Here is a 57,671-nt window from a genome sequence, read left to right as displayed (position 1 = left end):
CTGTTGGTTTCATGAACAACATTTTTATTCATATCGACCGAGATGGCGCAGCCAACCTCGCCAGCACCTATAATGTTTGGTTTATAGACAGAATTCTCGCCCATGCAGACACCCTCCTGAAATAGAAGTAATCTCCTATGATATATTCTCGATATATTACGACTTACATATGGGAATGACTGACGATGCTAACGTTCCTTGTAGTGGTGTATTTTACCGTCTTAATTATTCTATTGTATCGCATTGTAAAGACTTTTCCTTATCCTAGTAAGGTTAAGGAAAACGTAGTTATTATTATTTCAACTGCCCCCTTAGCGTATTTAATAGGTATAGTCAGCAGGCCCTGGAAAGTGCCCTTGATTCTAATAAGCGCATCTATATTTTTCTTATATCTCGTTTATATAGGACAAAGAAGAAAAACTGACTAACCGACTATTAATGAGCTTGTCGGAGGCCCAACCGAATGGTTGTCGTCAAAAGCTAAGGCAGCATAACTGTTTCATGCTTGTTTTTGTAATCGCTGTACCGCCACGACCATTCGCCGTCTTGGCCCAGTGAGGCATAGTATTCGAAGTTTGCTTCGCCGTCATCGTCTGTATCCATGGGCAGGGCGATGTCCGGAGGAATGCGATCCTCTTTGCTAAATTCATCGTAATAAGAAGCCAGCACTTCGGAGTCAAAAGGTGGAGTTCGCATATACTCGTCCGTCAGTTTGACAATGTTTAGTTGTAAACTAGCATCATGCACCTTATCAAACCGATATCGAAACACCACTCGTGTCGGTTTGGCTTCGACTGCCAAGACTTTGATGCTTGGGACAGCTTCCATAATCTCTTCCCGGAACGTTGTAAGCGAAGGGCTGCTCAGTTCTTTATTAGACGAACAACCGCTCATTAGCGCAGCGGCTATCAGCACGACCCCGAATCTCGTTATGTAAGCAAATTTCGTCACGTTAAAATCGCGCCAGGCGACTTTTAATTTCACGCCTTCCGTGTTCTTGGTTTTCACTTAACACCTCCCGTATCAAGGGCTAATATAACTATACATCGTATCCATATGTCTGAGGAAGTCGGTGTAGTTTAGTGTTCATTTGGTAAACAGCTTGCTTCGATATCATGACTGTAGCGGGGGAGAGTGGAACGGGTGCAAGAAAAGGGACCCAATCCACATCGGACGGGTCCCAGTTTCTTTACTGCTTCTCATTTCCCTGAATCTTCTCGAAATAAGGGGCCAGCTTGGAGCCAAGTTCCCTCCACTGTCGCTGTTCTTCTTCGGTCAGCTTCTCCTCATGTTTGATTCCATTCTCGTCCGTGATCTTCAGCTTCAGCTGCATCAGCTGCTTAAACGACTCCTTAAACTCCTTGAATTCAACTTCCGTGAGCTTGGCTTTTGCAGTTTGAAGCATTCCCTCAATCTCTTGATAAGCTTCCTGGGAACCGCCGCGCTGCTCAATGGCTTCAGAGGAACCGAAGATATCATCGGCTAAGTAGGAAGAAGCAAATACGGCAGAGGGAATCAGAATTGCCACTGCAATTACACCTGCGATCAAGCGTTTTTTCATGGGGGATTTACCTCTCTTTTCGTTTAGATAGTGTTGATAAGACTGACGGACACGTTCATCTAGATGGGGTGGACAGTGCATCGACTCCGCCGCCTGGCGCAGCTCATAACGTAGTTCCTCGTCAATTGACATACGCGTCTCCTCCCGTCATTCCGAATTGTTTCCGGAGTTCCTTCAATGCCAGATGATGCCTGGATTTCACTGTGCCAACGGGGATCTGCAGAATGTCTGCGATTTCTTCCAGAGCATAATCGTGAAAATATCGCAAGATGACGACCACACGCAGTTTGTACGACAATTGGCGGACAAGGCCGAACAGATCATGCTGCATTTCGGACTGCAGGACAGCTTTATCCGTCCAGTCGCAATGTTCGCTGGTCAGCTGGCGATTTCGTTCAAAGAGGCGAATTCGCCGCCAGGCCTTTCTTTTCCAATCCTGTACAAGACGGACCGTGATCCCGTGCAGCCAGAACCGGAACGGACGATTCGGGTCGTAAGTGTGAAACGAACGCCACATGCGCATGTAAACCTCATTCACGATATCCTCAATGTCTTGTTTGTTGTAGATGAGAAAAGCAACCGTCCGATAGACGTCCTGGTGAGTCGCCTGATAGACAAGCTGAAAGGCCGACTCGTCGCCAATCGCTGCTTTTTCCAGCCACATATGTAACTCGTTATCATTCATAGGGGCCCCTCCTGAACAGGTTACAACCCTTAATTCGCTCCGATAGCGAGAAAGGTTCAGTAAGAGATAAAATAAAACAGGAAGGAGCAGCTCCGGCTGGCAGCTGCTTCTTGCATTCATTCGTTATGAAGAGGAATCGTCATTTCCAATTCGTTGATGTAATCTATATGAACACTTCCGTTTGTTACAAAATGAATGGACTGCTCTTGGCTTAATACAGGGAACTCCACAACAAATTCATAGTTCTCCTGATTAACTACCTGTAGTCCCCTGTGTGTAATGGTTGTCCCTGAATCGTCGTTTATCCAGAATACCATTCCATACGGATCGTTACCGTCAGCACGATAATGAACAATAGTTTTATCTGGGAGCCTCTCAATCTGCGTGATCTCAAAACGCCCCAGTTCACCTTGCTGGAGAATAATCGGTTCCTTAACAGATGGCATACGGTCAACACGGACGCTATTATCCACTGTTTTTTCGATAGTCTTATAATAAGCTTTTACAGTTACAGATTTAGGCGTGGATTCTAATGGGGTAAATTTGAGCTCCGAAGTCATGTTCATCATATTATTTAATTTCTCGCCATAACCGTGTTCATGTATGGTTTGCAACCTGATTCCCCGTTCATCAAATAACGCGTACTGCGGCACAGTTTTGCCTTCAGGCAGTTTGGTGTTCATGACCAGACCTATTGTTACCGGTGAGATCTGTATTTCTTGAACGGTTGCCGTCAAATCTTGGTGCGTTTTAGTCACCATTGGGGTAACAATACGACTTTCGGTTTTATTAACTTTGAAATCAAACTCAAACCTTTTATCCTCCATGCCTTTGAGGAACACAAGCAGCTTTAGATCAAATGAATCAGGAAGTGCATACTCTGGCATGTACTGAATAACAGTGGTATCTGTTATATTGTCGTTTGAAGGTGCCATATCAGAGCCGCTTCCCGGAAAGTGCGTGCTTTTACCATTAATGACCGGCTCTACTTCTAATATCTCTTTAATACCGTCTGGCGAATGCTGAACAATTCCGACGGACAGACGCGACCCATCGTAGAAGACTTCTGTAATCGTGATGGTTACCCCGTCGATTGTAGCGCTTTGTTGGATGGGAGTGGTCAAGCTTTTATCCTCTGCAGTTTGCAGACCCAGATCACCTGCGAGTTTAAATACGGACTCGATGAACGGAATTTGTTTTAGCGTATTAGCCATGGCTGGAGAGATGAATCCCGATCCTATGATACAAAAAGCAAAGATTACAGCAGCAGTCGATACGTAAGCGATAGTTCTAGTAAGACGCTGTTTACGTTTTGATGTTAACGGGGGTAGAGAAGCCAATGTATGATCGATACGGTTTTTAATCATGTCAGGAAGTTCGTGTGGAGAATCTTCAATGAATGGTTTAATTTCTTCATCAATATTAACACGGTTCATAGCCAACCTTCCCTTCCTGAGTGTACTTGAGCCAACCAGCAAGTATTTTTCGTGCCCGGTGGAGTCTGGCTTTAATTGCTCCTTCTGAGATTTCAAGGGTTTCGGCAATTTGCTTAAGGGAAATGTCTTCATAATAATATAGAACAACGACGATTCGCAGTTTTTCATCTAATCGATCAACGGCTTCTCTCAGATCGACTTTTTCATAATCGGAAAAGCAGGTAGGATTGAGCAGGTGTTCATTAACTTTCGTAACAGTCTTCCGCTTCTGGAGAATTTTATTGCATTCATTAATGAGAATCCGTATGATCCAGGTTTTAAAGAAAGCGGGTTCCTTTAAAGCATGTATCCCCGAATACGCCTTGAGGATCGTCTCCTGTATAGCGTCTGCGCTATCCTCATCCCGTCTGACGATGGATCTGGCTACCCGATATAGACTTAGCTCGACATTTTTTATAAGACGGACAAATGCCTCCCGATCCCCTCTTTGGGCAGTTATTACATCTTGTTCCATTTGCACATCGAATGTCCTCCTTCACAACTTTTCAAGTTCTAGTAATTAGATCGGGGGATAGGGCATTTGGTTACATAAAATTAGACAAAAATATACCATTCTTGTATTCATCCAGCGAACGGGGACCGTTATCCAGAATCCATTGCATACTTTCACTAAACACTCCTAGTAAATATATGTATAATAAGAAAATAGTTTCTATACAGCTAGAGAGAGGACGTCTTACAGTTGAAGATAAAAAGATGGATTGCTGTCATTGGCTCGCTGGTCATCATCATAGGTGCAGCTTGGATCATATACGTTAAGCTCGCTCTTAATTTTAGTGTAGATACAGAGCTGGCAGGCGTAAAGTATCAGCTGGAAGTAGCAGGGGAGGAGTCTGAGCCCGCAGCTGTGGTCATTCAGGGCAAGCTGCTTACGAGCTTGATAGGCGAACGAGTATTTAAAGGGATCGTGCAGGTGGCTGGTGAACAGATTCCAGTGCCGGAGGATCAGCGCAGGATAGAAATTCATTTTACCAAGGATGGCTGGGGCGCCATCATGTACCCTTATTTTATCTATGATGAACATACGGGGGCTGTTAAAGATGCAAAGGTGTACCAGTCACATTCAATATTCGCAAGCAAAGATTTCAGTCAAGTGACGCTGCTCCTCAGCTCGCCTGTTCAGCAGGCTGATTATGAAGTGGGAACATCTCAATCCGTATGGAACGCTGAGAATGGAATGATGTTATCTGCTCCGGCATCGACGCGTCAAGAAGCCTTGGCAATATCCAATAAGCTAATGCAGGATTTCCTGAGAGGGAAGACATTACGATAACCAACGGAGGGGGATAGAACGTGCCTGGAAGGTTCAATGAGACAGCCGCTGGGTGGATTTTTTTTGTTTCGTACCTCGCCGGCGTACTATTAACGGCATTCATGACCGCAAGCGGGAGCCCGCATCATGATAGTCTGGTAATCTTCCTGCTCTATGTCGTTATTGGCCAAATCGCCTTCAATGTGCTGCCGGCTGTTGTCTGGTTCAGATATAAGGGGATTTCGATGAAGAACACCTTTCTTCTGAATAAGGTGTCCCCCCGCACACTCATTCTGTCGCTGCTGATCTATGCAATCAGTCAGATTGTGCTGCTGTTCTTTCACCAGCTGACTGAGCTGGTGTCGATCGCGCTTGGTGCGCCTTATGCGACATCCCATTACCCGGTGGCTGATTCAATTGGCGCGCTGCTTATCCTCATCGTGAGTATCGGGATCATCCCGCCGATCTGCGAAGAGCTGCTGTTCAGAGGGGCGCTGCTGACAGGTTACGCAAGAAGAGGGGTCTGGTTCAGCGCAGGGATGACGGCTGCTCTGTTCGCCTTGTTCCACGACAATCCGTACCGGATTGCCGAATTATTCGCCTCAGCCTGGCTAGCGGCTGTTATCGTGCTGCGTGCCCGGTCTATCTACCCAGGCATGCTTGTTCATCTGTTAACGAACACCACGTACGTATGCGTTTCTTACTTTCAAGGCGGGGATATGCTGGAGGGATTAACGGCGCCGCAGGGCCCGGAGCTGCAGACTGTCGTGCTGACAGGGATCGCCTCGGCTGCCGCCTTCTTCATCTGCCGGTGGCTGTGGCTGAGAATCGAGCCCGCCGGCCAACCGCTGGCTGGGGGAGGTCATGGACCCCATACCTGTGCCAACCCCGTTTGGCTTATACCGGTCATACTGTCGGTGGTCGTATTCCTCGTGAAGTATGTGAGCTTGAACTTGGGTGCACACCTGCCCGGTTGAATCTAGCTGTGAGCTACACCAAAAGCCGCTTTCCTTACATAAAGGAAAGCGGCTTTTTTGACCAATTTATTAAATGGTATTGACTATTCAGTTGAACTGAATTATCTTGTTATTAAGTTCAACTATATAGCCGAACTGAATAAAGAGGGGTGAGATTATGAAGCATAAGTTATTACCGTTGTCTGAAACCATGCACTATATATTATTAGCTCTGCGAGAGCCTCTTCATGGCTATGCCGCTATGCAGCAAATAGAAAGGCTAAGTAACGGTACTGTTATTTTAGCAGCTGGAACATTATACGGTGCCATTGATAACTTGGATAAGCATGGTTGGATTGAACCTGTCGGAGAGTCGGGTCGGAGAAAAATTTATATGATTACTCCCGAAGGAAGGGCCATTTTGAAAATGGAACAGAACAGGCTGCTGCATATATTATCCCTGTACGAAGGAAGTGACTCGAGTGAAGAAATTTAAGATATTCTTTGATATTGAAAAAGAAGAGCAATGGCTGAACGAGCAATTACAAAAAGGCTATCGCTGCACCAATATTAGCCGATTAGGAACTTACACCTTCGAACAAATCGACAAGAGATATGTAGTGCGGCTGGATTATCAGGATTATCTACCAAAGGAGAAGTTCGAAGAATACCAAGGCATCTATGAAGACTTCGGCTGGAAGTATATTAATGGTTCCCGGCTTGGTGGGATTCAGTATTGGCAAAAAGAAGATGCTGGCCAAAATGACATCTTCTCGGATCGCCAATCCAAGCGGAATTACTATAAGAGAGTGATGGGGTATACATCCGGTTTAGGTGTCCTGTTATTGTCTATTTGTTTCATGCTCTACAAGGATTCAGGTTTATATTTAACGGAAGGTCTTTGGAGTATGGAAGGTGCATTATTCTGGAAAGCATTATTGTTCGAAACTCCATTTGCCTTGTTGAGATTGCTTCCGGCTCTAATGGTTGGCTTCTTTGCTAGCAGTTTCTATAAAGCTTATCGAAAGCAATCCCGTTTGAAAGAGAATTAATGCTGCGATCATCGGAATGGCTCGCCAAAGAATTTTCTGCATACATGCAAAATTCCCTCGGCATACGGATAAGGGGCAACGTTGTGATGGCATGACTTTGCCTCTGCCGTTGCGTTCTGGAGCAGATATCCGTGGGAAACTGTCCGAAGCATCTCGATGTCATTGCCACTGTCACCGAAGGCCATGGTGTTCGACTGAGGGACCTGATTATAATCCACCAGGAATTGCACAGCCGCTTTCTTGCCAGATCCAGCGGGGATAAAATCAACATCATAGGCGTTCTCCGGATCACCCGCCTTGGGATTGCACATATTGATGTTGATTCCGATCCCGTGATTTGCAGCCAGGTGCCTGATGATACTTAGATCATATGGGATCCTGGCTGCTGATGCCGGATAATAATAGTAATTCATTTTATACCCGGATTGACCAAATTGGGTCTGTTCGTGAAGAACAATGTTGAATGTAAGTTTTAACTCGCTGATTAAATCTTCCACATCTCTTCGGGAGAAACCGGATGCCTTTATAATCTTGGCCCACGCAGGAACAGTGACCAGCTGTCCGTCAGGCCCCGCTTCCCACATCTCTGTGCCGAGATTACTCGCTATAAAATGGGGGAGCTGCGTCATGCCGGCTAGTTTCATCTTGGCTTGTATTTGCTGAACGCTGCTTCCGGTGACCCAAGCGGTCTTAACATGATAATCTCTGGCAAGCTGCTGGAGGTAAAGCTCCAGTTCGTACACCTTGTTGAGCTGTTCAGGCAGACATTCATGCGGGTAATATGTTTCGTCAAAATCAAAAAATATCAGATATTCGGTTACAGCAGGATTATAGATGACATTCATGTGTGTGACCCTCCTACAGATTGATAATGTTATCTTAGCTGCAGGGAACGTTCCCAGGTCAATACGTTAGATGAGGTGTTTTTTTTGTGCCGACCATAATAGATATTTCACGCGTAAGCGGTCTCTCCAAGTCGACGGTATCCCGTGTGTTAAACGATCATCCCCATGTATCGATGGAAAGCAGACAAAAAGTACAGGAAGCCATTAAGGAGCTGGGATACGTCCGCAATACGCATGGGGTTCAGCTGCGCCTGCAGGCAAGCCATCATATTGGCGTGCTTGTCCCGGATGTGGAGCATCCCTATTTCAGTCAGCTTGTTCGTGCATTAAGTCGAGCTTTAAGCTGCGTTGGGTATCAGCTTGTCATCTATCAGACTGAATTATCACGTGAGTTTGAACGTGAGGTGTATGCCCGATTGTTACGTAGAGAGATGGATGCGGTGATTATTGCTCATTCCCATTTCTCGGAGAGAGAGATTAGAGAATACATAGGTTCTCACGTTGGGATCATATGCAACGAAGCGATGGACGGAGAGTTTCTCGATGTCTTTCGTCTGGATGAAGAAGACGCGATCTTTCAGGCGACAGCATTTTTGCTGTCCAAAGGACGCCGTAATCTGGTGTTCTGTATGGATCAACTGACACCATTGCAAGAGAAGAGATGGAACGGGTTTCAATTGGCTCACAAGCAAGCCGGTCTTTCGTGTACCCAATCACAATGTTATACGGGCCTGGTGACGATGGAGGATGGTTATGCATTGGGAGAACAATTATCAGCTACCGGTCAATTACCGGATGGAATAATTACGGGCAGTGACTTTGTAGCGACTGGGTTATTGAAAGCAGCCAGGCAAAGGGGAATATCCGTGCCCCAAGAAATGTCCGTCATCGGGTTTGATAACCTTCCAGTGGGATTGATGACGACACCGGAATTAACCACATTAACTAATTGTATTCCCGAAATGGTGAGGGATGTTACAGAATGCCTTATCCGGCGCTTGAAGGGGATGCAATCTGCTCCAATAGCGGAAACCTACAAGAGTTCACTGATTATACGTAGTTCTACTTGAGAAGAGAATTCGTCATCAGCGGCGATCCTAACCTTACTGCGTAAGATAAACACAGACAAGCAGGTGACCATCGTGATCGTCACGCATGACCCGATCGTTGCATCAGCAACCAACCGTGTAATCCGTTTGAAAAACTTGATCCCGTTTCCGACATTCGTAACTATGTTACAGACGAACCGCGTCCGATCATGCCCAAGTGGTAATCGTATCTACTGGTAATCGGTAGGATGGATAGCCTTCTTTGCTCGCTTTGCCAATCGAAATTAGCATGACCGGCTGGAATCGCTCCTTGTCCAAGCCAAAGACCTCCGCGATTCGTTCCTTGTCATAACCCGCCATTGGGTTGGTGTCATAGCCGTGGGAGCGAGCTACAAGCATCAGCTGCATCGAAACAAGACCCGTGTCCAGCATGTTTATATCGCGTAAGGCCGATGGAGTCAGGCTTGCATAATACGGCCTAGCCTGCTGCAATTGCATATCCTTGATGTCCAGAGGCATGTAGCCAAGTTCTACTGATTTATTATAAATTTCGTCCATATATTCACTATTGTTAGCATCGTAGAATACCGCAATAATAGCGGATGATGTCATCACTTGTGTCTGGTTGAAGGAGGCCAACGGCGCTAGTTTTTCTTTGCCTTCGGCGCTGTCGATTACAAGGAAACGCCAGGGCTGCATGTTAATCGCAGATGGGGCCCGGGAAGCTTTTGCTAACATTTCGGTCATTTCCTCTCGACTGATTTTCACTTCTGGATCGTAGACTTTAACGGAACGGCGTTCTAATGCAATTTTATTGAAGTCGTTTGTTTTCTGATAGTTGCCTGTAAGGTTGGTCATGCAGGTTTCGCTCCTTTTTTGGTTGAGTTGTGAAATGATACTGCTTATCATTACTTTTAAGATGGTAAACTATAAAGTGTACTTCATAGCAAGCGCTAAAAAGGGGAGATGGTCATGAAGATAAGTGAAGTAGCAAAAGCTAGTGAGCTCCCGATTTCAACGATTCGTTATTATGAGCAGATTGGCATTATCACGGATGAATATGTATTAAGAGATCAGAATAATTATCGGATTTATGCGCCAGGCATCATTCGTCATCTGAATGTTGTTAAACATTGTTTGGCAGTTGGCTTTTCTATTCAGGAAATCAAATCAATGATCTCGAAAAACGGAATGTCGAAGGATGAGCATGTAAGCCTGATACAAAATAAAATTAGAGAAATTGAGGCCGCTCAAAAAAAATTAGAGGAATCCAAGCAAAACCTGTATGATATTCTCACGTTGAATTGCGAAAAAGGGTTTGGGAAATATTAACGAGCCCAGGATAGCCTGATTCTTGGATTACTATGTAATCTACATATATGAAAATGTACGAGTACCTCTTGTTTATCAAGGGGTTCTTTGGCTTGTTGTGCCCGGAGCGGACGGCCTTTGCCTTCAGCGGCTGGCGGTACGGCACCTATTCAGATGGAGGAGCGGGTTTCTTCCCGTTATTCGTCAGCACCTTGCGCGCACTTTTGCTTACACAGGAAGATGCAGCTCAGAATTAATATAGATGGTAACTCTTGTTATCAAGCTCGGAACAATAGTAAAATGAAATGAGAACGTGCGTTTGTGTACTCAGGCGAGTACGGAGAGGCGTGTTTGTAATCAAATATTTCGGTGAGGAGTCGATACATGCATGATTCAATTGACAACCCGACAGGCACGGCAATTTCTGTTATTAAAGCACGGTTTGCTGGGTGAATACAAATTTTCAGGGAAGCTGGGCGTAATGGAGTTTGTGCGGCAGGTCGGCTGTATACAATATGATCCGATCGATGTTTGCGGAAAAAACGCCGAACTAGTGCTGCAATCGCGAATCCAAGGATTCACCAAAAAGATGCTCGATGAAATACTGTATCAAGATAGACTCCTGATCGATTACCCTGACAAGAACCTGGCTATTATTCCTGTCGAGGATTGGCCGTATTTTGAGCGTTACAGGGAAGCGGCCCGGCAGCATGCCAAGCGCTATCCCGAAATGGAGGCTTTGACAGAACAAGCACGGACTCACATTCATAATCAAGGTGCGTTAAGTTCGGATGAACTACAAATGGATGGCGGTTTCTCTTGGCAATCAGCAATCCATTGGAGCAGCGGTAACAATGCATCGCGGTCAGTGCTGGAGCAGATGTACTCGACAGGCGAGCTCATTATCCATCACAAAAAAGGAACGCGGAAGTATTATGATTTTTCCGAGAAGTACATACCGCCAAACCTGCTTCATGCGCCGGAGCCGTTTGAGGATGAGCTTGAGCATCACAAGTGGCGGGTGCTGCGTCGAATCGGTGCTGTTGGACTCTTATGGAATCGCGCATCCGATGCCTGGCTTAACATATGGGGATTGAAAGCAGGGCAGCGAAACGAGGTATTCCGGCAGTTGTTAAATGAAGATCGCATTATTGCTGTTACCGTAGAACAAATGAAGGACAAGCTGTACTGCCGCAAGGAGGATTTGCCGCTTATCGAAGTTGTCCTGCAAAATCCGGCGCCGAAAATGCGCTGTGAGCTGATTGCACCGCTGGATAATTTATTATGGGACAGAAAGCTGATCAATAAATTGTTTGGCTTCGATTATACTTGGGAGATTTACACGCCTGCAATCAAACGAAAATTCGGCTATTATGTGCTCCCAATATTGTATGGAGAGAGCTTCATCGGACGAGCCGAAATAATGGCTGAGCGAAAAGCTGGGAGACTCGTTGTCAAAAACATTTGGTACGAGGATGGCATTGAGCCAACTGAGCAGATCCGAACAGCTTTGAACAAGTGCGTTCAATATTTTGCAATATTCAATGGCTGCGAGACGATTTCTCAATAAAATACATACATAAAGCCTGCCGGTCGTTATCAGAACAAGGACGAGACAATTAAACTATTGCAAAAATCTACCTCAGTCTTATCGGCAGTACTGTAACTCAACCGTCTCGGGACAGTTCAGTGGCTGCCTGATTCCCGCTGAATTTGAAGATGGAGGAAGTTTTGTTAAGCTAATTTGTGAGGTCGGATATCCTGGCAGGTCTGGATGAAGAACGCCGCATGATGGGCATGCAGCCTGCCAGTGGTGACTTAGTCGTAGAGCGTACCGAGTGGTATCACTTCATATCGCTTTACAATAGAAGCCGTTTCAGGAGTGGCAAGTTATGCTATTAGGCAGGTAAGAATAAATGGAAGTTATGCTGGAGCGGCGAGAACCTGCGATCGTGCAGGTATGTTTCCTCTTCATTAAGCGGACGGGCAGGATATTGAGGAAATAAGTGGAATTTTGAATGATAGTTATAGATCTTGGGCCGGTGTCGCGGCAAGATGCCGAGGCGCTGTGAATATGGTGAATGAAAGAAGGTATAGATAATGATACGGGAGATTAAAGAGCAATTCACCGAAGAAATCCTTACAGAAGCAATAAAGCGATATGACATTAATAATGACTCGATTCGTTCATTGGGCGGTTATGAAAGCTTTGTTTATGAATACCAGAAAAACAACGTATTTTACATACTAAAAATCTCGCATACGATCAGAAGATCAATAAATAATATACGGGGAGAAATTGAATTTTTGAATTTTTTGTCGAATAAAGGGCTGGCCGTTTCAAATGCTGTTCCATCGACTAGGGGTAATATGGTTGAAGAAATTGCTGCAGACAATGGTTCGTTCCTAGCCATATCATACGAAATGGCTCTTGGAAATGAAGTGTCTGGTGATGATTGGAATGAATCACTTTACGAAAAATGGGGCGAATTCCTTGGGAAAATCCATCATGCCACAAAGGGTTACGAAGGGAGTAATCCGGCGTTAAAACGACAAGCCTGGGACCAAGAAGTTCAATTAAAGGCGGAGAAATACCTGCGACCTGATGATGCAATGATTCCAATTCTAAAAGAAAGACTAGCAAAGCTTACTTCTCTGCCCAAGTCCAAAGATACATATGGTTTGACTCATACTGATTTTCATCAAAGTAATTTTTATCTGCATAACGGACACATTTATTTATTCGATTTTGATGATTGCAGTTATACGTATTTCATACACGACATCGGGATTACATTGTGTTATGCACTTTTTTGTCCGTTTAAGGAATTTGAAAACAAAGCGGAATATTATAAACTATTTTTCCGCCATTTTATGAAAGGATATCTAAAGGAAAATACAATCCAAGAAGAAGAAATAGAATATTTGCACGATTCTATTAAACTTCGTTATGCATTGATGTATGTTTATTTTCATCAAGCAAACGATGTGTCACAATTGGATGAAGCATCAATGAACTGGTTACAAGAGCTTCAACGAGTAGCCGCTTCTGGCGACCCTATGCTGCCGATTGATTTTGTTCAAGAATTTAAAAGTATTTATACCAGTATTCATTAGAGCCAGTGAGCTGCTTATTTAGCGGCTTTTTTGTTGTATCGGTACAAGTTCGTGTCTTAAAGCCTCATTATGTAGCATTATGCAGGAAGGTTTATTACTGGTTATGTTGGGCCCAGTGGAATATATATCATCATCTAGTTGGTGGAGGAATCCAAAGTGTCTGTGCTAAGATGAAGGGAAATTCTGATTCGTTGCGAAACAAGGCTAGGAAGGGGTGCACATTGAAGAAGATACTTGTCATTGACGATGAAGTCGCAATCAGAGATTTAATTGAGCTCGTACTGAGAAGAGAAAACTACGTCGTTCAAACGGCTGACAACGGTAAATTAGCCTTGGAGCTGCTGGATACTTTTCATCCGGACCTGGTGGTGCTTGACTTGATGCTGCCTGACTGCTCGGGATTTGACCTGTGCAAAGAAATCACCGGGAAACGTGCTGTTCCTGTGATCATGCTCTCTGCCAAAAATGAGGTAATCGACAAGGTGTTGGGACTAGAGCTAGGGGCGGAAGATTACATGACCAAACCCTTTGACAATCGTGAATTGCTCGCTAGGGTCAAGGTCATTCTGAGAAGAAACGAGAGCAAGGAGGAATCAATAGAAGATACAGAAGTGAAATCTACATGCATCATTCATGAAGAGCTGACTTTTGATCTGGACAACCGAAGGGTTCTGAAAAACGGTGTATCCCTGTCTTTAACGGCCAAAGAGTTTAAAATTCTGGAAACGTTACTCAAAAGACCAGACAAAATCTTTACCCGGGATGAGCTGCTGCAGATCGCATGGGGATATGACTTTATGGGAGACAGTCGCAGTGTAGATATGACCATCATGCGATTGCGGAAGAAGCTGGAGGATAACGCGGACGAGCCGAGGTATGTCAGGACGATCTATGGATTTGGCTATCAACTTGGAGGTGGCGAGGCCTGAAGTATGCAACCCGGTTACTGCTGAATTATTTATTTTTCTCCGTGCTGTCCTTTGGCATCATCATTTTTATGGTGAATAAAGCCATCGATTACTACAGCTTCATTACCATTGAAAAACAGATGATGGAGAAGGCGGATCTATCCGAGTTGTCCTTTCGTGAGGTGTTGGCACAGCATAGATCATCGACAGGAGAGCCGCAGACACAAGAAATCGTCAGACTTGCTCTGGAGAAGCTGAAAGCTTCAGGCAAGGAAGTACGTATCTATGATAGCTCCAAGCAGTTGCTGGGCTTGGCTGTGGATGGCATCATCATTATGGATGGCAAACCTCATATTTTTGAGCAGAATATTGAGAAAGCCCTGGGCGGTAATTATGTCTACACCGTAACGGAAGATCATCTGCTTTATTTTTCCACTCCTATTCAGGATCAATACTACCAAAACGCTTATGTGTATGAGTTCGTGGAGGACATTTCCTACTTTTATGCGATTATGGACCAAATTCGTTATATCCTGTTTGCAGGTGCAGGCGGTTTTATTGTACTGATTACGTTATCCAGTCTGTGGATTGCCCGCAGCACAACCAAGCCGATTAAGATGTTGCTTGGCGCTGCGCAAAGTTTCTCTAGACAGGAGTTTCGCAGAGTTCATCTCAATCGGAAGGATGAGCTGGGCATGCTGGCAGATGGGCTGGATTCCATGGGGCGGCAGCTTCATGATTACATCCAATATCAGAAACAATTTGTCTCTAACGTATCTCACGAGTTAAAAACACCATTGGCAGCAATTCGTGGTTTCTCTCAATACTTGTACGAAGGGGAGACCGAGAACAAGGAGCTGCAAAAAATCTATGCTCATCTGCTGCAGGAATCGGACCGGCTGACGCGCTTGATTAATGAACTGTTGTTGCTATCCCGATTCGACAAGGAAGGTTCTAACGAACTGGAAGCCCGGAAGACGGAAATGAACAAACTGGTTCAGCAAGTCGCAACGAGTCTGGGTGCCAAGGCCAAAGATAAAGGAATCGAGATTTTGTTCAAGGAGGCGGAAGCGGAACCGGGGGATAAGCTTCTGACGAGCGTCCACGCCAACGTGAATCCAATGCTGATGTCCCATGCGATCGCCAACCTTGTGGACAATGCCATCAAATATTCAGGCAGTTCATCGCTAATCGAATTGAAGTTGGAACATACGCCAAGCGAGGTCGTTATCCAAATACGTGATCAAGGTATCGGTATCGCGGGCGATGAGCTGGAGAAGGTGCAGGAACGCTTTTACCGGGCGAAAAATGCAAACACAGCGAACGGTTCAGGTCTTGGTCTTTCTATTTGCAAAGAGATTGTAGAGCGATTTAATGGATATATCGACCTGGAAAGTCAAATCGGGAAAGGAACGACCGTTACGATTGTGTTACCCCGTGCGTAAAGACACGCGTAAATTGTTGCGTTACAAGATTGATACATTTCTGTTATGAGACTAACAAATGCTTTTTTTATAATCACTTCATAAGAAGAATAACAAATTATGGAGGGATCATGATGAAATCGATAAACAAAGCTACAGCTGTTTTACTGCTCAGTATCTTACTAACGATGGCGCTGACGGGCTGTCAATCCAATGGTGCCAAGTCGCCAGAAGCGGCGCAGAACTCGGCTGAAAAGAACACCTTGAACGAACAGCCCAAAGGCGATGGAGTATCAAATTCTACTGCGCCTGCTCCAGGAAATTCGGAAGGACAGAGTGGTGAAGCTATTAAGGAAGGTTCGATGGAGAAGGAAGGCAATGTGGTGCTGAAGGAGCTTGCTTTTGTCTATAATGAGAACACCATTGCGATTATGGATACAGCGAATGAAGATCAGATGGAACAGATGCTCGGCAAACCGGATAACCTGAATTCTCATACCTACAGTGCTGACGATGGAAAAAACATGGATACGTTAATCGGTTTTACAGAAAAGGTTTATACGTATCCTGGTCTGGAAATTAAAACAATCAGTATACCGGAGGGGATACAAGACTCCATTTTTCATATCGAAATTACAGATCCTAAGTACGCGACAGTTCGAAACATTAAAGTAGGAGATAGCCTAGATACACTAAAGAATGCCTACCCTGAGGGGAAACTGCTTGGTGAAGGAGCCCCTGATGAGGAGGATCACTTCCGTTACGAGCCATCTAATTATGTGGATGTGATGTCGTTTCGTATCATGAATGCCAAGGTGGAGAGCATTCAGATCTACAGCCTTCTGGACTAGTATTTAGTTCTGTGGCTGTCTTGGCATGAGTTTGTTTAAGCTCCTTCATCCAAGTTGCAAGCTTCGTCAGCCCGCTCACATCATTGTGGAACGTACAGTCTTTTCCGAGTTCGATACCTCGGAGATCTACTGCTCGAGCAGCGTTGAATCGGTAATTTGTGTGATGCGTAGAATCTGTTTCTGCTTAAGTTTATACTTCATATTAAGTGCCTCTTTCGTATATGGGATTTGTTCTTGGTCGGAACCTTTCCCAGTATACAAGAGGTGCTTTTTTCTTTCAGAGCTCACGTTTGGTCTATCATCGGCGCGCTCGTGGTGGACATATGATGCAAACGGGAAGAGAGGTATGGATCTTCATCCTTCGGACATAGGGCACCTCCAAGGTTGATAGATCAATTGTATCATTGGATCATTCGCCCGGACATAACCCGTTTGGGATAATTATAAGAGCTCGCGCAACAGGAGACCTCCGAATTAGTAATGTCATTACATACATTCTAGAAGAGGATACGCCGCACCTACTTTTCGGCAAGATGTCTATGCTGAATTGCGAGAAGCATTCTGCCCATGTAGGATCTTCGCCTTGCCGAGGTGGAACGGTTTGGAGATTTCCAAGCGAAAGAACACAGTAATTGAAAAGACACGATTTAGGGAGATGGATTAAATCAAACTATGTACTATAATAATGGGAATTAAACGAGGGATGGTGTTTCTCAATTGAAAACTTTTTATTGTGATCTGGAAATCACCTTAGATGTTATTGGCGGCAAGTGGAGACCTCTTATTCTGTATTACTTAATAAAAGGTCCTAAACGGACCGGTGAATTGAAAAGACTTATACCATCAATTTCTCAGAAAATGTTAGTCCAGTCGTTACGGGAGTTGGAGAGTAATCATCTGATTATAAGAAAAATGTACAATCAGGTACCACCAAAAGTGGAATATTCAATCTCAGAAGTGGGTAAATCACTTGAACCTACTTTGCGAGCTCTTTGTGATTGGGGTCTAAGTTATGCAGAGAAGACAATGAGCAAGGATGAATATCGGAGATTAAATATAGAATAGTGTTATTTCAAAAATCAATTATTCCTTACTTTATCACAATTATTACTTTTTGGTTACTATATAACCTAAAAGTACGTACTATTTCTATAGTGATACATGGTACATAATGAGATGGTGAGCAGGAAGGAAATCAAAGAATAATTAAGGAGTGTATTATGATGTCAACAAACACCAATCAAGTAATTCTCAATATCCGTTTCAAAATTAAGCCTGGTAAGAAAGAAATTTTCCGTGACAGTCTGTTTGCGATGATTAGCAACTTCAAAAGTGAACCTGCCTTTGTAAATGCGATCGTCTCCGATGATCTTGATCATTCTGATGATCTTGTCATCTATGAGATTTGGCAGGGAACAAGAGAAAGTTGGCTTCAGCACGAACTTACTAAACCTTATCGTGCTGAGTATGAAAGTGCGCTTACCAACCTTATTGATGATAGGATCGTAAGCTGGCTTGAACCAGTCGGTGAATGGGGAAGTACACTGACGAATGTGAGACGATAAAGCCGCCGCGCATTAATCGCGGCTTTTTTGTTCAGGATAAAAGGCTAGAACAACAAATATATACATATGTACAAAATACGGATTTTGTGCAAAAGTAGTAGCGGTTTAAATAAGAAAACCGGGCTTTCCCGGTTTTCTTCGTTTTTTCCAACCATGCGCTTTAGTTCGCTTAAATTACTGTTTCTTCTTTCTGTTCCAGCTGATCATTACTCAAACTTTTCCGGATACATATGTTTCGCTAACGTCTCAACGGTTTCGGGACCTCGGATTCCTTCGGCGCAGGCAGACAGCGGCAGAACAATGAAGCGCTGTTCCTTAATAGCTGTTACATCTTGTAAAGCAGCATAATTCTGTAAAAACTCTTTTTTCTGCTCCACGGTGGTATCACCATAATCTACGATCACAATAATCTCAGGATTACGGTTTACAACTTCCTCCCAAGTAACAGTCGCCCAGCCCTTATTAATCTCGTTAAATATATTGGAGCCGCCTGCCAACGTGATCATTTCATTCATAAAATTCTGAGCCGCCGTGAATGGCTCTTTCTCACCGCTGTCATATACAAATACGCGCGCAGGCGTTTCAATATCAGCAACCTTGGCATGGACGGCTTCAATTTTGGCTTCCATATCCGCAACCAGCTTCTCTGCCCGCTCTTCTACTCTAAAGATTGAACCAATATTCTTAATATCCCGAAACACATCCTCCATTGTCGGGCCGTTCATATTGGAGGATTCCTGGATATAGGATTTGATTCCCATCGACTCAAGATGTTCGGTTGACCCCAGCGCTTTGTCGGAAAACGCGCTCTTCCAGCCCGCATAAGCAAAATCAGGCTCAGCTCCAAGGAACACCTCTTGACTGGGATATTGATCGGATAACACAGGCACTTTGTCGTAAGCAGCTTGATACTTAGGGTGAATCTGATCATCCAGGTAGGCTGTCCCGATCATAGAATCCTCCAAACCTAGAGCCAGCATGATTTCGGTAGCGTGCTGATTCAGACTGACTGCTCTCTTAGGCGCTTCTTCAAAGGTTATGGTACGGCCTGAGTTCTCAATGATGACGGATTCGCTGCCCCCGGCATTGCCCGATTGGTTAGCAGCTGTACCCACTGTCAAGGAAGCAGGCACTTCCTGCTGCCCGCATGCTGCAGCCATACCAGCCAACATAATAATTAATGCCATTAACATCACTCTTCTATATTCTTTCATCTTTTAAAGCCCCCATAATCATAATAGTTTCTAGCTCGGCGAGAGATAAGTGATCGTCAAGTTCTGCGTTATAGGATGTATGCGGATATCCGTCTCTACTCTGAAAATTTCTCTTAGCAGCGCTGTCGTCAACAGCTCCACCGGTTGGCCCGACCGCACAATTCTGCCTTCGTCGATGACATAGATGCGGTCACAGTAAGCTGCTGCAATATTCAAATCATGCAGAGCGGCAATGATAGTCAACCCTAACCGTTTGACCAGATCCATGATCTGCAGCTGGTGATGGATATCCAGATGATTCGTGGGCTCGTCCAGAACGAGAACGCTGGCATTCTGGGCAAGCGCTCTTGCAATCATTACCCTCTGCTTCTCGCCACCGGATAACGAAGCGTAATTCGCTTGACGATAGGCCTGCATTTGAACCTGTTCTAGACTCTGCAGCACGATTGCGTGATCCGCTTTCGTATCAGCTTCCAGCAGCCTCTTGTGCGGGGATCTTCCCATGGCTACGATTTCCTCTACGGTAAAATCAAATAACAGCGGCGACTCCTGGCTAACGACCGCCAAGCTTTGCGCCACCTGGCGTGACGGAAGGGCAAATATATCCTGATTACTCAAATAAACAGTCCCGGTGTCCGGTTTGAGGAGCCGGTAAATATGCTTTAACAGCGTGGATTTCCCGCTCCCGTTCGGACCAATCAAGCCGATAAATTCGCCTTGCCGGGCTGTTAGCTGGATGTCCTTCAAAATCTCCCGCCCGTCTATGACCGAGCTCAGGTTCTCTACTGAAACAGTCACGCTATCTGCCTCCTCCAAAGGAATAACTGCTTCTTCTGAGCAGCCAGAGAAAGAAAGGCCCTCCGCAAAGCGCCGTAACGATTCCAATTGGCATCTCCTCAGGCGAAATAATTTCTCTGGCACATATATCCGCCCATATCATAATAATAGCCCCTGTTAATGCACTAACCGGCAGCACTCGTTTGTGATCGGAGCCCATAAGCAGACGCACGATATGAGGCACCATTAACCCGATAAATCCGATCGCTCCGCAAAACGATACTAATACGCCTGTTATTAGAGCCGTTACAAGAATAAGGAATTTGCGGTATGCCTCGATCGGAATTCCCATTGTAACCGCAGCTTCTTCGCCCATGAGCAGAATGTTCAAGGCGCGATATTGAGACCATAATAACAGCAGACCAACCATAACCGCAGCAGCTGGAATCGGCAGGTACTCCCACCGGGTGCCGGATAGACTTCCCATCATCCAGAACAATGCATTCCGAACACCTTCCTCCTGTGGAGAAGAAATCACAATGAAGCTGGTGATCGCTGACAGGATCATGGATACAGCAATTCCGGCCAGCAGCAGTCGAATGGTAGAGATTTTCCCGGAAACCTGCGAGAGGAAGAACACCAAGATTATCGAAAGGATAGAACCGGTAAATGCCGAGATCATGATTGCGTAATGTCCCAAGAAGCTGAAGACCCCAAACACAATAACCAATGTAGCGCCAACCGAAGCGCCGGAGGAAACACCCAGTATGTAGGGATCGGCCAATGAATTGCGCACCAGGGCTTGTATAGCCGTTCCGGTTATCGCCAAACCGGCACCGACGATCGTTCCCATAATGACTCTGGGCAATCGCAGGTTCCAGACAATATTCCCTTCAGCGGAAGACCAGTCGACCTGCATATTGCTGCCGAATGTATGATAGAATACGATTTTCCACACAGCAGCAGGATGAATAGATACCGGACCAGTCATTACGGCGAAAGTCATTGAGGCGCCAAGCAGCAGAATGAGGGCCACTATGATAGGCAGCATAGGAATATTCTTAACTGCCGCTTTCATATGGCTGGCTTGCTTTATTTCAATAAGAATCATCTCCCTCGAATACGTGCCAAACGAACGAAAAAAGAGCATTTAAACTCCGGCAGAAGTCTAAATGCTCACAAAAATAGTACTGTTAATATACTGCGATCAACAGCTCTTTCGTAAACACCCCCTATATCCCGTAGGTTCAAACGTGCGCATTAAACAGGCAGGTCTCCTGACTCGTCTTCATTGCCGCGCTGCGCCTTCCCATTACTCCAAGAGTAACAGTGACATCCTGCAGGCTGCTCTGACTTACAGTGGCGGGAACCGTGCCGGAATTACACCAGCTTCCCTTTTAAGCTAATTCATGATAATTAGCACCTGTTAAATATCCGATATGCAATTTTTAGTTGGACGATCATAGAATGTAGACTACTACAAAATCCATACTTTGTCTATCTGCCAGTAGCAGTCTTATCGTGCTGTGCTTTTAGCGTTCATTGCCGCGGTCACCTGGCGTCTGGCTGCTTCTCTTCAATTGGGCCAGTTCCACCCGTATTGCCTCTAGCTCCAGCTTTTTCTGCAATAGATCCTGATCATACTGTTCAATCTGCTCTTCAAGCTTGGCTGCAATTTGTTGTTTATGCGTAATCGATGCCTGCAGCAGTTCGAGCTTGTATTTTGCTTTAACAGCGGCATTTTCCGCTTTATTCACCTGCTGCTCATATTCCAACTGCCTGCGGATAGGGAATACAATGCATTCGTAGCGCATCCCCCCATTTATCTCATGGCGAGCAGCATTTAACAGTACGGGCAGGTTCTCACCGGTGGTCGTCTGCAAGGTTAAGAACATTTCGTCCACCCTGTTATTCAGTGTCGCCAGCGGAGTGAAATAGATATTGAAGAATATACGGCTGGGACCCGACAATATTAGATTAATCGGCTGTCCCTTCAACTTGGTCTGTTCACTGTAGCCTAATAAGATCAGTAAGGTTGTATTCACTTCAGCTATCTTCAGTTCTTCCGTCAAGGATACAAAGCCACAAGGAACAGTATTCAACCTTTCATCCATAAAACATCCACCTGTCATTCTGTCGAATCAATCGTTGGTATGGAGTCTAAATAACTCTGGATTATGCTTATCGTTTCCTCTGGATGGCTGAGGTGCGGACAGTGTCCGGTGGCTTGCATAAGCTGATAAATGCTGCCCGGAAGCTGGTCATGTACATATTCCCCCACTTCCACAGGCGCTATTATGTCTCCCTGACACTGCATAATGAGTGCTGGTACTCTCACCTTCTGCAGCTCCTGCCGGGTATCCGCAAAAAAAGTCGCCACAGCAAACCGGCGGGCAATCTCCGGGTCAATGGAACAAAAGCTTTCCTCCAGCTCTCTACTAAGTGAAGGACGATCCGGATTCTGCATAACCGCCCCTGACAAGTAGTTAGCCCAGCCGGCAAAATTCTTATCCAAAAGCTCAATAAGACCCTCAAGATCTTCCTTCGTAAAACCACCGTAGTAATCCGGCGGATCATTCACATAACAAGGTGACGGTCCAATCATAATCAAATGAGCAAAACGCTGCGGATCCCGGTTTGCCGCGAGCATCGCAATCGTAGCGCCTACAGAATGTCCCACCAGTATAGCGTCCCTTGCGTCTATCGCTTCGCAGATTTGGAGCAAGTCCTCAGCATAGCCCAGCAAATCCCCATAACGTATAGGATCATACGCCTGGTGATCAGAAAGACCAGTTCCAACATAATCGAACAGCACGACCTTATATTGATCTTCAAATGCTGGCGCGATCAGCCGCCACATATTCTGATTGCAGCCGAACCCGGGTGCGAATATGATCGGTCTTTCCCCATGCCCAGATACATTCACATGGTTTCGTTTATATACATCAACCATATCCATCATAGACTAATCTCCTTAAGAATAAGCTGCTTTCATCTCTGTCATTCACTTGATAAGTAACTTGAAGCCAGTATAACACAACTTGCCATCAACCCATGAACCTCCCTGAAGATATACCCTTTAACAGCTGGTTCATAACTCATAATTCTGCGATAATAGAAATAAGAAAAATCAGATTATTGTTTACATAATCATTATTATGTATTCTTTTTCTTCGACTATCAAGCTCATCCATAAAGAGGTGCTCCAATATGAATGTCATCAAAATGAAAGACCGTCAGGAACTTGATAAGCGAGTCCCCCATATGCCTTGGTATGTAGAAAAGTTTATCGACTATAAGCTGCCTGACTTATCGCCTTCCTCCTTGCTTGAATATGTCCGTGATTATGAAACCTTCTTCAACTGGCTGATGGCTGAGGGCTTAACCGACGCCGCCAGGATGAAGGAAATACCGATCACCATCCTTGAAACCCTGCATATGGACAGTGTGGACCAATACAAGATGTTCTTATCTACCTATAAGGAGAAATCCAACAGCCGGACTACCATATCCCGCAAGCTGTCATCACTCAGGTCACTGTTCCATTATTTAAGCCAGATTGCAGAAGATGAGAACTTCTACCCCCTTCTCAAAAGGAATGTCATGGCCAAAGTGGCAATCAAGCGTACTCATAAGCCGAAGGATACGGCGGCCAAGCTGGAGGGCAAGCTGCTGCAGGAGGAAGAAATCACAGAATTTCTTCACTATATAGCAGATATTTATCCCGCAGACGTCTCGGGCAACAAGCAGGCTCTATACGCCTATGAAAAAAACAAAATCAGGGATTTATGCATCGTTTCACTAATTCTGCATTCAGGGCTTCGGGTTTCCGAGGTTGTCAATATGAATGTGGACGATGTGGATATGAAGAAAAAGCTGCTGTATGTCTTCCGTAAGGGCAAGAACGACGACACCTTCAAAACGCCCGTCTATTTTCGCAAGGATGCTTCCGAGGATTTAGCCGCATACCTAGCGCAGCGTGAGACGATGTACAAGCCGCCCAAGAGGGAAAAAGCCTTATTCCTTGCTATGGCGAACGGGAGGTCCGAAGGCTCACGAATGACGAAACGGGCCATTCAAGAGATGGTGATCAAATACGCCAAGCGCTTCGGCAAGCCATATCTGTCTGTCCATAAGCTGCGGCATTCATTTGCCACGGATTATTATGTCCGGAATGACATCTATAAGACACAGGAACAGCTCGGGCATGCCTCCCCTGAGACGACGCAGATCTACGCTCATCTCACGGACCGCACGATGGCAGAAGCAATCGATAAAGAATAGTGTTCTTCCGAAACAAAAGACAAAAGCGGCTGATTCAGCCGCTTTTGCCCTGTCTCATTCATGAAGGCATGATCAAATTATCAGGTCGTTTCACGGTCACGATTGCGTCCGCGAAGACCGGACAGACCTAGCAGGCCTAGCAGACCAAGCCAGCCCCAGTCCATACCGTCATTAGCAGCATTCGCTCTCAGACGTTGACCAGTCATCGTATTGTTGCCATTACCTGCGCTGTTGACACCATACCTGCGGAAGCCGTTGTTGTTGTTGGTATCCGTGGTATAGTTGTTCATGCCCCGGTTGTTGCCATTGGCTGCTGTATAAGCGTTAGTGCCTGCCGTAGTACCAGCCATACCGCGTGTGCCATACTCATCCGTGCCATTCGTAACTGTTGTGGCTCCCATACCACCGCGGTTTGTCATGGAAGAACCAGCGGCACTGGCTCCGCTCTCCGCGAACGCCGGTACAGACAATACTACCATTAGAGACGATGCAGCCAATGCTGTTTTGATTGCTCGCTTCATGCTTTTGCTGCCACCCTTCCGCACTGTAGTTTGAGCTAAGAATACTGCTTAACCCAAACTTGTTTTTCCCCTTATGACTGGCGGTCATTCAATTCAGGGGTGGCAGTTGCTGGCATGAGAGCCTGAAGCCTACATCTGCGAGTTCATTCCGTAGCTTTCCGCAGTCATCGGTTTGCCCGCAAGCCAATCCTGCATCAAGCCTTCGAGGGTTGATGCGATAATCGGATACTGATCTGCGAGCAGTTTGTTACGGTCAAACTCATCCTGCAGGTAATCATTGTCCGCAATCATAACATGGTTGTCATTTTCTTCCAGATGCATATAGCCATAACCATTCTCGTCCCATTTGAACAGCGGCATATAGAACTGCAGTATGCCATCCTGATCCGTCTCTCGGTCAGCCTCGACAATGGAGGTAACTGACTCACCCTCTTCCTCTATCGGCAGCAGCGGCAGAAATCCAAGTCCCGGGCCGAATCCTCCGTTGCCAACATTCATATATAATTGACGCATCAGCTTGGGCAGCGGATATCCCAGCCTCTCCTCCGCTTCCTTTACTTCTGCTTCTGTCAGAGCAGGAGGCAGATCAGGCGAGCTTGCCTGCTCATTTATGTACCTTCTCGTCACTTCAACCCAATCCACATCCAGATGCTTGTCATTCAAGTTTGTGTATCTGTTCATACCCATCATCTCCTCACCAGCTGTTTGTTACTCATTAACCGAACTTTCTTTCCCATAATCTTACCATCCGCAGAATGTATCTTTTATTTAATAACATTAATATTTTGTAACATTAAATGAGCGTGCGTAAAAAAAAGCCCCTTACCCTAGTATAGGGATAAGGAGCTGAATTCATTTATACAGCAGGCTCTTGATTCAGGATCGTCTGAATTATAACCGTTAGCTTATGAGGCTCATAAGGCTTTATCAGGAAATGCCTGATGCCCATCTTGGCCGCACGGTCCTGTTCTTCAAATGCGCTCGAAATGACAATCGGGATCTGGTTTAGCTTGTCCTCACTGCGCATCTGTTCAATGACTGCCCATCCGTCAAACTCTGTCTCCAGCATGAGGTCTACCACAACTACCTTAGGACTGATGGATTTCATTGCATGGACTGCTGTACTGCCTTCCGTAAACAGATGCACCCGGTAGCCATTGCCTTCCAACTCCTCCCGGAGCATAACGGCGAGGTTCCGGTCGTTCTCGATCAGCATGATATCGGCTGCACCCGTATCTGATGGAGAAGGGTAGCTTTGTTCTTCACCGCCTTGTTCCTGCGGCTCAAATAAAGGCAGACTTATTGTAAAGGCGCTGCCTTCTCCCAATACTGAGTGGACAGAGATATCTCCTTTGTGACGGTTGATGATCTCCTTGACAATCGCAAGGCCAAGTCCTGTCCCCCCGATCTCCCTGCGGTCACTGTTGTCTACCCGGTAGAACTTATTGAACAGATTTGGCAGGGCGTCTGCCGGAATACCAAGCCCTTCATCCTGGGTTGTAACCAGAAGTCTCCCCTTCTCGGTACGGAGATGGATCGTAATCTTACCGCCATGCGGGGAATATTTAATGGCGTTATTGATCAGATTCGTGAATACCTGCAGCATCTTGTCCCTGTCTGCAAATACAATCGCTTCCCGTGCTTCATCTTTCCAGATCAGATTATGGCTGCTGACATTAACCTTCTGCAGTTCCATGGCTTCCTGCACCAGCTCACCCAGCTTAGCAGGCTTCATATCGTAGCTTTGTCTGCCGGACTCCATCCGCTGCAGATCCAGAAAATCATTAATTAATGTCGTTAACCTTCTGGCTTCCTGATGGATGGTACTAATATACTTCCTCTGTCTATCCGGCTTAAGCTCCCGGTGCAGCAGCAGTTCCGCAAAACCTAATACACTTGCCAGCGGTGTACGAAGCTCATGACTGACGGTGCTGACAAATTCGGATTTCATACGGTCTACTTCATATTCCTTCGTTATGTCCCTGTGTACGAGCAGTACACCAAATAATTCTGATCCGCGGTATAGCGGTTCATAATAAATTTGAACATAACGCTTCACAGGCTCGTGGAGCTCATAATTCATACTAGTAACGCCCGCCACTTCACCCTTTACAACCTGTTTAATAAATTGAATAAGAGCCTGTGGTTCTGCAACCTTCTTCTGCAGCAGCTCATTGAAGTCTGCTAACTCCATCCTGCCACCATACTCAACACATGTCTTCAAATCGAACATTTCATACCACATCCGATTCACATGCAGAGTCAAACCATTGGTATCCACTAGCTGAACGGCTTCTTGGATCGTGTTGAGCATATCATGGTTGATTTGGCGCTGGTATTCCGATTCCTCATAGATGCCAAGCTTGGCCAGTGCAAGTGAGATCTGGGTAGCAAGACCGCTGATTTCCTCTTGTTCCTGGTCACTTAGCTCTCTGCCAATCTTGGTCAGCAGCAGACATGCAATGATCTCATCATTGTCACCGAGCACGGGTACATAAGTATCCGTAACTTTTATCCCATCTAAATGATAAGCTCTCTCCGCATCGGTTGCCTCCCGCTCATGGATATAGAGGTTTCTCTTCTGAATCGCCCGTGCCATCAGGCTCTCACCATAATGATTGGCAAAATGCTCCGCCGCTTTATCGCTCAAGCCATATGCGGAATAATCGCCACCATTGCCAGTCAGAATGATCATACCTTTATCGGAACCCGTAAGCTTAACCAGATTTGTTATGATACTGTCGAGCAGCTCCTGTTTATTCAGCGTATTGGCAAGCGACTGTACAAGAAGATTCCGCTTCTGCAGAAACCGCTCATTCTCGGACATTTTGCCAAGCGCATGTTCAAGCTCTTCCTGCTGCATCTGCAGTTCATCCTGCTGGGCAAGCAGCTCCTCATTTTGCGCCACAAGCTCTTCTTCTTTAGAATGCAGCGTAATCATCATCGTCTCCAGCGAACGGGCCAACCTTCCAATCTCATCCTCACGTTCCTGGTAGTCAAAGTGGGCATGGTCGCCCCGGGCAAATCTGCTTGCTGCTAATGACAGATTGCTCAGAGGGCCGCCAAGATCTACGGACATACGGCGTACAATGAACAAACTAATAACGAGAATCAGTCCGACATAAAGGATAAACAAGATGCCCTGTCTTGCAAAATCACGGACAAGCTGAGTATTCTTCTCCTGCTCGGCTTTTCTCAGATAGGCTTCAAAGTCATTTGCATAGCTGATTAGTTCATTGACAGGGTTAGACGCATCGGCCGATATCAAACTGCGCAAAGCTTCATAGTTACCCGATTTAGCATACTCGACAGCAACAGGCAGCGTACTAGAGAAGTAAGTATCGAAGAACGCTTCTATAGCCTGGATGATCTCCAGCTCTGAGGTGGTAAGACCCAGCTGTTTGAATTCTGCGATCGACTTCTCCAAGGCTTCCTTCTGCTCGAAGATCTGCTCGTATTCAAAGTCAGTCAAGTACACATAATACCCGCGTGCCCTTAGAATAATGTCGTTCGTATGAAGTGCGATATCAGATACAAGCTCTTGTTTGGTCTTCATCTCCCGGGTGGATGCCTCATAATCACTGAGAAGTCTGGAAGAACCCCAAACCATTAGTATCGATCCCAGCAGGATGAGCATGATCGTGAAGATCAGCATGGACATGAACCGGCGTGTTATGCTGACCCGGTAAAACCGTCTCCATTTAGCCATCCAGCATATCTCCCACCTTAGCAATGAGATCCAAAGGGCTAAATGGCTTAGACATGAAATCGTCAGCTCCGGCTTGCAGCACCTTATCCTGCTCAGTCTGTTGACTCTTGGCTGAAAGCATTAAAATCTTCGTATGCTTCCTGTTTTCCAGTTCACGCGTTCGTTCAATAACCTCAATACCCGTCATCTTGGGCATCATGTAATCGAGAATGATAAGATCAAACTCACGTTCCTGTATTCGTTCGAACGCTTCTTCCCCGTCACATGCTACCTCAATCTCATAGCCTTCATCCTCGAGAGAATCCATAACGAGCATGCGCAGAACAGGTTCATCTTCAGCTAGCAGTATCGCAGCCATGCTTCTCCTCCTATTACAATCGTTCTTGATGATAATTCCAGTATATATCTCATTCCTATACCAACTTCTTAGCCAAGCGGCGGATTCTTGCCTCCAGCTCCCGAAGGCTGAACGGCTTCATCATATAATCATCGGCACCAAGCTCCAGCGCCTTAACCCTGTCCGCTTCATTGTTGTCCCGCGTAAGCATGAGAATTGTGAATTGATCCTTATTATCCAACCGCTGCAGAAGCTTGAGAACCTGCAGTCCATCGAGCCCAGACGTATTGCGGTCAAGGACAATCATGTACGGGTCGCTGCTCTTCAGCCATTCATCATCAAGCAGCTCTTCGCCCGAACGATAACTTCGGATTTGTCCATCCACATAATCAGGGAAGGCCGACTTCGCATATTCATACAGCAGGGAACGGATCATCGAGTCAGCGTCCAGAATGGCTACCCGGATGATACGGCGAAGTTTTTCCTCATTTTGATGGACAAAATAAACCGGAAGTCTGCTCTGCTTGGCTTTCCCTATGGCGGCCTGTGCGCGTGCCACGCATGTCTCGCCACCAGGAGATGTGCGTCCTACCCGGACAGCACCAACCGTCATACTGACGCGGATAACTCCCTGGTCAGTTGGGAAGCCCACTTGAGCAAAGCGTTCTGCAGCCAGCCTCATTCTGTCTTCGGCTCCCTCCTCACTCTTAATTAGAACGAGGAATTTAGCACCGGAATACCGAATAAGCCCATCTTCATCTGACATCACACCGCGCAAAGCTTCCGCGGCAGCGTGCATCACCTGGTCTCCAATATGCGGGCCGCTGTTTTCATTAATAACCCGGAGACCGTTCACATCTGTGAGTGCGAGTACAAAATGCTCTTCATCTTTCAAACGGTGAACATACAGCTCAAACTCTTGGCGCCATGACTCCTGCTTGAGCGCTCCTGTTGTCTCGTCATACTGCTGGATCCGGTCAAACAGCTTCTTGCGATCCAGCTGGCGTTCAAGCCTGGCAATGAATTCTCCCATATCAAAGGGCTTAGCTACAAAATCATCTGCCCCCAGCCTATAGGCCTGGATTCGAGTTGCGCGATCGTCGACTTCGCATACAATCGTAGTGGGAATGAATTGATACTTCATCTTCTCGCGGAGCGACAATATGAGATCAAAGCCGTTCACTTGCTTCATGTTTAGGTCAAGCACAAGGCAATCCGGTCGATAATCATGCAAATACTTCAGCGTCTCATGAGGGTCAGTAGCTGCGAGCACCATATACCCGCGTTTTTCCAGCTCTTCTTTCATGTAAATCAGGAATGTGGCGTCCTCATCAGCAAGTAATACAATGGGCTGTTCCTTGCGTCCTGATACGGACATGGTAAACAGCGCCTCCGGAAGCATGCCGTTCTGATCATCCGGGCCATAACACTCTGCAAGAAGCGGCAGCAGAAAGGAGCGTGCCTCTTCTATAGGAATCGGCTGCCTTGGAAGTTCACCAAGCTCATTCATAAGCTGCCTGGCCTTGTCCGATAATTCTGCCATGCCGATCGTGCCGGACGTTCCGCTAACGGAATGCAAAAACCGGTACAGCTCTTCATGAGCTAGAAAGCTGCGTTCCTGCTCAAACCACTGTTCCATCTGCTTCTGTATAGAGCTAATCAATGCTTCTTGATATTTCCTCATGTTGTCACCCGCAATCGTTAGTGGCTACGTCTTCCTTAAACGTTCATCTATTCTCCGGCTCATCGTCAACAAAACGAGATTAAAGTCTCAAATACTACAAAGTTCGACATAAGTTTAGAGATTCCTGCATCTAACGAAAATCTAACATAAAAACTCATAACCAATAGTTGACATGGTTAACCCCAGCTTGGGAGAAGATCACTGAACATAAGCTCATATTAGCTTTAAAAAGAAAAAAACCACCCGGAGGGTGGATAACTGATTGCAGCTTATTTGTTCTTCCCGAGTCGGTCAGCTGTACCCTCAAGAGGCGTTTCACCTCCGTAACGTACACGCTCGTACCAATCGAATAGTTCTCTGTCATTCATGTCCGCATTCGGCTGCTGGCTGATCTGCTGCATATTTTCCTTCGGTGTCTTCGATAACTGATACCGGTAGCCGGACCTCCTGGCCTCATCGGCAAACCGCTTACGGAACAGGTAGCGGATTCTCCGTTCCTCCGTCCACTGTGACCAGCCCTCGCCGAACAAACGTGCTGCAGTCAAACGTTCGCGTACAGTTTCCCGCCAGTTCTTCTTTGGCTGAAGCGTCTCGATATCATCGATATACCCTGTATACGCTGCCTCCCCGTTCCTAATGGAAAAGCGCATCAGCCAGCGGCTGACCAAACGGTATAATCCAGGCGCAGCCCGAAACAGCTTGTATAGAACCCATCCGGCTGCAAGCACAAGCAGAATCTGTACGGCATACATAAGTATAACTTCAAGCCACTTCCAGAACATAGATGGCTCGCCTTCAGGTGGCGGGAGCATCTCTTCAGGCGGAGGGGTACTCGCAGGCGGTGTTTCAGGCGGAGGGGCGCTTTCGCCGGATGACAGCAGGGCAAGCAAGGCTTGCAGCTGGCGTCTTAGCCACTCCAGCCCCCGCTGGATTTGGCCGGCTGCAGCTAACAGAACGGATGCTGCAAGGAAGCACAGAATGAGCCCGCGGTTACGGTTTAATACCATAGCTGGCAGTGATCTGTCTGATTGTTCGTTGAAATTGGCACTCAGCAGCATGATCCTGTTTAAGCGAAATGCGATTATCAGGAGCGCGGCTAAGCCTGCAAACAGCCAAACCAGGCTGTATGCGGATAATCGATCGACGCTTCCGGAGGCTGCAGAACCGGCAAAATACAACAGGACCGAAGGAGCCAATACTTGACTGATTTGTGCCCGGTCTCCCGGGTCCAGCGGCTCGGCACCACGGTAACCGAAGAAGGCACCTGCGAGTGCAGCCGGAACCGTATACCAGCTGAAGCCTGACAAGAGGGTGGCTGGAAGGGCGCCAAACAGCATGGCGATAAGCAGGCGATAGGCCAATACAATCCTGTTACGTGTTAGCAGCTTATTCAGGGAACCAGCCAGATAGATCAGCGGCATAGTCAGTATCCACAGCCATCCTAGCGGCCCTGCAAACCAATATTCAGCAGCCACAATAAGTGGCGGCAGAAACATCAACGTCTCAATAGCTCCACGCCACAGCACAGTACCCAGGAACCGGCTCATGCATTCACCTCCTCCCCGCCCGACGCGCCAGGAACTAATACCCAGTTTACAGAGTGGCCGAGCATACTTAGACGCTCAGCCGCTTCATTCATCTTGTCGCTCCGGTAAGCAGTAATCAGCAGGATATCGGTTCGCTCCTCCAGCTGTTCAGCCATACTATCTATCAGTTCGTGAAAGGAAAGCACCCTGTAAGGAATCAGCTTGGCCAGCGCTTCATACAGTAAGCTCAAATTCTGTATGCCGCTACCGCTAGGCAGCCATATCATTTCCCGTTCTGCTTCTGCTTGTCCGCCATTGGAGGCGAGACCGGCTTCAAGCCCGTATTTCGCGGCATATTCCGCATAACCCGCTGCCATACGGATGGCCTGCTCGATTGTCTCTACATCTGTCGCTTCCTTCCACATGCCTTCGCGATCCTCCACATTGAGCGCAATCATCAGGCGAATGTCCGAGGTGTATTCCCGCTTGTGCACCTGCAGCTTCCCGGATCGGGCGGTTGCAGACCAGTTAATGCTCTTTGGCGAGTCGCCGGCTCTATATTCTCTTGTCCCTGCTACAGCGAACGGGTCATCGACCACCCATCGCTTAACAGCGATATCACCCTGCCAGCTTGAGCTGCTAACCGGCAGTTCGTCCAGCGGCATCGGATCAGGGTAGACGATCAGCCGGATGTCAAAGGCTCGCTGCTCTGTGACCGGATAGAGGCCAAACAGGTCACCAGCCGATATCGAAACGGACTCAAGGCGGTAAAGTCCCCGCTTCAGGCAGGTGACTGAATGCCGCCTGGTAATCCGCATATTGGGCGATAAGCTGAATAAGCTCTTATGGTTCTGATAAATGTCACCCCTGCTGACATCGAGATTTGCAAGGGAACGAAAGTGAAGACCGCTCTTGAATTGTGACTCCACACGCAGCCAGGGAACCGGCAGCCACTTCTCATTGGAGAGCCGCTCGATCAGCTCAATCTCATCTCCGACAAAGCAGGCTGAAGCTGACAAGCTTCGTTCATACTGGATGGCCCGCAGGCTAAACCGGCGAAATATCAGGGACTGAAGCAGGAACAAGGCTGCCGCAGCCAGCAGCAAATAGTGAAAGCCCATACCTGCGCTCCCTATCTGACCGGCATGTCCGCTTCTGCGGGAACCGGTATTTGCATCAGCAGCCTCTCCACCAGCAGCTCTGCGGACTGCGGCTTCAAGCGGCTGCCGCCTCGCAGCAGCATGCGATGTGCCAGCGCAGGGATAGCCAATGCTTTAATATCATCTGGTGTTACATAGTCTCTCCCCTGCAGAGCCGCATAGGCTTGAGATGCCTTGAGCAGCGCCTGGGTTCCCCTGGGGCTAATCCCTGTATGTATGTCCTCATGCGAACGGCTGGCCTCGGCTAATGCAACAATATAGCCAAGCAAATCGGGATGTGCCTTCACCCCGGAACATACCTCCTGAGCCGCTGCAAGTTCCTCCCTTGTAACAACAGGCTTTACTTCATCCATCGGGCTGGCTTCCATAAAGCGTTTAAGAATCGCTACGCCTTCTTCGGCAGAAGGGTAACCCATGCGCAGCTTGAACAGAAACCGGTCAAGCTGTGCCTCAGGAAGCGGGAAGGTGCCCTGATTTTCAACCGGATTCTGAGTCGCAATCACGAGGAATGGACGCTCGAGCACCTCTGTCCGGCCGTCGATGCTGACCTGCCGCTCTTCCATGCACTCAAGCAGGCTGGACTGCGTCCGCGGAGTTGCCCGGTTGATTTCGTCTGCCAGCAGAACGTTCGTAAACAGCGGTCCCGGCCGGAATTCGAACTGCCCGCTCTGCTGGTTGTAATAATGAATGCCCGTCAGATCGGATGGCAGCAGGTCCGGCGTAAACTGTATGCGCTTAAATTTACAGTCAAGCGAGTATGCCAGCACCTTGGCCAGCATCGTTTTACCGGTGCCGGGCACATCCTCCAGCAGAACATGCCCGCTTGTCAGCATCGCGATCAGCAGCTTATCGATTATCGCTTCCTTGCCTACAATAACATGACCGACACTGGTTCTAACTTTGTCTGCAACTAGCTGTACGGCTTCTGCTTTCATCTCATTCATCCCTTCGATGCTCTCTATAGATTACTGTAGCTCGAAAGTAGTGATGAAGCAAATGGATTACATAATATATATTATGTTAACTAGTTGGCTGAAGCCGGCTCCCTGTCGCGAACAAATTTCCATGTTAAACCCTCTCGCCCCCTTCATATAATCTTAAAATAACTCCGGACATTGTTTCGATATAATGAACTCATCTTTGACACAGGCACGGAGGTAAGCGTCATGAAGTTCCCGATCCCCAAACGATTCAATACTATATTTTTCCGGTTGCTCTTCTCCTATGCGGTACTAATTGCCCTGACCACCTTATTTATGGGTACGGCCTCCTATATGTATTTCACCGATAATTTCAACCGTGAGGTTGAACGCGTACATAACCGTATGCTAAGCAATGTTCAGCATACGGTAGAGCAGCAGGTGTTTCACAAGGTGCAAAGCGCCTATATCGAGCTGTCATCGAATTATCGTAACAAGAATGATGTGCTCTTATTCTTTCAGCAGCCGGTAGCAGATAACAATGCCAAGATCTCCGAAGCCTATCAGCATCTTAAGTACATCGTTAATTCCAGCGGCGGGCTGCTGGATTCTGTAGCCGTTTATTACCGTAAGAACCGGATGATGATCTCTTCACTGGAGGGCTACAAGTCCTATTCCAGCTCCGAGGATTGGAAGCAGCTGCAGTGGCTCGACCGCCAACCCTTCGGCGGCAGCAACTTTCTATGGTCGGACCATGTGCCTGCCGGTATAGCCGGACCGACTTCCAGCACAGTATTCACTTTTGCAGCCGCCTATCCCTACGTACATGATGACAGCAATTCGGGCTACATTCTCTTTAACGTAAACAAGAATGCGGTTGCACGGGTGCTGCAGTCCCCGGACCGGAGAGTTGATGAAGGCCAGCTCGCCATTATAGGTCCCGGCGGCCTGCTGATCTCCAACGACCCTGCTCAGGAGAGATTGCTTGCCCAAGCTGTACAACCTGAGGTTATGTCAAGAGCCGGCACAGGCAGTGATATGATAACAATAGGCGAAGATGCACATATGCTGTCCTACCGGCATCTTCCCTCAGCGAATGGCTGGACAGTAGCGAGCTTAACGCCCGTAGAGCAATTCTATGCCCAGTCAAGAACCATTCAGCAGGTAATCTTGGTGATTGGCCTCGTCGCTATCTTGCTGGGCGCGGTTGTCTCCAATATCTTTACCAGCCGAATCTACCACCCGCTTCGCACACTGATGGAACGCACCAGGCATCTATTCCAGGACTCCCCCGCTGTCCGTAAGGATGCAGATGAATATGTGCAGATCAATAGCCTGATCGACAATTTGTCCGTTAAGGTTACCCAGCTGGAGAAGACACTTGATGCCAACATGCCGCTTGTTAAACACAGCCTGGTAACAGGGCTCCTTCAGAATACCCTGAAGAACCGGGAAGAGCTCGATGACCGGCTGCAGATGCTGGGGCTTTCCTCACTAGCTCACACGGCCTGCTTCAAAATCAGGCTCGATAACCAAACGATGGCGTCCATGACGATAGAAAATGCCCAGTTTATTATGTACCATCTGATCGATATGCTGGAGAGCGGCAATGAGAAAAAGCTGTTTGTGCTGGCTGTGGAGACCTTTGGCCAGACGATCAGCGGCATTGCCTGCGGAAGTCTTGCGGACGACGATTCGATAACCAAGCGGTTCCTGCAGCTGCAGTCCTATGCCTACGCTAACTTCCGGTTAAGGCTGACCGGGGCGCTGGGAGATTGGCAGGAAAATCCCCTCGGCGCTCAGCAATCCTACAAGCAGGCAGAGGCTTATATGCAGTATCGTTTCCTCATGCCGGACGAAGATTGGTTTCATGGCAGCCGATGGAAGCTGCGGGAAACCAATGAATCGCTCCTAGAAGGCAAATGGAGCTCTGCCTGGCTAAGAGCATTAAAAGCCGGCGATGAAGCAGATGCAGCTGCTATCCTCCTTACGATTGTGGACAAGCTGGTCAACGGTCCATACTCTGCCAGCTATGCTTGCCAGTCAGCCGCGGATTTACAGCATACGTTCCGTCAGTGCCTGCTGGACTTGAATATCGCCCCGTCGGATCTGTCGGTGCAGGATATTGTCAGCATAGAGGATTTTGCATCCATCCGTGAGTATGCAGACTGGCAGCAGGCGGCCCTGTCCTCCCTGTCAGCCATCCGCAAGGAGCGTTCCGGAAGCAGAAGCCAGGACATTGTCGACCGTATCAAACGCTATGTCAGTGACAACCTCGATGGCGACCTATCGCTTAACGCCGTCGCTGATCATGTTTCGCTCAGCCCAGCCTATGTCAGCAAAATATTCAAATCCGCAACCGGCGACAACTTTGTGGAATACGTCACGCAGGAGCGGCTGCTACACGCAAAAAATCTTATCCAGACAACGGAGTCAACCATCGAGCAAATTGCTAATCGTGTCGGGTATTACAATCCTGCTTATTTCACCAAGAAATTCAAACAGGCATTCGGAATGACTCCGAGTGACTTCCGGCTAACCCTGCATGCCAGAGAGATGGCCTGATTGCCAATAAGCCTGTTAAAGCAAGGGGCTGTTCCTGCGAGGTAGTCTTCAGCTGCCTCAGGAGCAGCCCCTGCTCAGCTTGCCGGATAAAGCGTTTCCCCTTTCGTTCTCTCCCATACAGCGGCTTGCCAAGTCAACGGCTTCGGAATCGGGTATTAATACAGATGAGAAGGCACTCGGGCAGAAGCCCTTACTGGGATTTTTTCTGAGGGAGAAAATATGGCATAATCTAGAGTAGCCCTTTACGCAGCACCGGAAGGAAGTGATAGTTTGCAGGACCAACAAACGAACGAGTCCTTTATTGTTCAATATAAAAATCATTTAAAAGCAGGGGATCTAACAGGCTGTCTTGCCGTTCTACAGGAGCTTCAGCCCTTTGATATCGCCGTGCTGTTCGTCTCACTTGAACCTAAGCAGCAGCCTCAGCTGCTCCGCATGCTGGATACCCGGCTGCTTGCCGATATGATGCAGGAACTTACTCCAACTGCCCAGTATGATGCTTTCCGTCTCCTTGGCCGGAACCGGACGACAGAGGTCATGGACAGAATGGACAACGACGATCTCGCTCTGTTCCTGGATTCTCTGACTGAAGAAGACCGGAACCGGTTCCTCGCCGATATGGATGCGGAGGAATCCGAGAACGTGCAGCGGCTGATGAATTATCCGCCGGAGACCGCCGGCCGCATTATGACGAACCGTTATGTATGGATTCCTCTCTATTACTCGGTTAAAGAAGCCGTCGGGAAAATACGGGAATTCGCTGAAATTTCTGAAACGCTCAGTTACCTGTATGTGATTGATGAGGCGAAGAAGCTTATCGGGGTCGTCTCTTACCGCGACCTGATTCTGGCCGATGCCACCGACCAGATAGCGGACATTATGTACACAAGGGTTATTTCCGTTACTGTGGATACGGATCAGGAGGAAGTCGCGACTATTATGAGAAGATATGACTTCCTGGCGCTCCCTGTTGTAGATGAATCACAGGTATTATCGGGCATTGTAACGGTTGATGACATCATGGATGTTATCGTTCATGAAGCCAACGAAGACATTCATAAGCTATCGGGCGGCGCCAAAGGCATTGACTTCGACACCAAACCCGGAACAGCAGCCATCCGTCGTTTGCCCTGGCTTGTTCTGCTGCTCTTCATCGGACTAGTCTCCGGCACAATTATCAGCCGCTTCGAAGACACGCTGAACCAGATCGTAGCACTGGCATTCTTCATGCCTATGATCGCCGGAATGACGGGCAATACAGGGACGCAATCACTCGCTGTTGTTGTGAGAGGCCTGATCAGCCGGGAGATGGACAGGCAGGAAATATTCAGGCTTGTCAAACGCGAATTTACAGTCGGGCTGCTGATCGGGCTCACCTGCGGTGTCCTCGTTACGATTATCGCTTATGTCTGGCAGGGCAGCCTGACCCTCGGGCTAGTCGTCGGCGTTTCCCTGCTGCTGACCCTGATTCTGGGGACACTGGCCGGCACGGTCATCCCGCTCTTGCTGAATAAGCTGAAGATTGACCCGGCTATTGCATCCGGACCGCTCATCACCACGCTGAACGATGTGCTGTCCCTCCTTATCTATTTTGGCATTGCAACCGCCTTTCTCTCCTACCTGCTTTAACGCTCCGTATAAATATAGCAGCAGCCCGGAAAGGACAATCTTTCCGGGCTGCTGCTCGTTTTATATAAACACAAAGTCCGCTAAATTTATAATCATAGTGCAAGCATCTCAATTGAACAGCTGCATAAGGGCCCAGAAGGAAGCGGCGCCAGCAAGTCCCGTAAACCCGCACAGCAGATTGACAGACAAGCCGCGGCTTACCCCAAAACTCACACATTTCTCCGAGAAAGTACCCTCCTTGCTCTCAGCAATTAACGCCAGTACCCCGGATACCATGAACAGCGCACAGGCCAGCAATATCATCAGGTCTTGATCACTCATCTGTGTAGACTCCTTATCGCTTGATGCTATCAGTCTATCACAATCTCTTCCAGGCGGAATCCACCAAATATGAGATTGAAACGAAAATGAGAAAATTCTCACGTTAATCTCATAAACAGATGAAACCATTGGAAGAACGGGAAAAATCACCTCATCTACGAATTTATCAAAAATTTAGGTATGGTATAGTGTAAACAGTCATCAACGACAATCATCCAGATGGAGGGACTACATAACAGATGCTTAGGAAATCATTCATGAAACGCCTTGCCGCTGTGAGTCTGAGCGCCACCATCGGGTTTTCGGCTTTAGCCTTAGGCTCGTCTTCTCAAGTGCACGCAGCGACTCCCCAAAGTGAGGAAATGATCGCAACCGCCAAGGAATACTTAGGCGTACCTTACCGGTTCGGAGCACCTAGCGGCGTTAACTATGCTTTCGATTGTTCATCCTTTACCCAATACATTTACAAGCAAGCCGAAGTTAAACTCCCCCGCACCTCACAAGGGCAAGCAAAGGTTGGCGAAGAGGTTTCCAAGGACAACCTAAGCCAAGGTGATCTCGTATTCTTTAACACGAGCGGTAAGGGAATTAGCCATGTCGGCATCTATGCGGGCAGCAATAAATTCATCCACACTTCCAGCAGTAAGGGTGTTGTGGAATCCAGCATCTCTTCCGGATACTGGAGCAAGAACTATGTAACAGCACGCCGCGTTTTATAATAACCATATGACCAAGAGCCGCACACGGGATTAATCCTGATGTGCGGCGTTTTATTTTTACGGGTATATTGGTTAGGATAACAGCAACAGCCTGGGGGTGAAATGTCCATGAACTGGACTCTGACTGGACAGTGGAATGAGGAACGCTGGGCACAAGCCCGGGAACTGTATCTGCAGGCCTTCCCCAGCGGCGCTAAGCCTGAGCATGTAATCAGACGAATGTTTCAGAGAGAGATGTGTGAGCTGCATGTTGGAACGGATGATTCCGGCCCTGCAGCTATGGCATTAACCGGGTTGTCACACGACAGGCAGGCCCTGCTGATTGATTACCTGGCCATTCGTGAAGATCTGCGGGGACAAGGATGGGGCGTGCATTTGGTCAACCGGATCAAGGAGCGGGCAGCAGATGTGCAGCAGGCCAAGGGCGTGATCGTCGAGATTGAGGCAGAGGATAATGAAACGAACGCCAGGCGGCTGTCGTTCTGGTGCCGATGCGGCTTTATGGCAACTGACTATGTCCATCAGTATATATGGGTGCCAGAACCATATCGGGCCCTGGTTTGCTCATTCGACCCAGATCACCCGCTCCCGGCCAGTGGCCGGAAGCTGTTCGGCTATATTAACGACTTTCACCGCAAGGCTTTCAGCAGCCGGTAGCTGCATGCAGGGTTAGACCTCACCGCTAACATCTTCTCTTAGCTCTCGTCACCCTCTGCATCAATTCCCGCGAACAGACGCTTAACATGTTCCCTCTCCCGCTTGTTAATCATCAAGTAGACCGTATCCCCCTGTTTAAGCCGGGTGTTGCCGTTAGGGGTCACCACCCGGTCACCACGTATAACGGCCGTAACGAGACATTCATTCGGGAAGGGAATGCTCTTGACGGACTTGCCAGCCGCAGGAGAATGCTCCTCCACATAAGTTTCTAGTATTTCGCTGCTCGTCTTCCCTATGGATACAAGCTCAAGTGAATGAGGTACGACCGGCTTGCTTCCGCCTGCAAGCCCAAGCTTCTCGGCCAGCGGCGAGATGGTCGCACCTTGAATGAGCGCGGATGTGAGAACCACGAAGAATACAGCATCAAAGAACATCTGCCCGATATCCAGACCAGCCAGCAGCGGATAGGTTGCAAGCACGATTGGTACTGCTCCGCGAAGGCCAGCCCAAGAGATCACGACCTTCTCCCTTGTACTGAATCCCATGCCCATCGTAGAGAGGAAGACTCCGATTGGTCTGGCCGCGAACATCAAGATGAGAGAAAGCAGAATCCCCTGCCATATAACCTGGAGCAAATTTTCGGGGAAAACAAGAAGCCCCAGCAGAATGAACATCAGAATCTGCATCATCCAGGCAAAGCCTTCATGAAACCGGATAATGGAATGCTTATACGTAAGATCCGAATTGCCCACGATCAGAGCCATAATATAGACGGCTAGCAGCCCGCTGCCCCCGATCATCGCGGTTGCACTGTAGGTGAATATTGCGAAAGCGATCGCGAATACCGGGTAAAGGCCTGATGAATCCAGATTAATGCGGTTAACTGATTTGACGGCCAGCCTTCCCATAATTAAACCTGCCGTAAGGCCGAGACCCATCTGCAGGATGAATTGAAGCAGCAGTATGCCGTATTTCGCTTCCGGGTTCTGAAGCAGTTCAATTAATGCAACGGTCAAGAATACGGCCATTGGATCATTCGTGCCCGATTCAGCCTCCAGGGTAGAGGAGAGCCGTTGCTTAATATTTTTGCTGCCTAACACCGCGAATACCGCTGCAGCATCCGTTGATCCAACTATCGCGCCAAACAGCATGCCTTCCAGCCAGGTAACCTGGAGTATGAAGGTGGCGGCCGCCCCAACCACAGCTGTAGTGAGCAGTACACCAAGCGTTGCCAGTGATACCGATGGTGCGATTACCCGTTTGACACGGCTCCACTTGGTCTGCATACCCCCCTCGAACAATATAACGATGAGCGCGAATATCCCGAATAACTGCGTAAGGGCCGCATTGTCGTAATAGATAAACCTGCTCAACACCATTCCTACACCAATATAGAATACTAGTGAGGGCAGTCCTAATCGCGATGAGAATTTAGTGGTTAATACGCCGAGTATCAGCAGAATAGAAAACAGAAATACGGTGTTGTCTGTCGTAAATTGCACTGCCCTTCACCCCTATCTCTGCTAGTCTTCAAGCAAGCTCTTCTATTAATTTTATCACATTTGAATTTTCTAATCTAATTCGCCGATAATTTATACAAAACAGGTTTCAATTGGAAGTGATCGGGTGAATATTATAAAGAGCATTTTTCCGCTCTCATGTTTCCTGTCCGCAGCCTGCAAAAAAGAACCCGATATTCTCACACTTACTTAATAGTTTCTTAGTAATTGTGGGATATACTGACTCTGTCCTCAAAAAACATGAAGAAAGTCAGGGTGATTAACCATGAGTCTCGCAGACAAAATTGTCGTGCTTAAAGATGAGCTTCTCCAAGTGGCAGAAAAGAACTACTATAACCTGCTTCACCCTGAAGTGATTACGATGAGCCAAAAACTAGACACGCTAATCGTGCAGTCGATGAAAAACCGCCGTTAAGCTATACATAGTACTACCCGATCAGATCAATTACTCCGCACATGTTAAACAGCCATACGGCAACCGGCCGTATGGCTGTTATTTTGAGCTTAGCAGCTCCTTAAAGGGATCTGGCGCCTTCAGGCTCTTCCGCCCGCAAGCATCTGAAAGGTAAATTTGACCGGCTCTTCAATCTCCACCTTGATACTCACATGATCAGCATGTAAGGGGGTGAAGCGGCTTTGCCACATATTCTTCTCACGCATGCCTGGATCCAGCCATTCTTCCAGCTCATCCTCGCTAATAATAACGGGAAGCCCCTTCCAATGGTGTTCAACTCCAAGGCCGGGAGCAGTCGTCACGATGGTACAGGTACGATGCACCTGTCCGCGCGGATCCACTCGTTCCTCGTACAGACCAGCCATGCCAAATAGCCTTGAGCCCTTATATGTTAAGGAGACAGACTGCTTCTGTTTGCCGTCATCCTCAACCTTGCAGACAGATGTACAAGGAATTATACAGCGCTGTTTCTTGATAATTCGGTCGAAGATTTCCTTGGTAAGCACACCGTCAAGATCAGCATTAATGGAATCCTTGGCCCAGAACGGGAACAGGCCCCAGCGGGATTCTATCAATCTTCTCTCCTGCTGCTTGCCGACAATGATCGGAACATTATCTGTTGGCTCAATCTGCTTGCGCGGCGATATCTCCATCATGACCTTGTTGACACGGAATTGATCCCGTATTTCCTCTGCTCCCGCTTCCAAAGCAAACAATTGGCACATTCCTGCATCCGCTCCTTTAGGTACAGTATCTGCCTAAATAAACGGATTATTCATACTCCATTATAATTGATGGACGACCTATCTGATCTTAGTTGTCAATGATTTCGTCCAATTCGGTTTCTGTGCGGTGAGCCGCCTTATCTACACGCTTGTCCACTTCATTCGTGCCTTGTATAGCTGCTGCGGTTTGATGCTGATTCTTGATCTGCTGCTCCGCTTGACCGATTCCATGCGCACCCTGATGATTACGGCTTGTTGGCATAATTCGTGCTACCTCCTTCAAGATCCATTTGTTGTACTGCCCTCTCATTATTTCCTTCCTCTGCCTGTTCTATCAGGACAAAAAAAGCCTTACCGGCAGACATTCGTCCGCAAACGGTAAGGCTTTGCCAGTAAGCTATGCCCTTATTTCAGCTGGTTAAGCACGATTTCCAGCCGGTCAGATGGTTCCTGAAGCTGCTTTAAATCAAGGCTGCGAATATAAGCGAGCATCCCTTTGATCACCATTTTGTTCGGCGTTTCACTTCCAAACTCGGCTTCCAGGATCTGAATGGAGGAGGCCAGCTCCTCACGCTGTTCTTCATTGATTTTGATCTTATCCAATTGAACCTTGAAATCCGCGATCGGCCCAGCCCACCCGCTCTTCTCCCCTTCAAAGTAACGCACGATCTCATCATGCGAGGAGCCAATGCTGCTGTAGTCAATCAACGGCTTGCCGCCTCGTGCTGTCATACCGAGGACAATATCATCAAGCCGGTCCATAATGTAGGCGACCAGATGATCCGCTTCACTGAAGTTATTGTTGAAGAGCAGGTAAAAGGTGTATTCATTACACATCGCCTGAAGAATGCTGGCCGCGTCAATGGCGTATGTTCTGCTGTCCTCTCCATAGATCCCGATAATTAAATCACTGAAGATATGGAGGCTGTTCATCCGCATCTGGACGAAAAAGGCTGCCAGCTCGTCATTCACATGGATCGCTTGTTCCCGCATTAATATCTTGATCAGATCACTGTGCTCGGCACTGTTCGTAAACATGTAGCTCAGCATGCCGGACAATCGCTCCCTTGGGGAAAGATCGTCCGTATCCAGCTGCCGCTTCACCTCAACTGTTATCCGTTCAAAGTGATATTTCAGACAAGAGTGGAGCAGGTCTTCCTTCGACTTAAAGTAAAAGTAGACCAGCCCTTTTGCAATCCCGGCTTCTTCGGCAATTTCCTGGATGGAGGATGCATGATACCCTTTCCGTATAAAGCAGCTTAACGCGCTGTCGAGTATCAGCTTTTTCTTCGGGTTCATTCCTTCTCCTCCCCTGCCGCTTGTTATTCGGCTGTCTTGCGCTTCGGTCTCAGCTTCATCAAGATCTCATAAACAATTGGCACAATCAGCAGGGTCAGCAGCGTGGAGCTTGTCAGACCGCCGATAACTGTCACGCCAAGACCTTTGGAGATAATGCCCGCACTTTCAAATCCGAAGGCCAGCGGCAGAAGTGCGCCGATTGTAGCAAGCGCCGTCATCAGAATCGGACGGAGACGGGTACCAGCCGCTTCGATAAGAGCCTCACGGGTCGACAGACCGCTCTCTTCCTTCTTGATTACCCGGTCGATAAGCACAATTGCGTTGGTCACCACGATCCCGATCAGCATAAGCGCGCCCATCATCGCTGATACGCTGATCGTCTCTCCTGCAATCCACAGGCCGACCAATGCACCGATTACGGTAAATGGCAGGGAGAACAGGATCGCGAATGGAGCGAGACCGCCGCCAAACGTTATGACCAGCACCAGATAAACAATAGCGATAGCTGCCAGCATCGCGAGACCTAACTGGGTAAACGTCTCGTTCAGCTGCTCAGTTACGCCGCCGAATTCTACGCTTACACCTTCAGGAAGCTCAAGTTCATCCACCTTCTGCTGAAGCTGGCTCGACGCCTTGCCGACATCTGCTGATGTAATAGCTGCCTGGATCGAAGCATACATGCGGCCATCCAGCCGTGTAATCGTATTCGGAGATTCGCCTTCTTTGACCTCGACGACATCCTTGATCTGAACCGGCAGGCCAAGAGGCGACATAATGACTTCATTCTCAATATCGGCTATCGATTTATAGGTTTTCGGATCGGTATAGATCTTAACCTCATACTCCTTGCCCTCAACCTTAACCGAAGTGAGTACAGGCTGCTCCCTCTCAGGGCTTAGTGCCATAGCAATTTGGCCGGTTGTCAGACCAAGGCTGCTCAGCTTCTCCTGATTGGCAATGAGCGTATACTGCTCATAAGATTCCGTTACGCTGGACTCCACATCCTCCAGGTTGCCGTCTTCCTTCATAATTGGCTCGATTTGACCGATGGCTGTATGAATCTCTTCATAGCTCGGACCATACACATTCAGTGTCAGGTTGCTGCCGCCCATACCACCGGACATATCCATCTCTTTCCATTGTCCTTCGCCGCCGGTGGTGTCCTGAAGCTGCGTAATCAGCTCCTTCTTCCGCTCGGCGAAGTTCGCTGTGTCATCTTCAAACATCACGTAAAACAGTGCTGATTTGGTTGCAGCAGGATTCAGCGGATTGCTGCCGCCTACGGAATACTGCACATCAGTTACATCCTCGGTCTGAAGGACCAGTTCTTCCGCTTTCAGTGATACATCCTTGACCTGCTCCAGCAGTTCGCCAGGTGCCGGCGAGTACGTTACCATTGCATACTTCTGTTCCTCTTCAGGCAGGAAGCTGGTGCCGACTACCCGGGCCAGGAACAAGCTGCCGACCAGTATGATGACGGCTGCCAGCAGTGTGACGATCTTGTGATTAAGCGTCCACTGCAGAAGTCTTCTATATCCGTTACCCAAACGGCCGACATCTTCCTCATCATGCAGCTGTTTACCCTTCAGGCCGTTGCGGAACATTGTATGCCCGAGCATAGGAACAATCGTAATGGCCACGAGCAGTGATGCAAGCAGAGCAAACACCATCGTAAGCGCAAACGGGATGAACAGCTCGCCGACCATGCCGCCTACCGCTGCAAGCGGTACGAATACGGCAATCGTTACGATTGTCGAAGAGGCAATCGGGATGAACATCTCACGCGTCGCATCCAGAATCAATGCCTTGCCCTTCAGCGGTTCATTCTTGAGCGCACTGCGTCTGTAGATATTCTCAATGACAACAATCGAGTCGTCGACAACCCGTCCGATGGCTACCGTCATCGCGCCGAGCGTCATCATGTTCAGCGTGATATCCATCTGCTTGAGCAGCAGGATGCCGATCAGCAGCGACAACGGGATGGAGATTACCGAAATCAGAGTCATCCGGATGTTCCGCAGGAAGACCATGATGACGAGAATGGCAAAGAGTGCGCCGAACAGCGCTTTGTTCAGCATCGTATGGACGGATTGCTCGATTGGCTCCGCCTGGTCAAACATCGTTACGAACTCAAGAGATGCATTATCTTCCTTGAATTCCTCCACCTTGTCCTTGACCAGATTGGCAACCTGAACCGTATTGGCATCCGCGCCCTTAACGATCTGAATTCCGATCGACTCCTGGCCGTTCGTGCGGGATATCGATTGGGATAAGGCAACCAGCTCGATATCCGCGATCTCATTCAGCTGTACCGTTGGAATGCCCGGAGCTGCTGCTCCCTGCTGAGGAGCCTGCGGCGATTCCGGCTGTTCCTGCGGCTGAGGTGATCCCTGCGCCCCCTGCGGCATACCTGCAGCCGGCCCGCTGTTCGGTGCATCAGGTGCCTGCGCTCCGCCTGCTCCAGCAGGAATAACCGGAATCGCGATGGCCTTCAATTCTTCAAGCGAGACGATATTGCCGTCTACCACGACAGTCTTAGCCGTATCACCCATTTCGAACAAGCCCAGCGGCACCTTCAGCACGGAAGCCTGAACGATGCCTTTAACCGTCTCTTCACTCAAACCAAGCTCGGCCATCTTCTCCTCATGGAAGCGAAGCTGAACCTCCTTGATTTGCTGGCCGGCAACCGCCACACTGGCTACACCGTTCAGGCCTTCCAGGGCAGGCTTATATTGATCCTCAACCAGCTTCGTCAGATCTTCCAGCGATCCGTCCTTGCTTGATACGCTTAGAGACAGGATCGGAAAGGCATTGATGCTGAGACGAGAGATGCTTGGACTATCCACACCGCCCGGAAGCGCAATATCCTTGATCTCATTCGAGATATTCTGCTCTGCCTTATCCATATTGGTTCCATAATCGAACTGTACGGTAATAGCAGACACGTTCTCCATCGATTGCGAGGTTACGCTCTCCACACCGCTAATGTTCAGGATACGCTGCTCAAGCGGCTGTGTAAGCTTGTCTACAACTTCTTCAGGTGCTGCGCCCGGATAAATCGTCGTGACCTGCACGATCGGCAGCTCAAGATCCGGAAGCGTCTCCTGCTTCATCGTCAGTCCCGCATACAAGCCGGATACGGTAATGATGATGGTCATAATCCAGACCGCAAACTTGTTGTTCAGCGAGAAGTTAATGATTCCTTTCATTCTTCCACTCCTTGTGTAAGTTGACCAGTCGTTCAACTTTTTATATTTATGAGACCAATGGCTTAATATTAGCGGATATTATCGGCAAAAGCAAATTATAGTTGAACAGATATTCAACTTTGACCGCTTATTCAAAATCATCTGAGCACAAACAGCAAAAAAACCACTGAAGCCAGTGGTTATTCTGATGCTACGGGGAATTCTTCCCGGCAATCGGGTAAGTGACACGCTGTCTGCCGCTGTAGTAACACAATTCCGTGTAACCCGCCTTCTTAGCGAGTTCCGTTGCCTCCTCCAGCAGCATGCCGGTATCGTCGGGATAATGGGCATCAGATGAGGTGGCAAGCGGCACACCGTACCGGCTCAAGATTCTCAGCAAAGCAGGACTGGGGCTGCTCTCTGCGACCGGATACCGATAGGCCAGCCCGGTATTGATTTCGGTGCCAACCCCCGCTTCCTTCATAACTTTGGCCGTCTCCTCATAGAGCGGCATCAGCTGCCCCTCATCCGGACGGAAGCCGAACAGCTTCAAGTTGTCCGGGTGTCCGATAAATTCGAACAGCCCGCAGCGGGCTGCTTCTTGAACAGTGGAGTAATAGTCAGTGTACAGCTGCAGCAAGTCAATCGGTTCAAATCTGGCTTGGGTGTCCGGATTATCGAAGCCCCAGCCGTGAAGGAAATGAACCGATCCGATCACATAGTCCACCTGATATGGAGCCAGCAGACGGCGCAGTTCATCCTCTGCACCTGGAAAATAATCCGCCTCCAGGCCGACACTGATTCCGCCGAGCCGGTCCGCCGCTTCCTGAACGGGTCCCAGAAAGTCATGGATCGAGCCGATGCATACGTGATCCAGCCACCTGTGCTGCATCCGCCCCAGCTCGCTGTCATCAAGCGTCATATGCTTGGCGTAATAGGACTGGAACTCTTCGAACCGGTACAGGTGATCCACAATCCCTAAGCGCTCAATGCCTCTGGCTCTGGCCCAGGCCAAATAACGATCCAGCCATTCCATAGAGAAGCAGCCTTTATCCAGACGTTCATGCAGCCTGCCCGCTTCGGATTTCATCCACGCCAGAGAGTGTCTCTCTAATGGGGGGTCGCCGCCTTCGTTCGTAATCTCGGCGTTAACTCGAAACTCTTCAGCCCCCGGTAATGATGCTTGTAACGCCTGCATGGTTCTTGTCAGCCAATGCAGCGTGTAGGGTCCTTCCTCCAGGTGAACATGCATGTCCGCCTTCACAGCTGCAATCCCTCCCAATCAGCAGGCATCGTCATGGCTGAAGACAGCGGTATGCCGAGTATGCGGCAGCAGAGCGGAGCCAGCCACAGCTGGGAAAGCTCCTGGCTGTATTCGCCGGGTACGAATACGGGACTGATGCAGTACAGCGGCACTTCCCTTTCCTCGCAGCCAGTCCCTCCATGCTGGCCGTCCTTATTCATGCCATGGTCGGATGTGATGAGCACGTGATACCCTTCTTTCATCCACCCCGGCACCAAAGCGGCGAGCAAGCTGTCCACTTCAATGGCTTTGCCGCGATACTGCTTCGAATCGGCTCCGTATTTATGTCCGGCATCATCAATGCCCATAGGATGTATGTAGAGGAAGTGCGGGTCCCACTGTCTGCGAAGAACTTCACCGTCCAGCAGCAGATGAGAGTCCGGATAGCTGTCATCAAAGTAAAATTTGCTATGCTGGATCGGGAGGGCTTCATTATGCTGTTCCCGGTCCTCAGCATAATGGAACGGCGCCCGCTGCACCAGCTCGCTAACCCAGTAGTAAGCGGCTGCCGCCGTCCTTCGGCCCTGCTGCCGCGCCAGATGAAACAGGCTGGTCTGGCTGGAGAGCCGGGCCATGTGATTGGCCGTTATCCCGTTCAGCCAGGCAGGCGTACCCGTGAGCAGCACCTCGTACAGGGGACGTGACAAGCTCGGCAGCTCCGAGACCACCTTGTATACTGCTGCCTGCCTATGCTCAACGAGATGATTCAAATATCCCATGGACTGCCTGGCTGTGTCGTAACGAAGACCATCAAGAACCACCATAATGAGCTTATTCATTGCACTCCTCCTCTTCGCAAGGTTACCTTCATTCCGCAGTGACCCAGCTGATTTTATAGCCTTTCATTGCAGACATCCACTCCTTGGGACATGGACTGTCGCTAATAATTTCATTCACCTGCTCGAGGCCAATGACCCGGACGAAGGTGCGCTGTCCAAGCTTGGTATGGTCAGCCAGCACGGTCACTTTGGCTGCACTGCGGGCAAACATCTGGGAGCAGGCCGCCTCATTCACATCGTAATCCGTTACGCCTTGCTCAGCCGAGATTCCTCCACAGGACAGAAAAGCCTGATCGACCTGGAGCTCCGCAATCATCTGCTCGCAGAACGGGCCGGACAACGACTGCTGCTCCGGATTCAGCATACCGCCAAGCAGCATTACGCTGCCGCTGAATTTATTCTTCTGCAGAGACTCACAGAGCACGGTCGCTACCGGCAGTGAGTTCGTCAGGATCGTCACCTGCCTGCAGCCGCTGATAGCCCGGGCGAGTTCAAGCGTTGTCGTTCCTACATCAATCAGGATTGTGCTGCCATCCTTGATACTGGCGGCTGCGCTTCGCCCGATGCTTCGTTTGGACTCACGGTTATGCGTTTGCCTCTGCAGATACGACGGCTCATCACTCGTCATCCCCGCCTTCACGGCTCCCCCGTAAACCCGCCGCAGCTTCCCCTGCTCCTCCAGTGCAGCAAGGTCTCTTCGAATCGTCTCTGTCGATACAGAGAGTATGCGGGCCAGCTCCGGAGCGCTTACCTTGCGGTGGCTCTCGAGCCGCTCAAGGATATGAACCTTTCGTTCTTCTGATAGGATGGACAATGTCCGATCGCACCTCCATGGTCAAGATTTCTGCAGTTCTGCGGATCTACAGCAAGCACAACCTCGCTCCCCTGCCGGATTGGGAAGCAGCTGCCGTCATTCAGCATATCGGCATTGATCTCGGTTCCGCCAGCGTTTACCGCACAGCGGATCAGGCTGCCAAGCACCGTTATCTCCGTAACCTTGCCTTGGGCAATTAGCGCAGTACTTTTACCGAGGCTGTCGCGGTAAGCCTCTGCCGGATGGGGTGCCGCTTCGTCTGCAGGCGTAAGCTTCACAGACTCTGGACGAATGGCATATGTGCTTCCGGCCAGCTCCCTCACGCCGAACACGGCTTCCATCTCCTGCCGGTCCAGCACATTGTAATGGCCAATGAACCGGGCAACAAAGGAGGAATTCGGCTCGGCATAGATGTCCTCCGGCCTGCCGGTCTGAATGATCCGTCCCTCGTGCATGATACACACACGGTCAGAAATCATTAATGCCTCTTCCTGGTCATGCGTGACGAAGATCATCGTCATTCCCAGCCGCTGCTGGATACGGCGAAGCTCCATACGCAGATTCCGGCGGATCTTCGCATCCAGCGCGCTTAATGGCTCATCCAGCAGCATCAGCTTCGGTTCAACCGCAAGCGACCGGGCCAGCGCAACCCGCTGCTGCTGTCCGCCTGACAAGCGGTGCGGATAATCCTTCCTCTTGTCCGAGAGATCAACCAGCTCCAGCATCTCTTCCACCCTGCCCTTGATCTGCTCCCGGCGGTCTCCCCTCATCTTTAATCCGAAGGCGATATTGTCATACACCGTCATATTGGGGAAGAGCGCATACGATTGGAACACCATGCCTACATCGCGTTTCTTGGCAGGCAGACTCGTCAGCTCTACCCCATCCAGCTCAATCGAGCCTTGATCCATTTCAGCCAGTCCGGCGATGCATCTGAGAAGCGTGCTCTTGCCGCAGCCGCTTGGGCCGAGCAGCGTAAGCAGCTCTCCTCGTTCCGCCTGAATGCTTAAATCATTGATAACTTGCACGCCATTGAAGGATTTAGTAATCGCGCTAAGCGATAAATAGGAACCCATCACAATCTTCCTCCCCCTACCTGATATCCGGTGTCCGGAACACCCACTTGCCCAGCCTGAGCAGCAGACCGGAGAGAATGAGCACAAAGCCAAAATAAGCAATCGCCACAGCGCTTGACAGATGACCGCTCTCGCTGAGCCGCTTGTACAAGTAAATCTGCACCGTTTCATATCGGCCGCCCACCAGCAGATTGGCCAGTACGAACTCGCCGAACAGAATGGAGAAGGAGAGCAGCACCGAGACTGTAATTCCCGGAAGAATATTAGGCAGTACGACCTGCCTGAACGCCTGCACCCGGGTAGCCCCCAGCAGCTCAGCGGCATCTGTCAGCTCTCGTGCATTCACGGTGCGCAGAGCATTCCGTATGCCTTGGTACATATAAGGAAGGATAATCACAAAATAAGCGCCGACCAGAATCCATAAGGTTCCTGCTATCGGGACCGGTCCTCCTGAATATATGCGGATCAATCCGACTGCCATCACGACCCCTGGAAGCGCATAAGGAAGCAGCACCAGCGCATACAACAGCTTCTCCAGCTTGGGCATATACACAGTCACAATATAGATAGTCGGAACCATAACAGCAAGACTGAGCAGTACCGATAATGTACATACCAGGAGGCTTCGGCCGAGCGACTCCAGGAAACGTGCGTCCTGCAGCAGGACCGCGAACCATTCCAGTGTCCATCCGCTTGGCAGAATCGTTGCCTGCCACTCCTTCGCTAACGCGAACAGCAGCGTGGCCGCCAGCGGAAGCAGCAAATAGGCCATTAGCAGCAGAATAATCGCATAATGATAGCCTTTGTTCTTCATTCTGCGAGATCCCTCCTGACCTTCAGCATCATGCGCTCGTTAATCCACATAGCAAGCAGCATAGCCGCGGCAAGCAGAACGGCAAGCGCACTGCCGAGCTCAGGCCTAACGTAAACGTCGCCTGCCGTTAATGACCCGATTCGAATCGCAAGCAGATTATAATTTCCGCCCACCAGCGCATAAGCCGTGGCATAGGCACCCATTGCATTGGCGAACAGAATGCTGAAGGTACCCAGCATACCGGGGAGCAGCAGGGGCAGCCCGATATAACGCCAGAACTGTACAGTGCCCGCCCCGAGAAGTCCTGAGGCTTCTCGCCACTGCTGCTTAATCCCGTAATAGGTCGGATACATGAGCAGGATAGCAAGCGGAATTTGAAAATACACATACACGAGAACAAGCCCTGTCCATGAATACAGCTCAAATTGGTCCAGGACAGGCAGGCCCAGATCGTTGAAAACAAGCGTAAACAAGCCATTGTTCCCCAACAAAATAATAAAAGCGAACGCCAGCGGTACACCCGCAAAGTTCGACGTCATATTCGAGATCATGAGAATCCGGTCCCTGACAGACTCCGGCAGGCGGGTAATGGAATAAGCGGCCAACATACCGGCTGCCAGTCCGATGACACTGGAGTATAGAGCGATGAGCATGCTGTTGCGGATTGCTTTCGTATAGAAGGGATTGCTTAACGAGGTTAAATAATGGTCTAGCGTGAAAGCCGAGCCCGCTTCCTCCTGGAAGCTGCTCAGGAGCATTGTCATCAGCGGTACAATTTCAAAGCTTGCCGCCAGGAAAATAAAAGGAAGCACGGCTGCCAGCAGCGGCCATGCGATCCGCCGGGTGCGTATCATAACATTCCTCCCATAAAGCCGGCTCCTCCTATTAAGAGGGCCGGCCGTTATGCTGTACGGTTAGTACAAAATTATTAACCAGGTTAATTGATATGAACAAGCACTCTCTCCTGCCACAGCTGCGGCAGCTTCTGCGACATTTCCTCCCAGGCCTTATAATCTTCAACCGGCCGCGCTTGCTCGTATTGTGCCGGGTCGATCAGCTTGCTCTTCACATCCTCCGGCAGCTCTACTGATTCACGGATGGGACGGGCAAAGCCTTTGGCCAGATTGATCTGGCCTTCATCGCTGAGGATGAACTCCCGCGTCAGCATGGCAGCATGAGGATGCGGAGCATACTTGTTGATGATCGTCGCATACCCGCTGACCACGCTGCCTTCCTTCGGGATAGCTACGTCAAACTTATCCGGATCAAGGCTCTGACGGTAGCCGAGGGCATTGAAATCCCACAGCATCGCAACCGAGATCTCGCCTTTCTCAATATTGGCAACGGTCAGCTCTGCCATTGAGATGCGGCCCTGCTTGGCCAGCTCTTCATAAAATGCCAGGGCAGGCTCAAGATTGGTTTCGTCCCCGCCGAGAGCATAGGCGGTAGCCAATACAGCCATCTGCGACTGTGCAGCCTTGGTCACATCGCCTATCGTCACCTTATAATCGCCATTCTTGATATCCTCGAAGCTGGCCGGCGGTTTCTCCACCAGATCCTTGTTCGTCATTATGGCAATCGTGCCTTGATAACCAAGCACCCAGTGCCCTTCCTCATCCTTGGCCCAGTCAGGGATTTCCTCCCAGTAGGTTGTTTTGTAGGGCTGGGTTACCCCCTTCTCAACCGCTACAGGCCCGAATGCAATACCGATATCGCCAATATCTGCGGTAGGCTTGTCCTTCTCGGCATCGAATTTGGCAATCTCCTCTGCGCTCGACATATCCGTATCCGTGTGATTCAGGCCATATTCCGCCTTCAGATCCGCCCATGTCTCAACCCAATTCGCCCAGGAGTCCGGCATGCCAACACTGACGACCTGGCCTTCTTCCTTGGCTTTGGTGGTTATTTCCTCCAGACTGAGTGAATTTCCGTCGATGGTGCTGCCTGAGGTTTCCTTGCTGCAGCCGGCAAGCCCGAATGCCAGAGCCGAGGCGGCTAGTACAATGATCCCCTTCTTCAGCTGTTTTCTCATCCGTTTCTCCTCCTACTGAATACCAATGTGGATTGTTGTGCATTCATGAGGTTTTTCTTCTGATTGCAGTATAGACGAGTTTTGTAAACAACGTTTCAAGCGGGTATGAATGATTTGTAAGCCGCAGCCAACCATATTAACATGCATACACGGCAAAAAGGCTCTATCCTATTCGATAGAGCCTTGATCTTGCAATTAATAGTTAGGGTTATACATCCCGGGTCGCTCCCCAGTCATTCTCGCTTTCCATCTCCTGCTCCACCGCAAACTCGAAGTCTTCGATATCAAACACCTGAACAGGCACTTCCGCATTGACAATGCGGTCCTGAAGCTCGAGCTGGTCAGACAGGAGCGGGATCTGCAGCCGGCTCGCTGTCAGAATCTGTTCCGTTTCAATCGGATCAAATACTTCCCCGTATTGGGCATTATCCATCGCATTAACGACTGTGAAGGATACTTCCCCGTTCAGGAGCAGCGGCGCACTTTCCCGCCAGGGTGATTGAAGGGCACGTTCGATCTTTTTGCGGTTTAACGATTCCTGGAAAAATTGAATCAGCTCCGCGATCTTGGCTTTCACATGCCGGTCATCCTCCGGATCATCCATCACTGGCTCCGCGCCTTCCTTCATATCGTACAGCTCCATAATAGTCGAGTAAGGGATGACATATTCTACCGGACGTGCCGGAACAAGCAGCTGACCGTAGGTAGCCACCATAACGGCTTCAATGACAAAACGCCGACGCATGGCTGATTCCTCCTTGTAAGTAGACAGTACCAACCTATTATACAACATTATGGCGCTCGTACACAGAGCGATTCGTTGATCTTGCCTTCGGGTAGGAGGTACAATAGGTTTACTTTGTTACTTACCGTTCCGAGGAGGCTAACTATGATTAAGGAACCTGTCATTATAATAGGTGCTGGTCCATGCGGATTGGCAGCCGCAATCGAGCTGCAGCAGACAGGCGTTGATCCGCTTGTTATCGAGAAGAAGAATGTGGTTCATTCCATTACCCAATACCCTGTATATATGCAGTTCTTCAGCAGCCCTGAGCTGTTGGAAATCGCGGATATCCCCTTCACGACTGCAGGTGACAAGCCGAGCCGCCTTGAGGCGCTTAATTACTATCGCAATGTTGCCCTGCGGCGTGAGGTAAGGCTTCAAACCTACACAGATGTTAAAAGTGTTACCCCTCTTCAGGAGGGCGGGTTCCTTCTTGAGGCGCGAAGCAAAGCAGGCAAAGAGCTTGCCTACCACGCGGAACAGGTCATAGTGGCAACCGGCTACTTCGATCACCCTAATATGCTGGGCATCCCGGGTGAAGAACGGGAGAAGGTCAGCCATTTCTTTCGCGAGGCCCATCCCTATACGAAGACCCGCGTCGTTATTATCGGGGGCAGCAATTCCGCTATTGATGCGGCACTTGAGCTTCAGCGGGTGGGTGCCGATGTTACAGTCGTGTACCGGGGAGAAGGCTATGCAGCTGGTATTAAGCCTTGGGTCCTTCCGATCTTCGAGAGCAAGGTATCCAAGGGACAGATCCGGATGATGTTTGCTTCGCAGGTTATTGCGATCGAAGAGGATACCGTATCGATCCGGACACCCGAAGGCATAGAGCAGCTGGACAATGATTTTGTACTGGCGCTGACCGGTTTCCATCCGGACCGGGAATTCCTGACTGCTGCCGGTGTCCGCATTGAACCGGAAGGCTATCCTTATTTTCAGGAAGAGACCATGGAAACCAACGTACCCGGACTGTATTTGGCCGGTGTTGTCGCTTCCCGCAGAGAGGCGAATGAAATTTTCATTGAAACCGGACGCTTCCACGGCCGCAGGATCGCCGCTCATCTCAAGACAAAAACCCGCCCATAGCAGGAGGGCACTGAAAAACCAAGCAATTTTCTTCACGCGGCCACATTTAGGTGTACAAAGAAGGCATCTGTCCGAAAATTCGGTGCAGATGCCTTCTTCTTTAATCTGTTTGTCTGGGATTTACGAGGCATCCTCAGTCCGCTAACTTCAATATCCGTTTGAGGTTTACGGCAAATATGGTCATAGCCCCTTGCAGCTGCATGCCAAGCAGACCCGAGGATGTGGCGACATCAAACCCGTGTCTATGTTTAAGTTCACTATTCTTTGCTTCAATCTTGTAGCGTTCCTTGGCTTTTGCTTTGAAATACTCTGTCTCTTGAAAGGCCATCTGTTCGGCGTGTTCATCAGATTTCAGGCTGACAGAGTAGGTTTTTGTCTTTGCTCCCTCTTTGTAGCAGCCTTCCCTGAGCGGGCAGCGCTTGCAGCGCTCGACATCGAAGTAGTAAGTATCCACCTGATTTTTGCCTACACCTTTCTTGCCTTGCCGAGCTTTGCGGACTGCCATATGCCCTGCCGTGCAGACATACATGCTGGCATCTTTGTTGAACAGAAATTCGTCTTCTTTCTTTCGGTTCCCCTGCGTAATGAGCGGGTTGAGTTTCGACACGAGCGCAATCTCGTTGCTCTTGGCATAGACCAGGTTGTCCTTCTCGGAATAGGCGGCATCGCCGATGACGGTGCTCACCTGCATGCCGGCCGCTTGGCTTTTCTCAATCAGGGTTTGTAATTGCTTGCCGTCATTCTTCTCGCCAGTCGTAATCACCGCTGCCGTAATAATTCTTTCTTCAGTCAAGGCCAGATGCGTTTTGTAACCGAAGAAGGCGGAGTCTGCACTCTTGTGGCCTATGCGTGCATCCGGATCTGCCGCCAGACGAAGCTGCTCGACATCATCGTCCACGGTCTCTTTCAGGAGATTCAGAGGTTCCGTAATCTTCGGCAGCTGCGCAATTCCTGACTCTGTCTCGACGAAGGCAATAAGTTTGTTACAGTAGGCAATTTCATCTTCCAGCACATCGTTTGTGTTCTTGGCCGGCATGCGGACTTTAACCGTTTCGTCCACAGCATACACGGCCTTCCGCAGCTTCTTGGCCCGATCTTGCAGGATTTCACGCGGCGATTTCTGGTTGTAGCGTGCTTTCGTGTGGGTGGCGTCTACGATAATGGACTTGCTCTTCAGGATTCCCTTCTCGATGGCAAGCTCTACTGTCTTGCCGATCAGCATGTCCAGCAGGTTCATGTCCTTCAAGCGCAGCTTGCGGAACTTCGTCAGGGAACTGGACTCAATGATCGGATCTTCCGGCGCCATATCTAGAAAGAACTTGAACGAAAGGTCGTACCGTGAACGTTCCACAATGTCTACATCTGACAGCTCGAAGATCGCCTTGAGTAGCAGATATTTAAACATACGGATCGGATCTATGGCATTTCGACCGTTGTTCTGACAGTACTTGTCTTTCAGTTCCTCGTATATAAACGCGAAGTCCACCAATTCGTTGATCTGACGCAGCATATTGTCTTTGGGGATCAACATATCGTACAGCTTGGCATATGGACTAAGCATCAACGTTTGTTGCTGCCGAATCATTCGCTCACCCGCTCTCTGTGATACCTTAATTATAAACGAGAAAAGGTACAGTCTCCTCAATTTCTTGAGTGTGACTGTACCTTTTCTATAAAACGGACTTTTTCAGTGCCCTCC

The 57,671-nt window shown here is 48.7% G+C and carries 56 protein-coding genes and 1 riboswitch (1 of these 57 running past the window's edge); of the genes, 20 read left to right on the top strand and 36 right to left on the bottom strand.

Translation table 11 applies throughout. From position 1 onward, the window contains the following. From DNH61_RS04160 to DNH61_RS04135, 6 genes are all read right to left on the bottom strand, one after another. Positions 1-104, bottom strand: the 5' portion of a protein-coding gene (locus DNH61_RS04160; protein ID WP_111145419.1) for a class I SAM-dependent methyltransferase. It extends 709 nt beyond the left edge of the window; only the first 104 of its 813 coding nucleotides appear in the window; its start codon is at positions 102-104; its stop codon lies off the left edge, out of view. A gap of 376 nt (positions 105-480) precedes the next feature. Then, positions 481-1,008 (bottom strand): hypothetical protein, encoded by a 528-nt coding sequence (locus DNH61_RS04155; RefSeq protein WP_111145418.1) that lies wholly within the window; start codon positions 1,006-1,008, stop codon positions 481-483. Positions 1,009-1,189: 181 nt separating this feature from the next. Beyond that, complete coding sequence (locus DNH61_RS04150; RefSeq protein WP_245947922.1) at positions 1,190-1,561, bottom strand: DUF3600 domain-containing protein; 372 nt, start codon at positions 1,559-1,561, stop codon at positions 1,190-1,192. A gap of 121 nt (positions 1,562-1,682) precedes the next feature. Further along, positions 1,683-2,246 carry a sigma-70 family RNA polymerase sigma factor gene (locus DNH61_RS04145; protein WP_111145416.1) on the bottom strand — a complete coding sequence of 188 codons (564 nt, stop codon included), beginning with the start codon at positions 2,244-2,246 and terminating at the stop codon, positions 1,683-1,685. A gap of 116 nt (positions 2,247-2,362) precedes the next feature. Further along, entirely contained in the window at positions 2,363-3,682 is a 1,320-nt protein-coding gene (locus tag DNH61_RS04140; RefSeq protein WP_111145415.1) for a DUF4179 domain-containing protein, read from the bottom strand. After that, positions 3,669-4,196, bottom strand: coding sequence for a sigma-70 family RNA polymerase sigma factor (locus DNH61_RS04135; protein ID WP_111145507.1), 528 nt, complete (start codon positions 4,194-4,196; stop codon positions 3,669-3,671). Before DNH61_RS04135 ends, DNH61_RS04140 begins: the two co-directional genes overlap by 14 nt. A gap of 228 nt (positions 4,197-4,424) precedes the next feature. Between DNH61_RS04135 and DNH61_RS04130 the strand changes: the two genes are divergently transcribed. The 4 genes from DNH61_RS04130 (at position 4,425) to DNH61_RS04115 (ending at position 7,002) form a co-directional block, all read left to right on the top strand. Continuing rightward, on the top strand, positions 4,425-5,015 hold the full coding sequence (locus tag DNH61_RS04130; protein ID WP_111145414.1) for a hypothetical protein: 591 nt from the start codon (positions 4,425-4,427) through the stop codon (positions 5,013-5,015). Between the two features lie 20 nt (positions 5,016-5,035). Continuing rightward, the gene (locus DNH61_RS04125; protein WP_111145413.1) at positions 5,036-5,971 is read left to right on the top strand and encodes a type II CAAX endopeptidase family protein; all 936 of its coding nucleotides are present in this window, start codon (positions 5,036-5,038) and stop codon (positions 5,969-5,971) included. A 157-nt stretch (positions 5,972-6,128) separates the two neighbouring features. Further along, on the top strand, positions 6,129-6,446 hold the full coding sequence (locus DNH61_RS04120; RefSeq protein WP_111145412.1) for a PadR family transcriptional regulator: 318 nt from the start codon (positions 6,129-6,131) through the stop codon (positions 6,444-6,446). Next, the gene (locus DNH61_RS04115) at positions 6,433-7,002 is read left to right on the top strand and encodes a DUF2812 domain-containing protein (RefSeq protein WP_111145411.1); all 570 of its coding nucleotides are present in this window, start codon (positions 6,433-6,435) and stop codon (positions 7,000-7,002) included. The genes DNH61_RS04120 and DNH61_RS04115 overlap by 14 nt, the downstream gene beginning before the upstream one ends. An 8-nt stretch (positions 7,003-7,010) precedes the next feature. On the opposite strand, the gene DNH61_RS04110 is transcribed toward DNH61_RS04115, so the two are convergent. Further along, entirely contained in the window at positions 7,011-7,847 is an 837-nt protein-coding gene (locus tag DNH61_RS04110; RefSeq protein WP_111145410.1) for an HAD-IIB family hydrolase, read from the bottom strand. A gap of 86 nt (positions 7,848-7,933) precedes the next feature. On the opposite strand from DNH61_RS04110, the gene DNH61_RS04105 reads away from it, so the two are divergent. Beyond that, positions 7,934-8,917, top strand: a complete 984-nt coding sequence (locus tag DNH61_RS04105; protein ID WP_111145409.1) for a LacI family DNA-binding transcriptional regulator — start codon at positions 7,934-7,936, stop codon at positions 8,915-8,917. A gap of 186 nt (positions 8,918-9,103) precedes the next feature. On the opposite strand, the gene DNH61_RS04095 is transcribed toward DNH61_RS04105, so the two are convergent. After that, the gene (locus DNH61_RS04095) at positions 9,104-9,754 is read right to left on the bottom strand and encodes a nitroreductase family protein (RefSeq protein ID WP_111145408.1); all 651 of its coding nucleotides are present in this window, start codon (positions 9,752-9,754) and stop codon (positions 9,104-9,106) included. Between the two features lie 114 nt (positions 9,755-9,868). Between DNH61_RS04095 and DNH61_RS04090 the strand changes: the two genes are divergently transcribed. The 8 genes from DNH61_RS04090 to DNH61_RS04045 all read left to right on the top strand — a co-directional run bounded on the left by DNH61_RS04090 (position 9,869) and on the right by DNH61_RS04045 (position 18,072). Further along, positions 9,869-10,228: a MerR family transcriptional regulator gene (locus DNH61_RS04090; protein ID WP_245947920.1), complete on the top strand. Its 360-nt coding sequence runs from the start codon at positions 9,869-9,871 to the stop codon at positions 10,226-10,228. A 367-nt stretch (positions 10,229-10,595) separates the two neighbouring features. Further along, positions 10,596-11,777 carry a winged helix-turn-helix domain-containing protein gene (locus DNH61_RS04080; protein ID WP_111145405.1) on the top strand — a complete coding sequence of 394 codons (1,182 nt, stop codon included), beginning with the start codon at positions 10,596-10,598 and terminating at the stop codon, positions 11,775-11,777. 530 nt (positions 11,778-12,307) lie between these two features. Continuing rightward, entirely contained in the window at positions 12,308-13,324 is a 1,017-nt protein-coding gene (locus DNH61_RS04075) for a phosphotransferase enzyme family protein (protein WP_111145404.1), read from the top strand. A 221-nt stretch (positions 13,325-13,545) separates the two neighbouring features. After that, complete coding sequence (locus DNH61_RS04070) at positions 13,546-14,253, top strand: response regulator transcription factor (RefSeq protein WP_111145506.1); 708 nt, start codon at positions 13,546-13,548, stop codon at positions 14,251-14,253. A 41-nt stretch (positions 14,254-14,294) separates the two neighbouring features. Beyond that, positions 14,295-15,677, top strand: coding sequence for a sensor histidine kinase (locus tag DNH61_RS04065; RefSeq protein WP_111145403.1), 1,383 nt, complete (start codon positions 14,295-14,297; stop codon positions 15,675-15,677). Positions 15,678-15,787: 110 nt separating this feature from the next. Further along, complete coding sequence (locus tag DNH61_RS04060; protein ID WP_245947918.1) at positions 15,788-16,507, top strand: hypothetical protein; 720 nt, start codon at positions 15,788-15,790, stop codon at positions 16,505-16,507. Positions 16,508-17,224: 717 nt separating this feature from the next. Then, the gene (locus tag DNH61_RS04050) at positions 17,225-17,572 is read left to right on the top strand and encodes a winged helix-turn-helix transcriptional regulator (protein WP_111145401.1); all 348 of its coding nucleotides are present in this window, start codon (positions 17,225-17,227) and stop codon (positions 17,570-17,572) included. Between the two features lie 155 nt (positions 17,573-17,727). Next, positions 17,728-18,072 (top strand): antibiotic biosynthesis monooxygenase, encoded by a 345-nt coding sequence (locus tag DNH61_RS04045; protein WP_245947917.1) that lies wholly within the window; start codon positions 17,728-17,730, stop codon positions 18,070-18,072. A 206-nt stretch (positions 18,073-18,278) separates the two neighbouring features. On the opposite strand, the gene DNH61_RS04040 is transcribed toward DNH61_RS04045, so the two are convergent. From DNH61_RS04040 to DNH61_RS04020, 5 genes are all read right to left on the bottom strand, one after another. Further along, positions 18,279-19,286, bottom strand: a complete 1,008-nt coding sequence (locus tag DNH61_RS04040) for an ABC transporter substrate-binding protein (protein WP_111145399.1) — start codon at positions 19,284-19,286, stop codon at positions 18,279-18,281. A 30-nt stretch (positions 19,287-19,316) separates the two neighbouring features. Next, on the bottom strand, positions 19,317-20,084 hold the full coding sequence (locus DNH61_RS04035; protein WP_111145398.1) for an ABC transporter ATP-binding protein: 768 nt from the start codon (positions 20,082-20,084) through the stop codon (positions 19,317-19,319). Between the two features lies 1 nt (position 20,085). After that, the gene (locus DNH61_RS04030) at positions 20,086-21,141 is read right to left on the bottom strand and encodes a FecCD family ABC transporter permease (RefSeq protein ID WP_245947915.1); all 1,056 of its coding nucleotides are present in this window, start codon (positions 21,139-21,141) and stop codon (positions 20,086-20,088) included. 172 nt (positions 21,142-21,313) lie between these two features. After that, positions 21,314-21,505: riboswitch (cobalamin riboswitch) on the bottom strand. 90 nt (positions 21,506-21,595) lie between these two features. Further along, positions 21,596-22,177, bottom strand: coding sequence for a nitrogen regulation protein NR(II) (locus DNH61_RS04025; protein ID WP_111145397.1), 582 nt, complete (start codon positions 22,175-22,177; stop codon positions 21,596-21,598). Between the two features lie 14 nt (positions 22,178-22,191). Then, positions 22,192-23,025, bottom strand: a complete 834-nt coding sequence (locus DNH61_RS04020; RefSeq protein ID WP_425452206.1) for an alpha/beta fold hydrolase — start codon at positions 23,023-23,025, stop codon at positions 22,192-22,194. Between the two features lie 248 nt (positions 23,026-23,273). Here DNH61_RS04020 and xerS point away from each other — a divergent pair, with 248 nt between their 5' ends. Continuing rightward, positions 23,274-24,347 (top strand): tyrosine recombinase XerS, encoded by a 1,074-nt coding sequence (xerS, locus tag DNH61_RS04015; RefSeq protein ID WP_111145396.1) that lies wholly within the window; start codon positions 23,274-23,276, stop codon positions 24,345-24,347. Positions 24,348-24,427: 80 nt separating this feature from the next. Here xerS and DNH61_RS26690 read toward each other — a convergent pair whose 3' ends face one another. From DNH61_RS26690 to DNH61_RS03975, 8 genes are all read right to left on the bottom strand, one after another. Further along, entirely contained in the window at positions 24,428-24,868 is a 441-nt protein-coding gene (locus tag DNH61_RS26690; RefSeq protein ID WP_111145395.1) for a WGxxGxxG-CTERM domain-containing protein, read from the bottom strand. 129 nt (positions 24,869-24,997) lie between these two features. Beyond that, entirely contained in the window at positions 24,998-25,549 is a 552-nt protein-coding gene (locus DNH61_RS04005) for an SMI1/KNR4 family protein (RefSeq protein ID WP_111145394.1), read from the bottom strand. Positions 25,550-25,724: 175 nt separating this feature from the next. Next, on the bottom strand, positions 25,725-28,577 hold the full coding sequence (locus DNH61_RS04000) for an ATP-binding protein (protein ID WP_111145393.1): 2,853 nt from the start codon (positions 28,575-28,577) through the stop codon (positions 25,725-25,727). Then, positions 28,570-28,935 carry a response regulator gene (locus DNH61_RS03995; protein ID WP_111145392.1) on the bottom strand — a complete coding sequence of 122 codons (366 nt, stop codon included), beginning with the start codon at positions 28,933-28,935 and terminating at the stop codon, positions 28,570-28,572. Before DNH61_RS03995 ends, DNH61_RS04000 begins: the two co-directional genes overlap by 8 nt. Positions 28,936-28,990: 55 nt before the next feature. Continuing rightward, complete coding sequence (locus DNH61_RS03990) at positions 28,991-30,598, bottom strand: GGDEF domain-containing response regulator (RefSeq protein WP_111145391.1); 1,608 nt, start codon at positions 30,596-30,598, stop codon at positions 28,991-28,993. Between the two features lie 269 nt (positions 30,599-30,867). After that, entirely contained in the window at positions 30,868-32,145 is a 1,278-nt protein-coding gene (locus tag DNH61_RS03985; RefSeq protein ID WP_111145390.1) for a DUF4129 domain-containing protein, read from the bottom strand. Next, entirely contained in the window at positions 32,142-33,245 is a 1,104-nt protein-coding gene (locus tag DNH61_RS03980; protein WP_111145389.1) for a DUF58 domain-containing protein, read from the bottom strand. The genes DNH61_RS03985 and DNH61_RS03980 overlap by 4 nt, the downstream gene beginning before the upstream one ends. A gap of 11 nt (positions 33,246-33,256) precedes the next feature. After that, a complete protein-coding gene (locus tag DNH61_RS03975; protein WP_425452215.1) occupies positions 33,257-34,219 on the bottom strand; it encodes an AAA family ATPase in 963 nt (320 codons plus the stop codon). Positions 34,220-34,450: 231 nt separating this feature from the next. Between DNH61_RS03975 and DNH61_RS03970 the strand changes: the two genes are divergently transcribed. Then, positions 34,451-36,769, top strand: coding sequence for a helix-turn-helix transcriptional regulator (locus DNH61_RS03970; RefSeq protein WP_111145387.1), 2,319 nt, complete (start codon positions 34,451-34,453; stop codon positions 36,767-36,769). A gap of 270 nt (positions 36,770-37,039) precedes the next feature. Beyond that, positions 37,040-38,398, top strand: coding sequence for a magnesium transporter (mgtE, locus tag DNH61_RS03965; RefSeq protein WP_111145386.1), 1,359 nt, complete (start codon positions 37,040-37,042; stop codon positions 38,396-38,398). A gap of 108 nt (positions 38,399-38,506) precedes the next feature. On the opposite strand, the gene DNH61_RS03960 is transcribed toward mgtE, so the two are convergent. Further along, entirely contained in the window at positions 38,507-38,719 is a 213-nt protein-coding gene (locus DNH61_RS03960; protein ID WP_111145385.1) for a hypothetical protein, read from the bottom strand. Between the two features lie 257 nt (positions 38,720-38,976). Here DNH61_RS03960 and DNH61_RS03955 point away from each other — a divergent pair, with 257 nt between their 5' ends. Both DNH61_RS03955 and DNH61_RS03950 read left to right on the top strand, forming a co-directional pair. Further along, a complete protein-coding gene (locus DNH61_RS03955; protein WP_245947913.1) occupies positions 38,977-39,438 on the top strand; it encodes a C40 family peptidase in 462 nt (153 codons plus the stop codon). 108 nt (positions 39,439-39,546) lie between these two features. Further along, the gene (locus DNH61_RS03950) at positions 39,547-40,095 is read left to right on the top strand and encodes a GNAT family N-acetyltransferase (protein ID WP_181438576.1); all 549 of its coding nucleotides are present in this window, start codon (positions 39,547-39,549) and stop codon (positions 40,093-40,095) included. 38 nt (positions 40,096-40,133) lie between these two features. On the opposite strand, the gene DNH61_RS03945 is transcribed toward DNH61_RS03950, so the two are convergent. Next, a complete protein-coding gene (locus DNH61_RS03945; RefSeq protein WP_111145382.1) occupies positions 40,134-41,597 on the bottom strand; it encodes a potassium/proton antiporter in 1,464 nt (487 codons plus the stop codon). Between the two features lie 283 nt (positions 41,598-41,880). Here DNH61_RS03945 and DNH61_RS03940 point away from each other — a divergent pair, with 283 nt between their 5' ends. Continuing rightward, on the top strand, positions 41,881-42,030 hold the full coding sequence (locus tag DNH61_RS03940; protein ID WP_111145381.1) for an aspartyl-phosphate phosphatase Spo0E family protein: 150 nt from the start codon (positions 41,881-41,883) through the stop codon (positions 42,028-42,030). A gap of 119 nt (positions 42,031-42,149) precedes the next feature. Here the strand turns inward: DNH61_RS03940 and DNH61_RS03935 are convergent, their stop codons facing one another. The 12 genes from DNH61_RS03935 to DNH61_RS03885 form a co-directional block, all read right to left on the bottom strand. Next, positions 42,150-42,794 (bottom strand): SOS response-associated peptidase, encoded by a 645-nt coding sequence (locus tag DNH61_RS03935; protein WP_111145380.1) that lies wholly within the window; start codon positions 42,792-42,794, stop codon positions 42,150-42,152. A gap of 88 nt (positions 42,795-42,882) precedes the next feature. Further along, positions 42,883-43,056, bottom strand: a complete 174-nt coding sequence (locus tag DNH61_RS26230) for a hypothetical protein (RefSeq protein WP_181438575.1) — start codon at positions 43,054-43,056, stop codon at positions 42,883-42,885. 143 nt (positions 43,057-43,199) lie between these two features. After that, positions 43,200-44,093: a TetR/AcrR family transcriptional regulator gene (locus DNH61_RS03930; protein WP_111145379.1), complete on the bottom strand. Its 894-nt coding sequence runs from the start codon at positions 44,091-44,093 to the stop codon at positions 43,200-43,202. A gap of 23 nt (positions 44,094-44,116) precedes the next feature. Continuing rightward, entirely contained in the window at positions 44,117-47,302 is a 3,186-nt protein-coding gene (locus DNH61_RS03925) for an efflux RND transporter permease subunit (protein ID WP_111145378.1), read from the bottom strand. A gap of 190 nt (positions 47,303-47,492) precedes the next feature. Then, a complete protein-coding gene (locus DNH61_RS03920) occupies positions 47,493-48,545 on the bottom strand; it encodes a PHP domain-containing protein (RefSeq protein ID WP_111145377.1) in 1,053 nt (350 codons plus the stop codon). Next, the gene (locus DNH61_RS03915) at positions 48,542-49,363 is read right to left on the bottom strand and encodes an alkaline phosphatase family protein (protein ID WP_111145376.1); all 822 of its coding nucleotides are present in this window, start codon (positions 49,361-49,363) and stop codon (positions 48,542-48,544) included. The genes DNH61_RS03920 and DNH61_RS03915 overlap by 4 nt, the downstream gene beginning before the upstream one ends. Before the next feature lie 28 nt (positions 49,364-49,391). Next, positions 49,392-50,177 (bottom strand): DeoR/GlpR family DNA-binding transcription regulator, encoded by a 786-nt coding sequence (locus DNH61_RS03910; RefSeq protein WP_111145375.1) that lies wholly within the window; start codon positions 50,175-50,177, stop codon positions 49,392-49,394. Further along, entirely contained in the window at positions 50,111-51,253 is a 1,143-nt protein-coding gene (locus tag DNH61_RS03905) for an ABC transporter ATP-binding protein (protein WP_111145374.1), read from the bottom strand. The genes DNH61_RS03910 and DNH61_RS03905 overlap by 67 nt, the downstream gene beginning before the upstream one ends. Before the next feature lie 16 nt (positions 51,254-51,269). Beyond that, positions 51,270-52,067, bottom strand: coding sequence for an ABC transporter permease (locus DNH61_RS03900; RefSeq protein WP_111145373.1), 798 nt, complete (start codon positions 52,065-52,067; stop codon positions 51,270-51,272). Beyond that, entirely contained in the window at positions 52,064-52,921 is an 858-nt protein-coding gene (locus DNH61_RS03895; RefSeq protein WP_111145372.1) for an ABC transporter permease, read from the bottom strand. Before DNH61_RS03895 ends, DNH61_RS03900 begins: the two co-directional genes overlap by 4 nt. Positions 52,922-53,004: 83 nt before the next feature. Then, positions 53,005-54,099: an extracellular solute-binding protein gene (locus DNH61_RS03890; RefSeq protein WP_111145371.1), complete on the bottom strand. Its 1,095-nt coding sequence runs from the start codon at positions 54,097-54,099 to the stop codon at positions 53,005-53,007. 208 nt (positions 54,100-54,307) lie between these two features. Continuing rightward, complete coding sequence (locus DNH61_RS03885; protein WP_111145370.1) at positions 54,308-54,844, bottom strand: ADP-heptose synthase; 537 nt, start codon at positions 54,842-54,844, stop codon at positions 54,308-54,310. A 144-nt stretch (positions 54,845-54,988) separates the two neighbouring features. Between DNH61_RS03885 and DNH61_RS03880 the strand changes: the two genes are divergently transcribed. Further along, the gene (locus tag DNH61_RS03880) at positions 54,989-55,972 is read left to right on the top strand and encodes a YpdA family putative bacillithiol disulfide reductase (protein WP_111145369.1); all 984 of its coding nucleotides are present in this window, start codon (positions 54,989-54,991) and stop codon (positions 55,970-55,972) included. A 133-nt stretch (positions 55,973-56,105) separates the two neighbouring features. Here the strand turns inward: DNH61_RS03880 and DNH61_RS03875 are convergent, their stop codons facing one another. Further along, entirely contained in the window at positions 56,106-57,557 is a 1,452-nt protein-coding gene (locus tag DNH61_RS03875; RefSeq protein WP_111145368.1) for an IS1182 family transposase, read from the bottom strand. Between the last annotated feature and the right edge of the window lie 114 nt (positions 57,558-57,671).

The sequence above is a fragment of the Paenibacillus sambharensis genome, from assembly GCF_003233845.1.
GTDB classification, from domain to species: domain Bacteria; phylum Bacillota; class Bacilli; order Paenibacillales; family Paenibacillaceae; genus Paenibacillus_I; species Paenibacillus_I sambharensis.
Note: the sequence above shows the minus strand (reverse complement) of the source record. Positions and strands in the feature narration are given on the sequence as shown.

What these genes read in the sequence shown, in the direction of transcription:
- DNH61_RS03930 (WP_111145379.1), bottom strand. Translation starts at nt 44,093, where the DNA reads ATGAACCCGAAGAAAAAGCTGATACTCGACAGCGCGTTAAGCTGCTTT.
- DNH61_RS03890 (WP_111145371.1), bottom strand. Translation starts at nt 54,099, where the DNA reads ATGAGAAAACAGCTGAAGAAGGGGATCATTGTACTAGCCGCCTCGGCT.
- DNH61_RS04075 (WP_111145404.1), top strand. Translation starts at nt 12,308, where the DNA reads ATGATACGGGAGATTAAAGAGCAATTCACCGAAGAAATCCTTACAGAA.
- DNH61_RS04030 (WP_245947915.1), bottom strand. Translation starts at nt 21,141, where the DNA reads ATGAAAGCGGCAGTTAAGAATATTCCTATGCTGCCTATCATAGTGGCC.
- DNH61_RS04095 (WP_111145408.1), bottom strand. Translation starts at nt 9,754, where the DNA reads ATGACCAACCTTACAGGCAACTATCAGAAAACAAACGACTTCAATAAA.
- DNH61_RS04135 (WP_111145507.1), bottom strand. Translation starts at nt 4,196, where the DNA reads ATGGAACAAGATGTAATAACTGCCCAAAGAGGGGATCGGGAGGCATTT.
- DNH61_RS04150 (WP_245947922.1), bottom strand. Translation starts at nt 1,561, where the DNA reads ATGAAAAAACGCTTGATCGCAGGTGTAATTGCAGTGGCAATTCTGATT.
- DNH61_RS03995 (WP_111145392.1), bottom strand. Translation starts at nt 28,935, where the DNA reads ATGGCTGCGATACTGCTAGCTGAAGATGAACCTGTTCTGCGCATGCTC.
- DNH61_RS04040 (WP_111145399.1), bottom strand. Translation starts at nt 19,286, where the DNA reads ATGAAAGAATATAGAAGAGTGATGTTAATGGCATTAATTATTATGTTG.
- DNH61_RS03950 (WP_181438576.1), top strand. Translation starts at nt 39,547, where the DNA reads ATGAACTGGACTCTGACTGGACAGTGGAATGAGGAACGCTGGGCACAA.
- DNH61_RS03980 (WP_111145389.1), bottom strand. Translation starts at nt 33,245, where the DNA reads ATGGGCTTTCACTATTTGCTGCTGGCTGCGGCAGCCTTGTTCCTGCTT.
- DNH61_RS26230 (WP_181438575.1), bottom strand. Translation starts at nt 43,056, where the DNA reads ATGCCAACAAGCCGTAATCATCAGGGTGCGCATGGAATCGGTCAAGCG.
- DNH61_RS03915 (WP_111145376.1), bottom strand. Translation starts at nt 49,363, where the DNA reads ATGAATAAGCTCATTATGGTGGTTCTTGATGGTCTTCGTTACGACACA.
- DNH61_RS03955 (WP_245947913.1), top strand. Translation starts at nt 38,977, where the DNA reads ATGAAACGCCTTGCCGCTGTGAGTCTGAGCGCCACCATCGGGTTTTCG.
- DNH61_RS03960 (WP_111145385.1), bottom strand. Translation starts at nt 38,719, where the DNA reads ATGAGTGATCAAGACCTGATGATATTGCTGGCCTGTGCGCTGTTCATG.
- DNH61_RS04005 (WP_111145394.1), bottom strand. Translation starts at nt 25,549, where the DNA reads ATGAACAGATACACAAACTTGAATGACAAGCATCTGGATGTGGATTGG.
- DNH61_RS03990 (WP_111145391.1), bottom strand. Translation starts at nt 30,598, where the DNA reads ATGAGGAAATATCAAGAAGCATTGATTAGCTCTATACAGAAGCAGATG.
- DNH61_RS03895 (WP_111145372.1), bottom strand. Translation starts at nt 52,921, where the DNA reads ATGATACGCACCCGGCGGATCGCATGGCCGCTGCTGGCAGCCGTGCTT.
- DNH61_RS04020 (WP_425452206.1), bottom strand. Translation starts at nt 23,025, where the DNA reads ATGATGGATATGGTTGATGTATATAAACGAAACCATGTGAATGTATCT.
- xerS (WP_111145396.1), top strand. Translation starts at nt 23,274, where the DNA reads ATGAATGTCATCAAAATGAAAGACCGTCAGGAACTTGATAAGCGAGTC.
- DNH61_RS04060 (WP_245947918.1), top strand. Translation starts at nt 15,788, where the DNA reads ATGATGAAATCGATAAACAAAGCTACAGCTGTTTTACTGCTCAGTATC.
- DNH61_RS03985 (WP_111145390.1), bottom strand. Translation starts at nt 32,145, where the DNA reads ATGAGCCGGTTCCTGGGTACTGTGCTGTGGCGTGGAGCTATTGAGACG.
- DNH61_RS03940 (WP_111145381.1), top strand. Translation starts at nt 41,881, where the DNA reads ATGAGTCTCGCAGACAAAATTGTCGTGCTTAAAGATGAGCTTCTCCAA.
- DNH61_RS04000 (WP_111145393.1), bottom strand. Translation starts at nt 28,577, where the DNA reads ATGGCTAAATGGAGACGGTTTTACCGGGTCAGCATAACACGCCGGTTC.
- DNH61_RS04080 (WP_111145405.1), top strand. Translation starts at nt 10,596, where the DNA reads ATGATTCAATTGACAACCCGACAGGCACGGCAATTTCTGTTATTAAAG.
- DNH61_RS03970 (WP_111145387.1), top strand. Translation starts at nt 34,451, where the DNA reads ATGAAGTTCCCGATCCCCAAACGATTCAATACTATATTTTTCCGGTTG.
- DNH61_RS04045 (WP_245947917.1), top strand. Translation starts at nt 17,728, where the DNA reads ATGATGTCAACAAACACCAATCAAGTAATTCTCAATATCCGTTTCAAA.
- DNH61_RS03885 (WP_111145370.1), bottom strand. Translation starts at nt 54,844, where the DNA reads ATGCGTCGGCGTTTTGTCATTGAAGCCGTTATGGTGGCTACCTACGGT.
- DNH61_RS03975 (WP_425452215.1), bottom strand. Translation starts at nt 34,219, where the DNA reads ATGAAAGCAGAAGCCGTACAGCTAGTTGCAGACAAAGTTAGAACCAGT.
- DNH61_RS04120 (WP_111145412.1), top strand. Translation starts at nt 6,129, where the DNA reads ATGAAGCATAAGTTATTACCGTTGTCTGAAACCATGCACTATATATTA.
- DNH61_RS04110 (WP_111145410.1), bottom strand. Translation starts at nt 7,847, where the DNA reads ATGAATGTCATCTATAATCCTGCTGTAACCGAATATCTGATATTTTTT.
- DNH61_RS04145 (WP_111145416.1), bottom strand. Translation starts at nt 2,246, where the DNA reads ATGAATGATAACGAGTTACATATGTGGCTGGAAAAAGCAGCGATTGGC.
- DNH61_RS03900 (WP_111145373.1), bottom strand. Translation starts at nt 52,067, where the DNA reads ATGAAGAACAAAGGCTATCATTATGCGATTATTCTGCTGCTAATGGCC.
- DNH61_RS04140 (WP_111145415.1), bottom strand. Translation starts at nt 3,682, where the DNA reads ATGAACCGTGTTAATATTGATGAAGAAATTAAACCATTCATTGAAGAT.
- DNH61_RS03905 (WP_111145374.1), bottom strand. Translation starts at nt 51,253, where the DNA reads ATGGGTTCCTATTTATCGCTTAGCGCGATTACTAAATCCTTCAATGGC.
- DNH61_RS04090 (WP_245947920.1), top strand. Translation starts at nt 9,869, where the DNA reads ATGAAGATAAGTGAAGTAGCAAAAGCTAGTGAGCTCCCGATTTCAACG.
- DNH61_RS03875 (WP_111145368.1), bottom strand. Translation starts at nt 57,557, where the DNA reads ATGATTCGGCAGCAACAAACGTTGATGCTTAGTCCATATGCCAAGCTG.
- DNH61_RS03880 (WP_111145369.1), top strand. Translation starts at nt 54,989, where the DNA reads ATGATTAAGGAACCTGTCATTATAATAGGTGCTGGTCCATGCGGATTG.
- DNH61_RS03935 (WP_111145380.1), bottom strand. Translation starts at nt 42,794, where the DNA reads ATGTGCCAATTGTTTGCTTTGGAAGCGGGAGCAGAGGAAATACGGGAT.
- DNH61_RS26690 (WP_111145395.1), bottom strand. Translation starts at nt 24,868, where the DNA reads ATGAAGCGAGCAATCAAAACAGCATTGGCTGCATCGTCTCTAATGGTA.
- DNH61_RS03925 (WP_111145378.1), bottom strand. Translation starts at nt 47,302, where the DNA reads ATGAAAGGAATCATTAACTTCTCGCTGAACAACAAGTTTGCGGTCTGG.
- DNH61_RS04025 (WP_111145397.1), bottom strand. Translation starts at nt 22,177, where the DNA reads ATGGATGAAAGGTTGAATACTGTTCCTTGTGGCTTTGTATCCTTGACG.